The organism is Streptomyces sp. NPDC050423 (genome assembly GCF_040655445.1).
Classification (GTDB): Bacteria; Actinomycetota; Actinomycetes; order Streptomycetales; family Streptomycetaceae; genus Streptomyces.
The window spans coordinates 56,680-114,350 of sequence record NZ_JBFAJY010000022.1 but is presented as its reverse complement, the minus strand read 5'-3'; the positions used below and the strand labels follow the sequence as shown (position 1 = coordinate 114,350).

At 71.0% G+C, this 57,671-nt stretch carries 49 protein-coding genes and 1 pseudogene (2 of these 50 only partly in view); 16 read left to right on the top strand and 34 right to left on the bottom strand.

Annotation, left to right across the window (positions count from 1 at the left end):
* From AB0I52_RS18335 to AB0I52_RS18315, 5 genes and pseudogenes are all read right to left on the bottom strand, one after another.
* Positions 1-625: the 5' portion of an ABC transporter permease gene (locus AB0I52_RS18335; protein ID WP_363073727.1), read on the bottom strand. Its footprint begins 200 nt before the window's first position; 625 of the gene's 825 nt are visible here — the first part of the coding sequence; its start codon is at positions 623-625; its stop codon lies off the left edge, out of view.
* A gap of 34 nt (positions 626-659) precedes the next feature.
* Positions 660-1,388: an ABC transporter permease gene (locus AB0I52_RS18330; protein WP_363073741.1), complete on the bottom strand. Its 729-nt coding sequence runs from the start codon at positions 1,386-1,388 to the stop codon at positions 660-662.
* A 235-nt stretch (positions 1,389-1,623) separates the two neighbouring features.
* Positions 1,624-2,598 (bottom strand): ABC transporter ATP-binding protein, encoded by a 975-nt coding sequence (locus AB0I52_RS18325; RefSeq protein WP_363073739.1) that lies wholly within the window; start codon positions 2,596-2,598, stop codon positions 1,624-1,626.
* A gap of 288 nt (positions 2,599-2,886) precedes the next feature.
* Positions 2,887-3,455, bottom strand: a pseudogene (locus tag AB0I52_RS18320) (helix-turn-helix transcriptional regulator); the annotation flags it as partial.
* 102 nt (positions 3,456-3,557) lie between these two features.
* The gene (locus tag AB0I52_RS18315) at positions 3,558-4,877 is read right to left on the bottom strand and encodes an NYN domain-containing protein (RefSeq protein ID WP_363073725.1); all 1,320 of its coding nucleotides are present in this window, start codon (positions 4,875-4,877) and stop codon (positions 3,558-3,560) included.
* 278 nt (positions 4,878-5,155) lie between these two features.
* On the opposite strand from AB0I52_RS18315, the gene AB0I52_RS18310 reads away from it, so the two are divergent.
* Positions 5,156-5,335, top strand: a complete 180-nt coding sequence (locus tag AB0I52_RS18310) for a hypothetical protein (protein ID WP_123469948.1) — start codon at positions 5,156-5,158, stop codon at positions 5,333-5,335.
* A gap of 96 nt (positions 5,336-5,431) precedes the next feature.
* Here the strand turns inward: AB0I52_RS18310 and dnaE are convergent, their stop codons facing one another.
* Complete coding sequence (gene dnaE, locus AB0I52_RS18305; RefSeq protein WP_363073723.1) at positions 5,432-8,968, bottom strand: DNA polymerase III subunit alpha; 3,537 nt, start codon at positions 8,966-8,968, stop codon at positions 5,432-5,434.
* A 179-nt stretch (positions 8,969-9,147) separates the two neighbouring features.
* Between dnaE and AB0I52_RS18300 the strand changes: the two genes are divergently transcribed.
* The 3 genes from AB0I52_RS18300 (at position 9,148) to AB0I52_RS18290 (ending at position 12,135) form a co-directional block, all read left to right on the top strand.
* Positions 9,148-10,473 (top strand): DUF2252 domain-containing protein, encoded by a 1,326-nt coding sequence (locus tag AB0I52_RS18300; RefSeq protein WP_363073721.1) that lies wholly within the window; start codon positions 9,148-9,150, stop codon positions 10,471-10,473.
* Between the two features lie 63 nt (positions 10,474-10,536).
* Positions 10,537-11,268 carry a hypothetical protein gene (locus AB0I52_RS18295; RefSeq protein WP_363073719.1) on the top strand — a complete coding sequence of 244 codons (732 nt, stop codon included), beginning with the start codon at positions 10,537-10,539 and terminating at the stop codon, positions 11,266-11,268.
* Between the two features lie 51 nt (positions 11,269-11,319).
* Positions 11,320-12,135, top strand: coding sequence for a DsbA family protein (locus tag AB0I52_RS18290; RefSeq protein ID WP_363073717.1), 816 nt, complete (start codon positions 11,320-11,322; stop codon positions 12,133-12,135).
* A 64-nt stretch (positions 12,136-12,199) separates the two neighbouring features.
* Here the strand turns inward: AB0I52_RS18290 and AB0I52_RS18285 are convergent, their stop codons facing one another.
* Positions 12,200-12,778 carry a dienelactone hydrolase family protein gene (locus tag AB0I52_RS18285; protein ID WP_363073715.1) on the bottom strand — a complete coding sequence of 193 codons (579 nt, stop codon included), beginning with the start codon at positions 12,776-12,778 and terminating at the stop codon, positions 12,200-12,202.
* 37 nt (positions 12,779-12,815) lie between these two features.
* Between AB0I52_RS18285 and AB0I52_RS18280 the strand changes: the two genes are divergently transcribed.
* Entirely contained in the window at positions 12,816-13,937 is a 1,122-nt protein-coding gene (locus AB0I52_RS18280; protein ID WP_363073737.1) for a mechanosensitive ion channel domain-containing protein, read from the top strand.
* 21 nt (positions 13,938-13,958) lie between these two features.
* On the opposite strand, the gene AB0I52_RS18275 is transcribed toward AB0I52_RS18280, so the two are convergent.
* Entirely contained in the window at positions 13,959-15,545 is a 1,587-nt protein-coding gene (locus tag AB0I52_RS18275) for a Na+/H+ antiporter (RefSeq protein ID WP_363073713.1), read from the bottom strand.
* A 141-nt stretch (positions 15,546-15,686) separates the two neighbouring features.
* Here AB0I52_RS18275 and AB0I52_RS18270 point away from each other — a divergent pair, with 141 nt between their 5' ends.
* Positions 15,687-15,866, top strand: a complete 180-nt coding sequence (locus tag AB0I52_RS18270) for a hypothetical protein (protein ID WP_363073711.1) — start codon at positions 15,687-15,689, stop codon at positions 15,864-15,866.
* Between the two features lie 23 nt (positions 15,867-15,889).
* Here the strand turns inward: AB0I52_RS18270 and AB0I52_RS18265 are convergent, their stop codons facing one another.
* Genes AB0I52_RS18265 through AB0I52_RS18250 form a run of 4 tightly spaced genes read right to left on the bottom strand, consistent with a single transcriptional unit; the run spans position 15,890 to position 18,807 of the window.
* Positions 15,890-16,372, bottom strand: a complete 483-nt coding sequence (locus AB0I52_RS18265; protein WP_363073709.1) for a GNAT family N-acetyltransferase — start codon at positions 16,370-16,372, stop codon at positions 15,890-15,892.
* A complete protein-coding gene (locus AB0I52_RS18260) occupies positions 16,369-17,310 on the bottom strand; it encodes an RluA family pseudouridine synthase (RefSeq protein WP_363073707.1) in 942 nt (313 codons plus the stop codon). Before AB0I52_RS18260 ends, AB0I52_RS18265 begins: the two co-directional genes overlap by 4 nt.
* A 42-nt stretch (positions 17,311-17,352) precedes the next feature.
* Positions 17,353-18,006, bottom strand: a complete 654-nt coding sequence (gene lspA / locus AB0I52_RS18255; RefSeq protein WP_363073705.1) for a signal peptidase II — start codon at positions 18,004-18,006, stop codon at positions 17,353-17,355.
* A 60-nt stretch (positions 18,007-18,066) separates the two neighbouring features.
* Entirely contained in the window at positions 18,067-18,807 is a 741-nt protein-coding gene (locus tag AB0I52_RS18250) for a TraR/DksA C4-type zinc finger protein (protein WP_363073703.1), read from the bottom strand.
* 573 nt (positions 18,808-19,380) lie between these two features.
* On the opposite strand from AB0I52_RS18250, the gene ileS reads away from it, so the two are divergent.
* A complete protein-coding gene (gene ileS / locus AB0I52_RS18245) occupies positions 19,381-22,563 on the top strand; it encodes an isoleucine--tRNA ligase (RefSeq protein WP_363073701.1) in 3,183 nt (1,060 codons plus the stop codon).
* A gap of 261 nt (positions 22,564-22,824) precedes the next feature.
* Here the strand turns inward: ileS and AB0I52_RS18240 are convergent, their stop codons facing one another.
* The 16 genes from AB0I52_RS18240 to rsmH form a co-directional block, all read right to left on the bottom strand.
* Positions 22,825-23,979, bottom strand: coding sequence for a DivIVA domain-containing protein (locus AB0I52_RS18240; protein ID WP_363073699.1), 1,155 nt, complete (start codon positions 23,977-23,979; stop codon positions 22,825-22,827).
* Positions 23,980-24,028: 49 nt separating this feature from the next.
* Positions 24,029-24,313, bottom strand: coding sequence for a YggT family protein (locus AB0I52_RS18235; RefSeq protein WP_145763008.1), 285 nt, complete (start codon positions 24,311-24,313; stop codon positions 24,029-24,031).
* A 71-nt stretch (positions 24,314-24,384) separates the two neighbouring features.
* Positions 24,385-24,996, bottom strand: a complete 612-nt coding sequence (gene sepF, locus AB0I52_RS18230; protein ID WP_363073697.1) for a cell division protein SepF — start codon at positions 24,994-24,996, stop codon at positions 24,385-24,387.
* A gap of 125 nt (positions 24,997-25,121) precedes the next feature.
* Positions 25,122-25,850 carry a YggS family pyridoxal phosphate-dependent enzyme gene (locus AB0I52_RS18225; RefSeq protein ID WP_363073695.1) on the bottom strand — a complete coding sequence of 243 codons (729 nt, stop codon included), beginning with the start codon at positions 25,848-25,850 and terminating at the stop codon, positions 25,122-25,124.
* Between the two features lie 6 nt (positions 25,851-25,856).
* Positions 25,857-26,615, bottom strand: a complete 759-nt coding sequence (pgeF, locus tag AB0I52_RS18220) for a peptidoglycan editing factor PgeF (protein ID WP_363073693.1) — start codon at positions 26,613-26,615, stop codon at positions 25,857-25,859.
* Complete coding sequence (gene ftsZ, locus AB0I52_RS18215; RefSeq protein WP_363073691.1) at positions 26,612-27,826, bottom strand: cell division protein FtsZ; 1,215 nt, start codon at positions 27,824-27,826, stop codon at positions 26,612-26,614. Before ftsZ ends, pgeF begins: the two co-directional genes overlap by 4 nt.
* Before the next feature lie 276 nt (positions 27,827-28,102).
* Positions 28,103-28,897 (bottom strand): FtsQ-type POTRA domain-containing protein, encoded by a 795-nt coding sequence (locus AB0I52_RS18210; protein WP_363073689.1) that lies wholly within the window; start codon positions 28,895-28,897, stop codon positions 28,103-28,105.
* Positions 28,898-28,947: 50 nt separating this feature from the next.
* Positions 28,948-30,042 carry an undecaprenyldiphospho-muramoylpentapeptide beta-N-acetylglucosaminyltransferase gene (gene murG, locus AB0I52_RS18205; protein ID WP_362953603.1) on the bottom strand — a complete coding sequence of 365 codons (1,095 nt, stop codon included), beginning with the start codon at positions 30,040-30,042 and terminating at the stop codon, positions 28,948-28,950.
* 6 nt (positions 30,043-30,048) lie between these two features.
* A complete protein-coding gene (gene ftsW / locus AB0I52_RS18200; protein ID WP_363073686.1) occupies positions 30,049-31,491 on the bottom strand; it encodes a putative lipid II flippase FtsW in 1,443 nt (480 codons plus the stop codon).
* Positions 31,492-31,606: 115 nt separating this feature from the next.
* Complete coding sequence (gene murD, locus AB0I52_RS18195) at positions 31,607-33,034, bottom strand: UDP-N-acetylmuramoyl-L-alanine--D-glutamate ligase (protein ID WP_363073735.1); 1,428 nt, start codon at positions 33,032-33,034, stop codon at positions 31,607-31,609.
* Complete coding sequence (gene mraY, locus AB0I52_RS18190; RefSeq protein WP_363073684.1) at positions 33,031-34,101, bottom strand: phospho-N-acetylmuramoyl-pentapeptide-transferase; 1,071 nt, start codon at positions 34,099-34,101, stop codon at positions 33,031-33,033. The genes murD and mraY overlap by 4 nt, the downstream gene beginning before the upstream one ends.
* Positions 34,098-35,504 carry a UDP-N-acetylmuramoyl-tripeptide--D-alanyl-D-alanine ligase gene (gene murF, locus AB0I52_RS18185; RefSeq protein WP_363073682.1) on the bottom strand — a complete coding sequence of 469 codons (1,407 nt, stop codon included), beginning with the start codon at positions 35,502-35,504 and terminating at the stop codon, positions 34,098-34,100. The genes mraY and murF overlap by 4 nt, the downstream gene beginning before the upstream one ends.
* A gap of 4 nt (positions 35,505-35,508) precedes the next feature.
* Complete coding sequence (locus AB0I52_RS18180; RefSeq protein ID WP_363073733.1) at positions 35,509-37,080, bottom strand: UDP-N-acetylmuramoyl-L-alanyl-D-glutamate--2,6-diaminopimelate ligase; 1,572 nt, start codon at positions 37,078-37,080, stop codon at positions 35,509-35,511.
* 165 nt (positions 37,081-37,245) lie between these two features.
* A complete protein-coding gene (locus AB0I52_RS18175) occupies positions 37,246-39,231 on the bottom strand; it encodes a penicillin-binding protein 2 (RefSeq protein ID WP_363073680.1) in 1,986 nt (661 codons plus the stop codon).
* A gap of 4 nt (positions 39,232-39,235) precedes the next feature.
* On the bottom strand, positions 39,236-39,814 hold the full coding sequence (locus tag AB0I52_RS18170; protein WP_363073678.1) for a hypothetical protein: 579 nt from the start codon (positions 39,812-39,814) through the stop codon (positions 39,236-39,238).
* A 49-nt stretch (positions 39,815-39,863) separates the two neighbouring features.
* Complete coding sequence (gene rsmH / locus AB0I52_RS18165) at positions 39,864-40,829, bottom strand: 16S rRNA (cytosine(1402)-N(4))-methyltransferase RsmH (RefSeq protein WP_363073676.1); 966 nt, start codon at positions 40,827-40,829, stop codon at positions 39,864-39,866.
* 402 nt (positions 40,830-41,231) lie between these two features.
* On the opposite strand from rsmH, the gene AB0I52_RS18160 reads away from it, so the two are divergent.
* From AB0I52_RS18160 to AB0I52_RS18145, 4 genes are all read left to right on the top strand, one after another.
* Complete coding sequence (locus tag AB0I52_RS18160; protein ID WP_363073674.1) at positions 41,232-41,795, top strand: carbonic anhydrase; 564 nt, start codon at positions 41,232-41,234, stop codon at positions 41,793-41,795.
* 252 nt (positions 41,796-42,047) lie between these two features.
* Positions 42,048-43,097, top strand: a complete 1,050-nt coding sequence (locus tag AB0I52_RS18155; protein ID WP_363073672.1) for a MoxR family ATPase — start codon at positions 42,048-42,050, stop codon at positions 43,095-43,097.
* Positions 43,097-44,482 carry a DUF58 domain-containing protein gene (locus AB0I52_RS18150; protein ID WP_363073670.1) on the top strand — a complete coding sequence of 462 codons (1,386 nt, stop codon included), beginning with the start codon at positions 43,097-43,099 and terminating at the stop codon, positions 44,480-44,482. The genes AB0I52_RS18155 and AB0I52_RS18150 overlap by 1 nt, the downstream gene beginning before the upstream one ends.
* 10 nt (positions 44,483-44,492) lie before the next feature.
* Positions 44,493-46,901 carry a DUF3488 and transglutaminase-like domain-containing protein gene (locus tag AB0I52_RS18145; RefSeq protein ID WP_363073668.1) on the top strand — a complete coding sequence of 803 codons (2,409 nt, stop codon included), beginning with the start codon at positions 44,493-44,495 and terminating at the stop codon, positions 46,899-46,901.
* Positions 46,902-47,109: 208 nt separating this feature from the next.
* Here AB0I52_RS18145 and AB0I52_RS18140 read toward each other — a convergent pair whose 3' ends face one another.
* The 3 genes from AB0I52_RS18140 to AB0I52_RS18130 form a co-directional block, all read right to left on the bottom strand.
* A complete protein-coding gene (locus AB0I52_RS18140) occupies positions 47,110-47,508 on the bottom strand; it encodes a DUF3040 domain-containing protein (protein ID WP_024493487.1) in 399 nt (132 codons plus the stop codon).
* Between the two features lie 284 nt (positions 47,509-47,792).
* Positions 47,793-48,551 carry a methyltransferase gene (locus AB0I52_RS18135; RefSeq protein WP_363073666.1) on the bottom strand — a complete coding sequence of 253 codons (759 nt, stop codon included), beginning with the start codon at positions 48,549-48,551 and terminating at the stop codon, positions 47,793-47,795.
* A gap of 103 nt (positions 48,552-48,654) precedes the next feature.
* The gene (locus tag AB0I52_RS18130) at positions 48,655-49,179 is read right to left on the bottom strand and encodes an SAV_6107 family HEPN domain-containing protein (protein WP_363073664.1); all 525 of its coding nucleotides are present in this window, start codon (positions 49,177-49,179) and stop codon (positions 48,655-48,657) included.
* A 167-nt stretch (positions 49,180-49,346) separates the two neighbouring features.
* Here AB0I52_RS18130 and AB0I52_RS18125 point away from each other — a divergent pair, with 167 nt between their 5' ends.
* From AB0I52_RS18125 to AB0I52_RS18105, 5 genes are all read left to right on the top strand, one after another.
* Positions 49,347-50,108 (top strand): ATP-binding cassette domain-containing protein, encoded by a 762-nt coding sequence (locus AB0I52_RS18125; protein ID WP_363073662.1) that lies wholly within the window; start codon positions 49,347-49,349, stop codon positions 50,106-50,108.
* Complete coding sequence (locus AB0I52_RS18120) at positions 50,080-52,167, top strand: YhgE/Pip domain-containing protein (protein WP_363073660.1); 2,088 nt, start codon at positions 50,080-50,082, stop codon at positions 52,165-52,167. Before AB0I52_RS18125 ends, AB0I52_RS18120 begins: the two co-directional genes overlap by 29 nt.
* Before the next feature lie 29 nt (positions 52,168-52,196).
* Positions 52,197-52,808 carry a TetR/AcrR family transcriptional regulator gene (locus AB0I52_RS18115; RefSeq protein WP_362953569.1) on the top strand — a complete coding sequence of 204 codons (612 nt, stop codon included), beginning with the start codon at positions 52,197-52,199 and terminating at the stop codon, positions 52,806-52,808.
* Between the two features lie 353 nt (positions 52,809-53,161).
* On the top strand, positions 53,162-53,779 hold the full coding sequence (locus AB0I52_RS18110; RefSeq protein WP_363073658.1) for a DUF4126 domain-containing protein: 618 nt from the start codon (positions 53,162-53,164) through the stop codon (positions 53,777-53,779).
* Between the two features lie 31 nt (positions 53,780-53,810).
* Complete coding sequence (locus tag AB0I52_RS18105; protein WP_363073656.1) at positions 53,811-55,325, top strand: NAD(P)/FAD-dependent oxidoreductase; 1,515 nt, start codon at positions 53,811-53,813, stop codon at positions 55,323-55,325.
* A gap of 117 nt (positions 55,326-55,442) precedes the next feature.
* Here AB0I52_RS18105 and AB0I52_RS18100 read toward each other — a convergent pair whose 3' ends face one another.
* The 3 genes from AB0I52_RS18100 to thiE form a co-directional block, all read right to left on the bottom strand.
* Positions 55,443-56,387, bottom strand: a complete 945-nt coding sequence (locus AB0I52_RS18100) for a hypothetical protein (protein ID WP_363073654.1) — start codon at positions 56,385-56,387, stop codon at positions 55,443-55,445.
* Positions 56,388-56,437: 50 nt separating this feature from the next.
* Positions 56,438-57,355, bottom strand: coding sequence for a methylenetetrahydrofolate reductase [NAD(P)H] (metF, locus tag AB0I52_RS18095; protein WP_363073652.1), 918 nt, complete (start codon positions 57,353-57,355; stop codon positions 56,438-56,440).
* 146 nt (positions 57,356-57,501) lie between these two features.
* Positions 57,502-57,671, bottom strand: partial view of a thiamine phosphate synthase gene (gene thiE, locus AB0I52_RS18090; RefSeq protein ID WP_363073650.1) — the end only. The gene runs 484 nt beyond the window's last position; only the last 170 of its 654 coding nucleotides appear in the window; the start codon falls outside the window, past its right edge — the gene reads right to left on this strand; the stop codon is at positions 57,502-57,504.

The following is a 57,671-nucleotide window of genomic DNA, read 5'->3' as shown; positions in this document are numbered from 1 at the left end:
CCCCCCACTCCGGCTCCGGATCCCGCGGCCCGAACATCGCCGTCAACCCCAGATGCACGGCCGTCGCCGCCAGCGACCACGCCAGCAACGCCCCCTTGGCGTGCAGTTCCAGCGGCGCGTCGAAGATCACGCCCTTGCCGACCTCACGTGCGTGGGCGACCACGTCGTCGGTCGGTCCCAGCCGGGTCCCCAGCTGCCACGCGAGCACCGAGCCGAGTACCCCGCCCACCGCGAGCCCCACCACGAACGCGGCTCCGCCCCGCCGGTGGAACAAGAAGGCCAGCGCACCGGAGACCGCGCCGAAGGCCAGCGCGAGCAGCGCGAACGTGCCGTCGGCCCCGATCGCCTCCTCGCCCTCGCTGTCGCTCAGGAAGACGGCCGTGTTGTCGGAGACCAGCGGCACCCGGGGTGCCAGCCACAGCCACAGCAGCCCGAGCCCGACACCGGCGACCGTCACCGCCGCACAGACGAGGGCGGCCCGGCGCAGGTCCGCACGGAGATCCTTCTCCTCCGGCGACTCCAGCAGGGTCCCGAGGTGGGAGCCGCCGGGGCCGCCCCCTGCCGGCGGCGTCTGCCACGGGTCGTGGGGCGAGGGCTGGTGCGGCGGCGTCAAAGGTGCTGTCACCGTGCCATCGTGCCAGGCGTCCCTGTGTCGCGCCTCACCGGACCGCTGCCCTGCGGTACGCCCAGGTCGCCACGGCCAGCGAGAGCACGCCCACAACGGCGCAGACAGCCAGGTCGAGGGCGACGACGGCCCAGTCGGGGTGGGCGCCGAAGGAGCGAGCGAGCGCCTCGACCCCGTACGTGGAGGGCAGCAGGTCGCGTGCCCAGCCGATCGGCTCCGGCAGCCGGTCCGCCGGAAGCACGCCCAGCAGCAGCGCCGCGGACATGCCGAGCTGGCCCAGCAGTGTGGCCAGCTCCTGCCGGGGCGCGAGCAGCCCGAGTGCGGCGCCGAGTCCGGACAGGGCCGCGCCGGAGAGCGGGATGACGGCGACGAGTACCCACAGGTGGGTCATCGGCAGCCCGAAGAGCACGCTGCCCGCCACCGCCGTGACGATCGTGCCGGGCACGGTGAAGGAGGCGTACGCCCCGGCCGCCCCGAGCACCACGGCGGCGGGCGGCACCGGCAGCGTCGCGTAGTGGTCGAGCCCCCCGCCGGCCCGCAGTTGCCCGAAGTACTGGGCCAGCAGGTTCAGCGCGACGAAGGCGACGACCAGGACGCTGGACCCGGCCACGACGGCCCGCGCCTCGGAGCCGCCGTCGACGACCCCGCGCATCAGGACCATGATCCCGACGGACTGGAAGGTCGCCACGAAGAGCAGCGGGATGCGGGCGACCCTGGCCCGGGAGAGCTGGGCCCGGTAGACGGCCGCGAGCGAGGGGAACAGCCGGGCCCTCGGAGCGAGCTCCGCGGGCTCCGTGCTCCGGCCGTCGACGGAACCGTCCCGGCCGGCCCCGCCGGACCTGCCCGACGGCTCGGAGTGTGCCGGCCGCCCGGTCTGCCCGGACACCGCCTCCGTGGGAACGATGCTCGTCACCTGGCGCTGCTCCTGTTCGGTCCCTGCCCGGCCGCACGCCCGCACCGGTCCGCCCCGGCCGAGCCACTCGTCGCACGCATCGCGGTCATGACTTCACCAGCCCCCTGGTCGCGCCCCCGCCGAGCGCCAGATAGACATCCTCCAGGCTGGGCGTCGCCAGGGTGAAGTCGTCGAGCGCGGCGAAGGCCGCACCACCGGTCACCGCGGCGACCGCCGCACGCGCCTCGTCGGGCCCGAGCCGCAGCACCCAGCGGCGTCCGGACTCCTGCGCGGACGCCCGCAGCGCCGCGACCTCGGGCACGTCCAGCGGTGCCCGCTCGCGCCACACCAGCTCCACCCTGACCTCGCCCGCCACCTGCTCCTTGAGCCCGGCCGGGGTGTCGCAGGCGATGACCTTCCCGCGGTCGATGACGGCGACCCGGTCCAGGACGGTCTCGGCCTCGATGACGTTGTGGGTGACCAGCAGCACCGTCGCACCGCGCTCGGCACGCCGCCGGTCGACGGCGGCCCAGACGGCGCGCCTGGCGACGGGGTCCATACCGGTCGTCGGCTCGTCGAGGACGAGCACGGGACGCTCCCCGACCAGTGCGGCCGCGACACAGGCGAGCCGCCGCTGCCCGCCTGAGAGCTTCTTCAGGGGGCGGCCGGCGATCTCACCGAGGCCGAGTTCGTCGAGTACCGCGTCGCGCTCGGCGCGGGCCTCCCGTACCGGCAGGCCACGCAGCCGTCCGGTGGTCTCGGCGGCGAGCGCCACGGTCAGCTCGTCGAGTGCGGTCGATTCCTGGCCGAGGTAGCCGATCAGCCGGGAGGCCCGCTCGGGGTGGCGCACGAGGTCGTGGCCGAGCATGTCGACGCTGCCGGAGTCGGGCCGCATCAGCCCCGTGAGCTGCCGTACCAGGGTGGACTTGCCGGCGCCGTTGGGGCCGAGCAGTCCGAAGATCTCACCGCGCCGGACGTCCAGGCTGATGCCGTCGGTGGCGCGTATCTCGGGGGTGGCGGGTGTACCGCGCCGGCCCCGGGCCGCGGGATAGGTCTTGACCAGGTCACGCACCGCGCACACGGTGCCGTCCGCCGTCTGCGCCTGTGCTGTGCCCGTACTCACGAGGTACGAGACTACGGGGTCCGGGCACCCCCATTACGCCCGGGGCTTTCCGCGCACCTACAGCCGGTGCCGCAATCTCCGCGCGCGGCATCACCACGGTCAGGCGGTCAGGCCGGTCGGAGGTCCACCGGCCGTAGCCGCACTCGGGCCGCAACACCCGCACGGCACCGCCCCACGTCGGCGCCACCCGGCGAAGGGACTCCAGAGTCTTCACCGCCCCCGCCGCGTCCCCGATGTCCGCGTGAACGGATCCGAGGACTGCCCCGCTGCCTCTATGGCGCGCTCCAGGCTCGTCAGCACGAGGTCCGTCCTGCCCATCCGAACGGCGACGTGCCCGGCCGGCTGGAGCGCCTTGCCCCGGGCTGCGAAACCGGCCCTGCGGTCGTCCGCGCTCTCCGAAGCCGTGGCGGTGCGCGCATCCGAGAGCATGTCCGGCAGCGCCTTCATCACCGTGTCGAACTCGGCTGCGTGGTACTGCGTCCAGCCGTCCGCGATCTGCTCCCGGAGGCGGTCCAGCGAGAAGCCGGGCCCCGGAGCACGGGCATGACGGCCCGGCGCACGGCCACGAACCGGGGTCCGCCGTTCTCCCCCGTGGAGGACACCGCAGGTGGATCTCCCAGGAGCGTGGTGAGCTCCACACCCGGGCCGTTCGCCAGTGCGCGCAGTGTGGGGAGGCGGGCCGAGTGCTTCCGTCCCTGTTCGAGCTGGCGGATCACATCGACAGACACGCTGGAGCTCTCGGCCAAGTCCTCTTGTGTCAGGGCTGCCAGACGACGCAAGCGGCGCAGCGTCCTGCCCAGGCCTTCGTTTGCCACGCGGCCACGGCTCGCCGTCACACTGTCCGGCTACTTCGCTGCCGAATGAGCCGGACCGGCCATGCGGACAGGCAGCACCACAGAAGTCGACCCGATGCGCCCTCAGTCCCCGGCCGGCGCCGGTTTCTCCGTCCGCCCCGCCGGCGGAGCGTGCTTGTCGGGCAGCGGCGGCGTGTGCTCCGCGGCTGCCCGTACATCGATCTCGCGCCAGAATCCCGCCCGGATCGCGTACCGGTCGTGCTCGTCGATCTGGTCGTCCTTGTGCGCGAGCAGCCCGAACCGGGCGGCGTACCGCAGCAGCTCGCCGTCGATGCGGTGCGGGACGCGGGGGTACATGGTGGACAGCTTCTGGAGGTGGACGGTCTCCGGCAGCCGTTCCATCCAGCGGCGGGCGAAGACCTGCCCCACCTCGAACGGGTCGCCGCCGACCGTCGTGATGTCCTCCTCGCGGTCCGCCCAGCGCTGCTCGGCGCTGGTGACCTGGGCCAGCGTCGGGAGGGACGCGGTCTCCGGGGGCTCGCCGAGGGGGCCGCCGCGCTCCACCCAGCCCCGGTCGGATGACCAGCGAAGGGTGGCGTTGGCGGGCGGCGGCTGGGTGGGGTGCTGGGCGGGCTGGGCGCCGGGGCCGCGCAGGGTGCCGGCGAGGTCCTTCGGGGTGGGGACGCCGCGGCCCGCGTGGCTGTGCGGGGTGGGGGCGGAGGCATCGTCGGACGGTTCGGCCGCGCCGTCGCGGGCGGCCTCGGCCTGGGCCTGGGAGCCCCGCTCCGCGGAGGCCGCGAGGGCCGCTTCGGGCAGCGGCGCGGAGAGGATCGCGGCGATCTCGGAATTCCGCGCGGCGGGTGACGGCGCGCACGCGCCGCCGGTCTCCTTGGCGCGTACGGCGCGAGTGATCCAGGCCCGGTCCAGCACGCGCCGTTCATCGGCCTCGGCGACGAGGTCCTCGGACTGGTTGTAGTCGCCGTCGGCGGCCTGGACCGCCCAGAGGTGGACGGCGACGCCGTGTTCCTTGGCGGACATCAGTCCGGGCAGCAGATCGCCGTCGCCGGTCACCAGGACCACGTCCGAGCAGGCCCGGTTCCGCGCGAGCTCGGTGAGCTCGGCGTGCATCGCCGCGTCGACGCCTTTCTGAGCCCACCGCCCGTCACTGCGGGTGAGAGCGCCCAGGCGCACCGTCACGCGTGGCATGACGCGCAGTCTGCGGTGCTCGGGCTGCGGTACGCGGTCGGGGGCCCCGTCGAACCAGTAGATCCGCAGCAGCGGCTGTTCCGTATCGGCCTCCGCCCGCTCCCGGAGCCCCTGGATCAGGGCCGCGTGGTCGACGGTGATGCGGGAACGGGCGGGCTCTCCGGCCAGCAGGCTCGCGGCTGCGCCCAGCAAGTAGCCGGCGTCCACCAGGACGACGCAACGGTCCACGCGTTCCACCCTCTTCCAGGAATTCGGGAACGGGTTCAGCGGATCCGGCGTTCGGAGCGCGGCGTCGCACCCTCCTGTGACCGGACCCGCTTACTCAGGGTTTCCTTCGAGTCTGCCCGACCACGCGAGGGTTAACGGCCGGAACTCGATCATCGGCGTGGCGGATCCGGAAAACGGCGCATCATACCCCCCCACTACGCACGGTAATGATCCAACATGCGATGTTTATCCGATTATGTGAATCTGACAGCGGTCCTGGCCCCGAGAGTCCCCCTAGGAGGAACACCATGGCCAAGAACAAGAACCGCAAGCAGGGCAGCCAGCAGGACCGCGCTACCGAGTCGGAGCGCGGTGAGCAGGAGGCACGGTCGACGGCTTTCGAGTCGCAGAACCAGCCTCAGGCGCAGTCCCAGGGCAGCCCTGCCGATGTTGCGCGTAAGCATCAGCGGCGTTTCGGCCACAACTGACCGGACTCCTCCGGTACGGCCACCGGCCGGTAGCCGAGAGGGGCGCTCCCGCTTCCGCGGGGCGCCCCTCTCGTGCGTGTGCGGTCGTCCGGGGTCTCAGCCGGCCAGGCAGGACGGGCCGAGCAGCACCTTGAGGTCGCCGAAGAGCGCCGGGTCGGCCTTCACCCGGTGCCGGTCGAGCCGGAGCACCGTGGTCTTGCGGGGGCCCTGGAGCCTGATCCTGACCTCTGTGTCGCCGCGGTGGCTGTTGAGCACCTCGCCGAGCCGGCTGACCATGGGCGGGGTGATCTTGACCGTGGGGATGGTCAGCACCACGGGGGCGTTGGTGCCCGCGTTCGAGATGTCGGGGACCTGCATCTCCATGGCGACGAGCCGGGGCACGTCCTCCCGCTTGTCGAGGCGTCCCTTGACGAAGACGACGGTGTCCTCGACGAGCTGGGTGGAGACCAGCTGGTAGGTGGCGGGGAAGAACATGCACTCGATGGAGCCGGCCAGGTCCTCGACGGTGGCGATGGCCCAGGCGTTGCCCTGCTTGGTCATCTTGCGCTGGAGGCCGGAGATGATGCCGCCGATGGTGACGATCGCGCCGTCGCTGTGTTCGCCACTGGTGAGCTGCGAGATCGCGGCGTCGGACTTGTCGCTCAGCACGTGCTCGATACCGAAGAGCGGGTGGTCGGAGACGTACAGCCCGAGCATCTCGCGCTCCTGGGCCAGCAGGTAGGACTTCTCCCACTCGATGTCGGAGAACTCCACGTCGAGCCCGAAGCCCGGCTCGTCGCTGTCCTCCTCACCGCCGCCGAAGAGGTCGAACTGTCCCTCGGCCTCCTTGCGCTTGACCTGCACCACGTTGTCGATCATGGGTTCGTGGTGTGCGACGAGCCCCTTGCGGGTGTGGCCCATCTCGTCGAAGGCGCCGGCCTTGATGAGGGACTCCACGGTCCGCTTGTTGCAGACGACCGCCTCGACCTTGTCGAGGAAGTCGGGGAAGCTGCTGTACTTCCCCTTCGTCTTGCGGCACCGGATGATCGAGTCGACGACGTTCTGGCCGACGTTACGGACGGCCGTCAGCCCGAAGAGGATGACGTCGTCACCCTGTGCGGCGAAGTTCGACTCGGACTCGTTGACGTTCGGCGGGAGCACCTTGATGCCCATGCGGCGGCACTCGTTGAGGTAGACCGCCGACTTGTCCTTGTCGTCCTTGACCGAGGTCAGCAGCGCCGCCATGTACTCGGCGGGGTAGTTCGCCTTCAGGTAGCCGGTCCAGTAGGTGACCAGGCCGTACGCGGAGGAATGCGCCTTGTTGAAGGCGTACCCGGCGAACGGGACCAGTACGTCCCACAGAGCCTTGATCGCGGCGTCGGAGAAGCCGTTCTTCTTGGCGCCGGCCTCGAAGAGGACGAAGTTCTTCGCCAGCTCGTCGGCCTTCTTCTTGCCCATGACGCGGCGCAGGATGTCGGCCTCGCCGAGCGAGTACCCGGCGACGATCTGGGCGGCCTTCTGGACCTGCTCCTGGTAGACGATCAGGCCGTAGGTGAGGCCGAGGACCTCCTTGAGCGGCTCCTCCAGCTCCGGGTGGATCGGAGTGATCTCCTGGCGGGCGTTCTTGCGCTCGGCGTAGTTCGTGTGCGAGTTCATGCCCATCGGGCCCGGCCGGTACAGGGCCGAGACGGCGGAAATGTCCTCGAAGTTGTCGGGCTGCATCTGGCGCAGCAGCGAACGCATCGGCCCGCCGTCGAACTGGAACACCCCGAGCGTGTCGCCGCGGCAGAGCAGCTCGTACGTCTTGGGGTCGTCCAGCGGGAGGGCCAGCATCTCCAGGTCGACGCCCTTGTTGGACTTCACCATCTTGATGGCGTCGTCCATGATCGTCAGGTTGCGCAGCCCCAGGAAGTCCATCTTGAGCAGGCCGAGCGACTCGCACTGCGGGTAGTCCCACTGCGTGATGGTGACGCCGTCGGAGTGGCGCACCCAGACCGGGGCGTGGTCGACGATCGGCTCGCTCGACATGATGACGCCCGCGGCGTGCACGCCCATCTGCCGGACCAGGCCCTCGACGCCCTTCGCGGTGTCGATGACCTTCTGGACGTCCGGCTCGTTCTCGTACATCCCCCGGATCTCGCCCGCCTCGCTGTAGCGCGGGTGCTTGGGGTCGGTGATGCCGTTGAGGTCGATGCCCTTGCCGAGGACGTCGGCGGGCATGGCCTTGGTGAGCCGGTCGCCCATCGCGTACGGGTAGCCGAGGACGCGGGCGGAGTCCTTGATCGCGTTCTTGGCCTTGATCTTGCCGTACGTGCCGATCATGGCGACCTTGTCGGCGCCGTACTTCTCCGTCACGTACCTGATCACCTCGACGCGCCTGCGCTCGTCGAAGTCGATGTCGACGTCCGGCATGGAGACGCGCTCGGGGTTGAGGAACCGCTCGAAGATCAGGCCGTGCTCGATCGGGTCGAGGTCGGTGATGCCCATCGCGTACGACACGATCGATCCGGCGGCGGAGCCACGGCCGGGGCCGACCGCGATGCCGTTGTTCTTCGCCCACATGATGAAGTCCGCGACGACCAGGAAGTACCCCGGGAACCCCATCTGGATGATGATGTCCATCTCGTACTCGACCTGCTTCTGCCGGTCCTCCGGCACCCCGGCGGGGAAGCGCCGGTTCATCCCGGCCCGGACCTCCTCCTGGAACCAGGTGATCTCCGTGAAGCCCTCGGGGATGTCGAACTTCGGCATCAGGTCGCGCTTCTCGAACATCCCGGTGGTGTCGATCTGCTGCGCGACGAGCAGGGTGTTGGCGCAGCCCTGCTGCCAGGCGTCCGAGGAGTCGACGGCGTACATCTCGTCCGTCGTCTTCAGGTAGTAGCCGGTGCCGTCGAAGCGGAAGCGGTCCGGGTCGGAGAGGTTCTTGCCGGTCTGGATGCAGAGCAGTGCGTCGTGCGCGGTCGCCTCGTTGGCGTACGTGTAGTGCGAGTCGTTCGTCACCAGCGGCGGGATGTCCAGCTTCCGGCCGATCTCCAGGAGCCCGTCACGGACCCGGCGCTCGATCTCGATGCCGTGGTCCATCAGCTCCAGGAAGTACTTGCCCTCGCCGAAGATGTCCTTGTAGTCGGAGGCCGCCTGCACCGCCTCGTCGAACTGCCCGAGCCGCAGCCGCGTCTGCACCTCGCCCGAGGGGCATCCGGTGGAGGCGATCAGCCCCTCGGACCACTGGGAGATCGTCTCCTTGTCCATGCGCGGCCACTTCTGCAGCCAGCCCTCGGCGTAGGCGTCCGAGGACAGCTTGAAGAGGTTGTGCAGGCCCTTGGCGTTCGACGCCCAGATCGTCTTGTGGGTGTAGCCACCGGAGCCGGAGACGTCGTCGCGCTTCTGGTGCGGCTGACCCCACTGGATCTTCCGCTTGTGCTTGCGCGACTCCGGGGCGACGTAGGCCTCGATCCCGATGATCGGCGTCACATTCGCCCTGGCCGCCGAGTGGAAGAAGTCGTAGGCGCCGTGCAGGTTGCCGTGGTCGGTCATCGCGATATGGGACATGCCCATCTCGTTGCACGCCTCGAACATGTCCTTGAGCCGCGCGGCACCGTCCAGCAGCGAGTACTGGGTGTGGACGTGAAGGTGCGTGAAAGGCGGCTTGGTCACGGCGCTGTGCCTCCGGGGGAGCTGGGGATGGCGGGCTGGGGGGTGTCCCGAAGTCTACGTCTCCGAGGTGACAACGGGCGGGCACTCCGGGATACGGTCGCGCGTTGGGAGAGCGGGGACACCCGTCCCATTTGTCATGTACGTCGTCATGCACGCCAGGTACCAGGAGGCACCCAGAGATGTCGGAAACGCAGACCGGCGCAGCGCGGCGCGGGGAGCAGATCCTTGAGGTCTTCGACACCGCCTTCGGGGAGCTGCTGGCCGCCGACCCGGCTGCGTTCCGGGTCAAGTTCCGCAAGATGGCGGGCTCGGCCTTCGCCTTCTACCGGGGCACGGCGTGCCTGTTCTACGGCGACCTGGAGCGGGAGCGGCACGGCGGTCCGTATCTCGACGAGCGCACCGGCCGGGTGTGGATCCACGGCGATCTGCACGCGGAGAATTTCGGCACGTACATGGATGCCAACGGCCGGCTGGTCTTCAATGTGAACGACTTCGACGAGGCGTACGTCGGCCCGTTCACCTGGGACCTCAAGCGCTTCGCCGCGTCGGTCGCCCTGATCGGTTACGCGAAGGCGCTGGGCGACGACCAGATCACCGAGCTCGTCCGGATCTACGCGGCGGCCTACCGCGAGCGGATCCACGCGCTGGCGACGGGCGCGAAGAACGACGAGGTGCCGCCGTTCACCCTGGACACCGCCGAGGGCCCGCTGCTGGGGGCGCTGCGCGACGCCCGGTCGCTGACCCGGTTCTCGCTGCTGGACTCGATGACCGAGATCCGTGACTTCGAGCGCCGCTTCGCGGACGGCGCGGGCGCGATCGACCTGGACGCGGCGACGCGCTACAAGGTCCTCGCGGCGTTCGACGGCTACCTGGAGACGCTGCCGGATTCGAGCCTGACCCGCCCCGACTCCTACCGGGTCAAGGACGTCGTCGGCAGGCGCGGGATCGGCATCGGCTCGGCCGGCCTGCCCTCGTACAACATCCTTCTGGAGGGCAACAGCGACGCCCTGGAGAACGATGTGGTGATCTACCTCAAGCAGGCGCAGACCCCCGCGGTCTCCCGGCACATCACGGACGCGGCCGTACGGGACTACTTCCAGCACGAGGGGCACCGCACGGTGATCTCGCAGCGTGCCCTCCAGGCGCACGCCGACCCGTGGCTGGGGTGGACCGAGCTGGACGGGTCCGGTCAGCTGGTCGCCGAGGTGTCGCCGTACGCGGTCGATCTGGACTGGTCCGACATCGACGAGCCCGACGAGATCGCGGCGGTCGTCGCCGACCTCGGCCGGGCGACGGCGACGATGCACTCCGCGGCGGACGACGAGAGCGGCCACTCGCTGGTGCCGTTCTCCACCGAGCGGGCGATCGACGCGGCGATCGCGGCGGACGAGGAGGGCTTCGGGGACCTGCTGGTGGACTTCGCCCACAGTTACGGTGCCAGGGCGCGCGCGGACCACCAGATCTTCGTGGACCTGTTCCGCAACGGCCGGATCCCGGGGCTGTGAGCCCCCACTGGGGCGGGACCCTTTAGGGCTCGCATACAGGTTCGCATGCGACACTCCTCGACGATGGACATATCCGGGACGCAGCTCAGGGTCGTACGCGCGGCGCTCTTCACAGCGCTCGTCGTGACGCTCTCCGCTGCCTCCCATGTGCTGCTCTCCCGGGTCCCGCTGCCGCTGACCCTCGTCGCCGCACTGGCCGGCGGGGTCTTCGCCGTCGCGTACGCGCTGGCCGGCCGGGAGCGCGGCTTCGGGGCGATCGCCGGGCTGCTGGTGCCGCTGGAGCTGGCCGCCGACACCGTCTTCACCACCGGTCAACACCTCTGTTACGGCGCTGCGGGCGGCCCGATCGCCGGTCCGCTGCGTTCGGTGGGCGTCGATGTGTTCTGCGGCGGCGGAGACCTGGGCGCGGGCGCTGCCCAGTTCGGCAACGTCGGCGAGCTGGGCACCCCGCTGGCCTCGGTGACCGGCGCCGGGCACGGTGCCGCCGCGCTGCTGGCCTCCCCGGGCCCGCTGGTGCCGTGGCTGCTGCTGGCCGCCCACGTCACGGTCGGGCTGCTCGCCGCGGCCTGGCTCCACCGGGGCGAGCTGGCGCTCGCCGGTCTGCTGGGAGCCTTCGCGCTGCTGGCGTTCCGGCCGCTGCTGGTCGCGGTCGCGGTGGTGGGCACGGCCCGTCACCGCGTGCGCCGCGCGGCACGGCCCGTGCCCCGGGGCCCCCACGCGCACGCGACCGCCCGCCTCCTCGTGCACTCCGTGGGACGGAGGGGACCCCCGCGCTCGGCCTGCGCCACCGCCTGAGCACACGAGTCCCTGACGACGCACCACCCCACACCTCACGGAGAACCGACCATGAGCAACCGCAACAGCCAGGCCAACAAGTCCGCCGCCCGCGAGCGGCTGCGCGCCGAGCGCGACCGCCAGGCCAAGAAGGACAAGACCCGCCGTCAGGTGGTCGTCGGCGTCTCGGTGGTCGCCGTCCTGGCGATCGCCGCAGGCGTCAGCTACGGCGTGATGCAGCTGAACAAGCCCGACCACTGGGACGAGGCGAAGGACGCCAAGAGCGTCACCGCCCCGAAGAACACCTCGGGCAAGGACGGCACGACCGTCGTCATCGGCAAGTCGACGGCCAAGAAGACCCTGGAGCTGTACGAGGACTCCCGCTGCCCGATCTGCGCCACGTTCGAGCAGGCGGTCGGCGAGACGGTCCACAAGGACGTGGACGCGGGCAAGTACAAGATCAAGTACGTCGGTGCCACGTTCATCGACAACAGCGACAGCGGCGAGGGCTCGAAGAACGCGCTGAGCGCGCTGGGCGCCGCCCTCGACGTCAGCCCCGAGGCGTTCCTCGACTACAAGTACGCCCTCTACTCCGCGAAGTACCACCCGCAGGAGACCGAGGACAAGTTCAAGGACGACTCGTACCTGATCAAGATCGCCGACACGGTGGACGCCCTGAAGGGCAACGCCGCGTTCCAGAAGAGCGTCAAGGACGGCACGTACGACGCCTGGGCGATGAAGATGTCCGGGGCCTTCGACAAGAGCGGCGTGCAGGGGACCCCGACGCTCAAGATGGACGGCAAGACGCTGACCGGCTCGGACAAGAAGAACGCTCCGATGACGGCCGACGACTTCAGCACCGCGATCACCGCGGCACTGAAGGGCTGATCCGTTCCGCACCCCCGAGGGGCCCCGCGCGCCGCTTCCGTGCGCCGCGGGGCCCCTCGCGTCCTCACAGCGTGGCGAGGAAGCCGATCGCGACCTTCCAGGCCAGCTCGGCCGATGCCTGGTCGAAGTCCGGCAGTTCCGCGTCGGTGAACACGTGGCCCGCGCCGGGGTAGCGGTAGATCTCGACGTCGGCGCCGGTCCGCTGCATCTGGAGGTACCAGGAGTTCAGCCAGTCGTGCGTCTCGTACGGGTCCGGGTCCGCGACGTGCAGCTGTACGGGCAGCTCGTCAACCGAGGCGCTCGAAGCGATGTCCGACGTGCCGTGGAAGAGCAGCAGCCCGCGCGCCTTCGCGTCCCCGAGCGCCAGCGTCTGGGCGATGGACGCGCCGAGCGAGAAGCCCGCGTAGACCAGTCCGGAGTCGGAGTAGGGCGCGGCGGCCAGCACGGCCCGCTTCAGCAGCTCCTCCTTGCCCGTCTCCTGCTGGAAGACCAGTCCTTCCTCGACGGTCCCGAAGGTGTGCCCCGCGAAGATATCGGGCACGCGCACCTCGTGCCCGGCTGCACGCAGCCGGTCGGCGGCAGCGTGCACCGAGGGGCGCAGACCGTACGTCGAGTGGAAAAGCATGATGTTCATGACGCCCATGGTGCCAGTTACCGTCGAGAGCTTGGAGAGCGACAGGATGGAGAACCTACTGCGTCCGCTGACCGTCGTCGGCGGTTCGGTAGTGATCACGCTGGCGGTCGGACGGCTGGTCGACCTGCTGCTCAGACGGGCCGACGGGCGGCATCACGAGACCCCGTTGTGGGGTCTGCTGAGGCGCTGCGGGATACCGTTCCAGCTCGCGTTGTGCACGGCGCTGCTGCGGGCCGGCTACACCCACACCCGGCTCGACCTGATCAAGGACCACCGCACGGGCATCGGACAGGTGCTGACGCTGGTGATGATCGGCGCCTCGGCCTGGCTGGTGCTGCGGATCGCCATCGCGGTGGTGGACTCGGTGTACGCGCGCTACGCGGCGAACACCCGGGACCCGGCGCGGGTGCGGCGGGTGCGGACGCAGGTGACGCTGATCCAGCGGGTGGTCACCGCGGTCGTGACGACGGTCGCCGTCGCCGCGATGCTGCTGACGTTCCCGGCCATGCGGGCGGTGGGCACCTCGATGCTGGCGTCGGCCGGTGTCCTCGGCATCGTCGCGGGTGTCGCCGCCCAGTCCACGCTCGGCAACCTCTTCGCGGGCCTGCAGATCGCCTTCGGCGACATGGTGCGGATCGGTGACACGGTGGTGGTCGACGGGGAGTGGGGCACGATCGAGGAGATCACGCTGACCTTCCTCGCGGTACGGACCTGGGACGAGCGCCGGATCACGATGCCGGTCTCGTACTTCACCAGCCAGCCCTTCGAGAACTGGTCGCGCGGCGGGGCCCAGATGACCGGTTCGGTCTTCTTCCACCTGGACCACTCGGCGCCGGTCGCCGCGATGCGCGAACAGCTGCGGGACATCCTGGGCGACTGCGCCGCGTGGGACGGCCGGAACTGGTCGCTGGCCGTCACCGACACCACCCCGTCCACCGTCGTGGTGCGCGCGGTGGTCACGGCGAAGGACGCGGACGACATCTGGACGGTGCGCTGCGCGGTCCGGGAGCAGCTGATCGGCTGGCTGCGCGATCACCATCCGTACGCCCTGCCGCGCATCGCGACGGCGCCCGCGGCGCTGCCGCCCGAGGACCGGTGGCCGCTCGGGTCCCACCCGAACGGGAAGCCGGGGAAGCGGGACAGGGCGCCGCGCACCGGGCGCGGCTGACCGGCCCGCCCCGGGACCGGGTCAGCGCAGGCTGCGTACGTCCAGCTGCCGCAGCACCCGGTCGACGATCTCGGGGTCGGCCCCGGCCTCGCTGCGCGCGGAGAGCACCGCGTGGCGGGCGGCCGACAGCATCTCGCGCTGGATGCGGCTGATCTCCTTGAACCGCTCGGCGCGCTTCGCGTACGCCTCGCGCCGCTCGTCGTCGACCATGTCGGGGCTGATCCGCGCGCCCACGTCGTAGGCCAGCCGCTGGAGGCGCTCCACGACGTCCTCGGGAAACTCCTCGACCTCCTGGATCTCCTTGAGCCGCTGTCTGGCGGCCCTGGCGGCCCGGATCGCGAGGTCCTTCTCCAGTGCCTCCTCGGCGTCGGTGTCCGCCCTGACCCGCAGCTTGCGCACCAGCCACGGCAGGGTCAGGCCCTGGAGGACCAGGGTGACCATGATCACGGCGAAGGCGATGAAGACGATCTCGTCACGGCCCGGGAAGGGCTTTCCGTCGTCCGTCTTCAGCGGGATCGCGAGGGCCAGCGCGACCGACGCCACCCCGCGCATCCCGGCCCACCACATGACGACGGTCTCCCGCCAGCCGGTGGGGATCTCCTCGCTGACGTCGCGGCGGGTGTGCAGCCGCTTGGCGAGCCAGGTCGCGGGCAGCAGATAGAGCAGCCGGACGCCGACGACGACCGCGACGACGGCCAGGGCCCAGCCGGCCATCTCCAGTTCGCGCCCGTCGGCGGTCCCGAAGACGTTGTGCAGTTCGAGGCCGATCAGCCCGAAGGCGACCCCGGTGACGAGGGTGTCGACGATCTCCCAGAAGGTGCGGCCGGTGAGCCGGCCCAGGACGTCGTCGGCGTCGGCGGTGTGCTCGGCGAGGAAGAGCGCGGTGGTGAGGACGGCGAGGACGCCCGAGCCCATCAGCTCCTCGGCGAGCACATAGCTGACGAACGGCACCAGCAGGGTGAGCCCGACCTGGAGCGTGGCATCGCCGAGCAGCCCCATGAGCTTGATGGTGAGCCAGCCGAGCGCGACGCCCACCGCCACGGCGACGACCGCGGACAGGATCAGCAGCCCGAACGCCTCCGGCAGCGAGAAGGTGCCGCTCACCGCGGCCGCGATCGCCACGTGGTAGAGCACGATCGCGGTCACGTCGTTGAACAGCCCCTCGCCCTCCAGGATGGAGACGAGCCTGCGGGGCAGTCCGACCGAACCCGCGACGGCGGTCGCCGCGACCGGGTCGGGCGGTGCGACGAGCGCGCCGAGCGCGACGGCGGCGGCGATGGGCAGCCCGGGGACGATGGCGTTCGCCACCGCGGCCACGGCCGCCGTCGTCAGGAAGACCAGCGCCACGGCCAGCAGGAAGATCGGTCGTTTATTGGCGGCGAACTGCCGCCAGGAGGTGCGCTGCACGGAGGCGTAGAGCAGCGGCGGAAGCAGCGCGGGAAGGATGATCTCAGGCGGGATGTCCACATTCGGCACGAAGCTGAGGAAGGCCATCCCGACGCCCACGAGCGTCATCAGCACCGGCGCGGGGAGCCCGAGCCGGTCCCCCAGCGGGACGGTGACCACCGCCCCCAGCAACAGCAGGAGCAACAGGGCCATTTGGTCCACGAGGTGCCTTCCGGAGCGCGGCGAGCCGGCCTCGGTGATCGGCCGATCCGGGATTCAAGCCTGCCACGCACGTCACGCGAAACCGGCAACACCCCCGCCGCACAGCCCTCCTGGCCGATCATTCCGCCGGGGGCCTTCCTCGTGGACGCCGACCGGTCGGACGGTGTCACGCGCTGGGTACGGGTCCACAGCGAGGCGGGCACCCCGCTGACCCTGGACCCCTCGGTCCGGGGCCCGGTCGAGGTACGGGACGGCCGCGGCCGCCCGCCGCGCGATGTGCCGTCGAACGGGGTGTGGACGAAATGGGGCCTGCCGGGCTGACCCGGGGCCGGCCGCCGGAGGTCTCAGCCGTTCAGCGCGCGGCGCATCGCCCGGTGCGGGATGCCCGCGTCCGGGAACTCGGGCCCGTAGGCCTCGTAGCCGAGCCGTTCGTAGAAGCCGAGCGCGTGCGTCTGGGCGTGCAGGTCGACGGCGGCGAGGCCGAGGTCACGGCCCGCGTCCTCGATGGCCCGCACCAGCGCCGCGCCGACCCCGAGGCCGCGCGCCCCGCTGGTCACCGCGAGCCGGCCGAGCGAGCCGACCGTGAGGTCACCGCCGGTCTTCGCCACCGCGACCGGGCCGTGCAGCAGCCGTCCGGTGCCGAGCGCCGTGCCGTCCGCCGCGACGGCGATGACGTGCACGGCGTCCGCGTCGTAGGCGTCGTACTCGATCTCCTCGGGCACGTTCTGCTCACCGACGAAGACGTCCTTGCGGACCTGGAAGCAGGCGGCGCGGTCCTGCTCCCCGGCGGCGGTGCGGGTGGTGTACGAGAGGGGCGTGCCGGTCATTCGCTCTCCGCCGCGATCCGGTCCAGGGCCTGCTGGAGGTCGTCCGGGTAGGTGCTGGAGAACTCCACCCAGCGGCCGTCCGAGGGGTGCTCGAAGCCGAGCCGGACGGCGTGCAGCCACTGCCGGGTCAGGCCCAGCCGCTTGGCCATCGTCGGGTCGGCGCCATAGGTCAGGTCGCCGACGCAGGGGTGGCGGTGGGCGGACATGTGCACCCGGATCTGATGCGTGCGGCCGGTCTCCAGCTTGATGTCCAGGAGGCTGGCGGCGCGGTACGCCTCGATCAGGTCGTAGTGCGTGACCGACGGCTTGCCCTCGGCGACGACCGCCCACTTGTAGTCGTGGGTGGGGTGGCGGCCGATGGGGGCGTCGATGGTGCCGCTCATCGGGTCCGGGTGGCCCTGGACCAGCGCGTGGTACTTCTTGTCGACGACCCGGTCCCGGAACTGGGCCTTCAGCAGGGTGTAGGCGCGCTCGGACTTGGCGACGACCATCAGCCCCGAGGTGCCGACGTCGAGCCGGTGCACGATGCCCTGGCGCTCGGCGGCGCCCGAGGTGGAGATCCGGTACCCGGCGGCGGCGAGGCCGCCGATGACGGTGGTGCCGGTCCAGCCGGGGCTCGGATGCGCGGCGACGCCGACCGGCTTCATGATCACGACGATGTCCTCGTCGTCGTGGACGATCTCCATGCCCTCGACGGGCTCGGCGACGATCTGCACCGGTGCGGGAGCCTGCGGCATCTCCACTTCCAGCCAGGCGCCGCCGTGCACCCGTTCGGACTTCCCGGCCACCGAACCGTCCACCTGTACCTTCCCGGCGGCGGCCAGCTCTGCGGCCTTGGTGCGGGAGAAACCGAACATGCGGGAAATGGCGGCGTCGACACGCTCGCCTTCCAGGCCATCGGGTACGGGCAGGGTTCGGATATCGGGATGCGTACTCACCTGTCGAGTATGCCTTGCGCGTCCTAATCCTTGTGCCGCGTCCTAATCCTTGTGCACGGTGCCGTCGGGGTCCAGGCCCTTGAAGGAGAGGATCACGATCAGGATGCCGCCGCAGACGATCGAGGAGTCGGCCAGGTTGAAGACGGCGAAGTGGGCGGGGGCGATGAAGTCGACCACCGCGCCCTCCATGACGCCCGGCGCCCGGAAGATGCGGTCGGTGAGGTTGCCCAGCGCACCGCCGAGCAGCAAGCCCAGGGCGATGGCCCACGGCAGGCTGTAGAGCTTGCGCGCGAGCCGTGCGATCACCACGATGACGGTCGCCGCGATGATCGTGAAGATGATCGTGAAGGCCTCGCCGATACCGAACGCGGCTCCGGCGTTGCGGATCGCGTCGAGCCTGAGCCAGCTGCCGAAGATCTCGATCGGCTCCTGGTGCTCCAGCTTCGCCACCACGAGCATCTTGCTGCCCAGGTCGAGCAGGTAGGCGAGGACGGCGACGCAGAAGAGCAGGATGATCCGGCGCCGGCGCGTGGCCGGCGAACGGTCGACCGCCGCCTCGCCGTCCTCGGCCGCGGCGCTGTCCGCCGCCTGCCCGTCCGATGCCCCGGCCCCGTCGCTCTGCTCCGGCTCGGTGCCTTCGTCTCCCTCAGCCTCAGGGATGTCCGGCGTACCGATGATGCTCTCCGCCTCTGCCACGTGAGTCCCTCAACCTAGTTCCCGACTGAGGACGAGCGTACGACACACGGCGGACAGACCCTAGCCGCGTCGCTCCTGCTTCTGCTTGTCCTCGACACACAGGGTGGCCCGGGGGAACGCCTGCATCCGCGCCTTTCCGATCGGATTGCCGCAGATCTCGCAGAGCCCGTACGTCCCCGCGTCGAGGCGGGTGAGCGCGCGCTCGGTCTGTTCCAGCATCTCCTGGGCGTTGGCGGCGAGCGACATCTCGTGCTCGCGGGTGATGTTCTTGGTGCCGGTGTCCGCCTCGTCGTCACCCGCCCCGTCGCCGGAGTCCCGCATCAGCCCGGCCAGGGCCAGGCCCGAGGCCTCCAGCTCGTCGCGCAGCCGCGTGATCTCGCCGGTCAGCTCGGACCTGGCGGCCGCGACCTCCTCCGCCGTCCAGGGGTCCTCGCCCGGCCGTACGGCCAGTTCCCCAGGCGTGGTCGCGGCGGCGCGGGCCGGGGGCACGGGGGCCGCGCTCCGGCCGGCGGTCCGGGTCCTGGCCGCGCTCTTCTTGGCTGCCACCGTGTGGGCTCCCGTCTGCTCGGCGGCCTCGGCCGCCCCCGTGGCCGCCGCGGCGGCCTTCTTCGAAGCCTTCTGGGCCGTGGACTTCCCGGCCGCACTCTTCCTCGGCGCGGCCTTCTTCGCCGCCGCCTTCTTGGTCGCCGTTTTCCTGGGCGCCGCCTTCTCGGCAGCCTTCTGCGTCGCGTTGTCCTCGGCGGCCTCGCCCGTGGATCGCGCCGACGCCGTCTTCTTTACGGCGGTCTTCTTCGCCACCATGGCCGCGGCCCCTTCACGCATTGTGATCTTGCTCGCGAGTCGTGCTGGGACGATAAGTCGACCCCAGCCCCGCGGCAACGGGGCACGCCGCCGAATCGCCCCTCCTCGTGTCCGGATCACAGCGCGCCTGAATCCGTTGTGCCCAGCTCCCCGCCCGGTAATCCGCCTTCCGCTCCCCCGCCGGGCCCCACCAGGACTCCGTACGCCGGGTCTGGCCATTCGGGTCACGCCGGGGCCCGTTGTTGAACCGGTCGGCCGTCACACCCCTGGGCCCGTACACTGACGGCAGCGAGAGGCGTGGATGGGACGAGTAGCGTCGTACGCAGCCAGGAGCGACCCGGGGACGGTGGGAGCCCGGGGGCGAGCGCGTCGTGAAGATCACCCGGAGCCGCCGGAGGAAAGCTTTGGACCGTGGGCCCGGCCCACGGGCGCAAGGCGAGTAGAACCGGCTTCGCACCCCAATGAGGGGGCCGCGGGCGCACGCCCGGGGCCAAGGAGGGTGGTACCGCGGGAGCCCGACCGGTTCTCGTCCCTCCGACGGAAGTGGAATACGTCCGCCGGAGGAAGCCGCACATGACATCGCCGCAGTACCGCCAGGTACCCGCCCAGGTCGACCTGCCCGCTCTGGAGCACGCAGTGCTCGACTTCTGGCGCGAGAGCAAGGTCTTCACCAAGACCCTGGAGCAGTCCGAGGGCCGCCCCGAGTGGGTCTTCTACGAGGGCCCGCCGACCGCCAACGGAATGCCGGGCGCCCACCACATCGAGGCCCGCGTCTTCAAGGACGTCTTCCCGCGCTTCCGCACCATGCAGGGTTACCACGTCGGCCGCAAGGCCGGCTGGGACTGCCACGGTCTGCCGGTCGAGCTCGCGGTCGAGAAGGAGCTGGGCTTCAACGGCAAGAAGGACATCGAGGCGTACGGCATCGCCGAGTTCAACGCCAAGTGCCGGGAGTCGGTGACCCGGTACACCGACGCCTTCACCGAGCTCACGACCCGGATGGGCTACTGGGTCGACCTCGACGACGCGTACCGCACGATGGACCCCGAGTACGTCGAGTCGGTGTGGTGGTCGCTGAAGGAGATCTTCAACAAGGACCTGCTGGTCCAGGACCACCGCGTCGCCCCCTGGTGCCCGCGCTGCGGTACCGGCCTCTCGGACCACGAACTGGCTCAGGGGTACGAGACGGTCGTCGACCCGTCGGTCTTCGTGCGCTTCCCGCTCACCTCCGGCCCGCTGGCCGGCGAGGCCGCCCTCCTGGTCTGGACGACGACGCCCTGGACCCTGGTCTCCAACACCGCCGTCGCCGTGCACCCCGAGGTGGACTACGTGGTCGCGACGAACGGCGAGGAGAAGCTCGTCGTCGCCCGGCCGCTCGTCGAGAAGGCACTGGGCGAGGGCTGGGAGGTGACCGGCCGGTCGTTCACCGGCCGCGAGATGGAGCGCTGGACGTACGATCGCCCGTTCGCCCTCGTCGACTTTCCGAGCGTCAGCGAGGGAAGCAACGGACACAGCCCCGCGCCCGCCCACTACGTCGTCAACGCCGAGTACGTGACGACCGAGGACGGTACGGGTCTGGTCCACCAGTCCCCCGCCTTCGGCGCCGACGACCTCCTGGTCTGCAAGGCGTACGGGCTGCCGGTGGTGAACCCGGTCCGCCCCGACGGCACCTTCGAGGAGGACCTGCCGCTGGTCGGCGGCGTCTTCTTCAAGAAGGCCGACGAGGCGCTCACCGCGGACCTCGCGGACCGCGGCCTGCTCTTCCGGCACGTCCCGTACGAGCACAGCTACCCGCACTGCTGGCGCTGCCACACCGCGCTGCTCTACTACGCGCAGCCGTCCTGGTACATCCGCACGACCGCCGTCAAGGACCGGCTCCTGGAGGAGAACCAGAAGACCAACTGGTTCCCCGAGTCGGTCAAGAACGGCCGGTACGGCGACTGGCTGAACAACAACATCGACTGGGCGCTGTCCCGCAACCGCTACTGGGGCACCCCGCTGCCGATCTGGCGCTGCGAGGACGACCACCTCACCTGCGTCGGTTCGCGCGCCGAGCTGAGCGAGCTGACCGGCAGCGACCTCTCCGGCCTCGACCCGCACCGGCCGTTCATCGACGAGATCACGTTCACGTGCTCGCACGAGAGCTGCCAGCTGGAGGCGTACCGCGTCCCCGAGGTCATCGACGCCTGGTACGACTCGGGCTCGATGCCGTTCGCTCAGTGGGGCTACCCGCACAAGAACAAGGAGATCTTCGAGAGCCGTTACCCGGCGCAGTTCATCTCGGAGGCCATCGACCAGACGCGCGGGTGGTTCTACACGCTGATGGCGATCGGCACCCTGGTCTTCGACAAGTCGTCCTACGAGAACGTGGTCTGCCTGGGCCACATCCTCGCCGAGGACGGCCGCAAGATGTCCAAGCACCTGGGCAACACCCTCGAACCGGTCCCGCTGATGGACCAGCACGGCGCCGACGCCGTGCGCTGGTTCATGGCGGCCGGCGGCTCCCCGTGGGCGGCGCGGCGCGTCGGCCACGGCACGATCCAGGAGGTCGTCCGCAAGACGCTCCTGACGTACTGGAACACGGTCGCCTTCCAGGCGCTGTACGCGCGTACGTCGAACTGGGCGCCGTCCGCGGCCGATCCGGCCCCGGCCGACCGCACGGTCCTGGACCGCTGGCTGCTGAGCGAGCTGAACGCCCTGACCGACCAGGTCACCCAGGCGCTGGAGAACTACGACACCCAGCGCGCCGGCAAGCTGCTCTCGGGGTTCGTCGACGACCTGTCCAACTGGTACGTGCGCCGCTCCCGCCGCCGCTTCTGGCAGGGCGACAAGGCTGCGCTGCGCACCCTGCACGAGGTCATCGAGACGGTCACCCGGCTGATGGCGCCGATGACGCCGTTCATCACCGAGCGGGTCTGGCAGGACCTGATCGTGCCGGTCGCCCCGGACGCCCCGGAGTCGGTCCACCTCGCCGACTGGCCGAAGGCGGACCTGGCGGCCATCGATCCCGCGCTCTCGACGCAGATGGCGCTGGTGCGCCGGCTGGTCGAGCTGGGCCGGGCCACCCGCGCCGAGTCGGGCGTCAAGACCCGGCAGCCGCTGTCCCGGGCCCTGGTCGCGGCCTCGGGCTTCGAGAGCCTCTCCCCCGCGCTGCACGCCCAGATCACCGAGGAGCTGAACGTCTCCTCGGTGGCGTCCCTCTCCGAGGTCGGCGGTTCGCTGGTCGACACGACGGCGAAGGCGAACTTCCGGGCGCTGGGCAAGCGGTTCGGCAAGGGCGTCCAGGCGGTGGCCAAGGCCGTCGCGAACGCCGACGCCGCCGCGCTGTCGCTGGCCCTGCGCGAGGGCACGGCATCGGTCGAGGTCGACGGCGAGACGGTGTCGCTGGCCCCGGACGAGGTCATCATCACGGAGACCCCGCGCGAGGGCTGGTCGGTCGCGTCCGACTCGGGCGCCACGGTCGCCCTGGACCTGGAGATCACTCCGGAGCTGCGGCGTGCGGGCCTGGCCCGTGACGCCATCCGCCTCATCCAGGAGGCCCGCAAGAACAGCGGCCTGGACGTGGCGGACCGGATCGCCGTCCGCTGGACGTCCACGTCGCCCGCGACGGCCGAGGCCCTGACCGAGCACGCGTCCCTGATCGCGGACGAGGTCCTGGCCCTGGACTACGCACAGGGCGAGGCGGACGCGGCGTACGGCGAGCCGTTCGAGGACGAGGGCCTGTCCCTGACGTTCCGCCTCCGCAAGACGGAGCGGTAACCCACAGCGCCTGAAGGGCCCGGCCGGAGCACATCCGGCCGGGCCCTTCGCTGTTCCCCCATCACCGAGCCACATCACCCCTGCGTCGATTGCCGAGCCACCTCAAGCCCCTCCGGCGATTGAGGAGCGGGGGTCCGGGGGCGGAGCCCCCCCGAGGGACCCCGGTGGCCGCCGCCACGGCAAAGGGCCGGGCCCCGGGGAAAACCCCGGGGCCCGGCCCTCAGCCTGCCGACGGCTACGCGCTCACCGCGCGACAGCCGCTCAGTTGTCGTCCTCGTCGATCAGGAACCCGCGCATCGGCGAAGGCGCCTGCTGCATCGGCTGCGGCGCCTGCGGCCGTACCGGTGCCATCGGCTGGGTCATCGCCGGGGACATCTGCTGCTGGCCACCGTACGAGGGCGCACCGCCCATGGACGGGTTGCCGCCCATCTGCGGGTTGCCGTGACCGCCGTGGTTGCCGCCCATGGTGTGGCCCATGGCACCCGCACCGGCCGGAGCCAGCGAGGGCGACGGCGGCAGCGAAGCGGTCGCCGGGGTCCGCGGCGGAGCGAGCGAGTCGTCCGCCTGGGTCTCCAGCTGACGCAGCTGGCTCTCCAGGTAGGACTTCAGACGCGTCCGGTACTCGCGCTCGAAGCCACGCAGGTCCTCGACCTTGCGCTCCAGCGTCGCGCGGGCCGACTCCAGGGAGCCCATCGCCACGCGGTGCTTCTCCTGCGCGTCCCGCTCCAGGGCGTCCGCCTTGGCACGCGCGTCGCGCTCCAGGCCCTCGGCACGGCTGCGCGCCTCGCCGACGATCTTGTTGGCCTCGGAACGGGCCTCCGCGATCGCCTGGTCGGCGGTCTGCTGCGCCAGGGAGAGGACACGCGCGGCGCTGTCGCCGCCGGGGCCCTGCTGCTGCATCTGCGGCGGCTGCTGTTGCTGCTGCTGCTGCATCTGCTGCATCTGCTGCTGCTGGGGGTTGTGACCGCCCATGGGGCCGCCCATCGGGCCACCCATGGGACCGCCCTGCATCGGGCCGGGGCCGTGCGGGCCCTGCGGACCGGGGCCGTGCGGGCCCTGGGGCCCGTGACCGCTGGGACCGGCGGGCAGCTGCGGAGCGCCACCAGGCAGCTGGGGCGGACCCATCTGCGGGGGCTGCTGCTGCTGGACCGGCGGACCAGATATGGCGGCCGGCACCGGTGCGCCGGGCCGGTCCTGCTGCTCCGGCTTGCGCATACCTTGCTGCTGCTGGTTCTGCGCGGCGGCACGCGTGGCGGCGGCCAGCTTGGCGCGCAGGTCCTCGTTCTCACGGAGCAGGCGGGTCAGCTCCGATTCGACCTCGTCGAGGAAGGCATCAACCTCGTCCTCGTCATAGCCTTCTCGGAGGCGGACCGTCGTGAACTGCTTGTTCCGCACGTCCTCGGGGGTCAGCGGCATCTCTTCTTCACCTCTACGTAGTCGTCGGCAGTCGGCAAGACCGTATCGCTCACAACCTGATCACGACGCTGATCAGGATGGAAACGATGATCATCAGAACGAAGAAGGACAGGTCGAGTGCCACGCCCCCGAGACGCAGCGGCGGGATGAACCGCCGCAGGAGCTTGAGCGGTGGATCGGTGATCGTGTAGGTGGCCTCAAGAACGATCACCATCGGCTTGCCCGGCTGCCATGAACGTGCGAACTGAAAGACGTAGTCCATGACAAGCCGGAAGATCAGCACGATGAGGAAACACATCAACGCGATGTAGACAACACTTTGAGCGACGCCCATCCTCGCGCTTCCCTCTCCCCTGGCTCTCGTAGCTCCGGCCTCTCGGCCGGGTTGTTCCCGGTGTCGTGTTCTCAGCTCTGGTTGAAGAATCCGCCCTCTGCGATGCGGGCCTTGTCCTCCGCCGTGACATCGACGTTAGCAGGCGACAACAGAAAGACCTTCTGCGTCACTCGCTCAATGCTGCCATGAAGACCGAAGACGAGTCCCGCGGCAAAGTCGACAAGTCGCTTCGCGTCCGTGTCGTCCATCTCCGTGAGATTCATGATCACCGGAGTGCCCTCACGGAAGTGTTCCCCGATGGTACGGGCCTCGTTGTAGGTCCTGGGGTGCAGCGTGGTGATGCGGTAGGGCTCCCGCTCGGACACAACCTTGGGCATGATCACCGGTGCGTTCTTCTCCAAGTTCGAGCGTTCAGGTGTGATGGATGCCACGGGGGCGATTCGGGCGGGTCGCTCTCGCTCGACCGGGATCTGAACCGGCTCCCGCTGCGCCGGAGGCTGCACCGCTCGTACCGGTTCGTCCCGTTCCCGCTCCACCTGATGCGCTGGCTGGTGCCGGCGCCGGTCCCGCTCGGGTTCCGGCTCGGGTTCGAATTCGTCGTCGGGGTCGAACCCCGGACCGTCGTACCCATCGTCCTCCACGAGGCCGAGGTAGACCGCCATCTTGCGCATCGCGCCGGCCATGCTCTGAGTCCTCCGCTCTGTGGTGGATCGGCATCTGTCACCAAGTGCCCGCGATCCACTGTGGCCTATCCGCCGTGGGCGGTAATGACCATATTTTCTGCTGTGGTCCGACTTGCTTGGCGACGTTACCCGAGCCCGGGTCGGACTCCGAGTACCGCAGTACCGACGCGCACATGTGTCGCTCCGGCCGCAACCGCGTCCTCGAGGTCCGCACTCATCCCTGCGGAGACCATGTTCGCAGCCGGATGGTTCCCGCGCAGCCGGGATGAGATTTCCATCAGCCGGTCGAACGCCGCCCGTTGCCTGCCGGCGAACGGCCCGGCGAGCGGCGCGACGGTCATCAGGCCGGTCAGCCGCAGCCCCGGGGCGGATTCGACCGCGGCGGCCAACTCCTCGATCCCGTCGGGCGCGACGCCGCCCCGCTCCCCCCGTTCACCGCTCTCCGCGTCGAGCGCGACCTGGATGAGACACCCGAGTTCACGCCCGTCACGGCCGTCACGCGCGGTCGCCGCGGAGAGTGACGTCACCAGCTTGGCACGGTCCACCGACTGCACGACATCGGCATAACTCACCACAGAACGAACCTTATTCGTCTGCAATTGACCGACAAAATGCCATGTGAGGGACAGATCAGCACATGCGGCGGCCTTGGGGGCCGCGTCCTGGTCGCGATTCTCCGCGACATGGCGCACGCCGAGTTCGTACAGAATCCGCACATCGCTCGCGGGGTAGGTCTTGGTGACCACGATGAGGGTCACCTCTTCCCGCTCGCGGCCGGCGGCGGCGCAGGCGGAAGCGATGCGTTCCTCCACCTGTGCGAGGTTTGCTGCGAGTTGTGTCTTACGGTCCGTCATGCCCTATCAGTCCAACCAGACATATCCGGCGAGCCGCCCCGTGGTGCGGTCGCGTCGGTACGAGAAATGGTCGCCCGATTCGAGAGTGCAGACGGGCGACATGTGCCGGTCGGTGACTCCGAGGGCATCGAGCTGGGCATGGACTCCGGCCGTGACGTCCACGGCCGGGGTCCCCCAGCTGGTCTCCGACCAGGAGGCGGGGACGCTCGCGGCGACCTCGTCCCGCATGGCGGCCGGGACCTCGTAACACCGTCCGCAGACGGCCGGCCCGGTGCGGGCGATGATCCGCGCGGCGTCCGCGCCGAGCCGGACCATGGCCCCGATCGCGGCGGGCACGACTCCGGCGACCAGACCGGGACGCCCCGCGTGTGCCGCCGCGACGATCCCGGCGACCGGGTCGGCGAGGAGTACGGGGGTGCAGTCCGCGGTGAGGACGGCGAGCGGGAGTCCGCGCCGCGCGGTCACCACCGCGTCCACGGCGGGAATCCCGGGGGCGCCGCCCCACGGTCCGTCGACCACGGCGACGTCCCGGCCGTGGACCTGGTTCATCCAGACGACCCGTGCCGGGTCGAGACCGCGGCTGTGGGCGGCGCGCTCGCGGTTGGCGAGAACGGCGGCAGGGTCGTCTCCGACCGCGCCGCCGAGGTTGAGCTCCGCATACGGGGCGGCGCTCACTCCGCCCCACCTGTCGGTGAAGGAGAAGTGGGCGCCGCCCCCTGAAGAAACTGAATCCTTCGAGTTCACTGCGTGTTGCGGACCTATCACTTCAAGAAGTCCGGAACATCCAGCTCTTCCGCCTGGGAGTCCTGGTAGGGACGGGCCGGCGGGACGTGCGGCGGAGCGACCGGCGGAAGGTGGCTCTCATGGGCCACCGGCACCGGATCGCTCTGGACCGGGGTCTCCTCGCGCGGGGACACGGAGCCCAGTCCGCTCGTCTGGCGCACGGGCTCGGCGGCCCGGACCGGCGGAGCCGACTCCTCACGCTTGGTGGAGTTCGCGCCCAGGACGTTCTCGCGACGGGTCGGCGGCTGTCCGCCGTCGAAGCCCGCGGCGATCACGGTGACCCGCACCTCGTCGCCCAGTGCGTCGTCGATGACCGCACCGAAGATGATGTTCGCCTCGGGGTGCGCCGCCTCGCTCACCAGCTGGGCGGCCTCGTTGATCTCGAAGAGACCGAGGTCGCTGCCGCCGGAGATGGAGAGCAGGACACCGCGGGCGCCGTCGATGGACGCCTCCAGGAGCGGCGAGGAGATCGCCATCTCGGCCGCTGCCACCGCACGGTCGTCGCCGCGCGCCGAGCCGATGCCCATGAGTGCCGATCCGGCCTCGGACATGACCGACTTGACGTCGGCGAAGTCGAGGTTGATCAGCCCCGGGGTGGTGATGAGGTCGGTGATGCCCTGGACACCCGAGAGCAGCACCTGGTCGGCCGACTTGAACGCGTCGAGCACGCTGACCTGGCGGTCCGAGATGGACAGCAGTCGGTCGTTGGGAATGACGATGAGGGTGTCGACCTCTTCGCGGAGTTCGGCGATGCCGTCCTCCGCCTGGTTGGCGCGACGCCTGCCCTCGAAGGTGAACGGGCGGGTGACCACGCCGATCGTCAGGGCGCCGAGCGAGCGCGCGATATTGGCGACGACGGGGGCGCCACCGGTGCCGGTGCCGCCGCCTTCGCCTGCGGTGACGAAGACCATGTCGGCCCCCTTGAGGACCTCCTCGATCTCTTCACGGTGGTCCTCTGCCGCCTTGCGACCGACGGCCGGGTTCGCCCCGGCGCCGAGGCCACGGGTGAGTTCACGGCCGACGTCGAGCTTGACGTCGGCGTCGCTCATCAACAGGGCTTGCGCATCAGTGTTGATCGCGATGAACTCGACGCCCTTGAGACCGACCTCGATCATTCGGTTGATGGCATTGACACCACCGCCGCCGACACCGATGACCTTGATGACTGCGAGGTAGTTCTGCGGTGCTGCCACGTCGAAGGCCTCTCGCCTCGAGTTACGTGTCGTCGCTTGGCGGTAGTCCCGCCGCGACGACGGATGCCGATTGGGACGGTCCGAACGCCGACCCAAACCCTAACGTTGAAGTTTAGGGTTACCAGTGTGTCTGCTTCATGGACTCTTCCGAACAGGACACTAAGTCGACAAGTGGCGCACGTTCAACGAACACGCCGAACCTCCCGTTTTTCTTTTCACCCTATGTGATCACCCGTAGCGCTGACCAACCAGGGTGCTGGCCAGGCCGAATGCGCGTCAACTGCCCGACACCGCAGGAGCGGTGGGTGCACTCACGTCGAAGTGTCCCGCTTTGGGAGCGGCTTTCATGAGCGCGGTGAGGACTTTCGCCTTCACCGCACCTTCTTCACCACTCCCCCAGATCACCTCACGGTCCCGGGTGAGTTCCAGGGAAACCGAATCGTACGAGGTGACCCGCACGACCTTGGTGTCCCTGGCGACGCCCTCCGGGAGGCCGCCGGCGACCCGGACCGCTTCCCGCACCAGCCGGTCGCTGCCGAAGCGGCGCAGACTCGCGGAGTGACCAGTGGTCAATTCCAGCAGAGGTACCCGCCGGGGCGCCTTGTCCACCGTGGCGAAGCGCACGCCCTTGGCGTCCACTTCAATGAACTTTGCGCCCTTTTTCACCAACAGAACCGGCTTTCGTTCGGTCACCTTAAGTCCGATGCCGTGCGGCCATGACCGTACGACATCCACCGAGTCGATACGAGGCAACTTCTGGCGCAACCGGTCCGCGATGGAATCCGTGTCCACGGAAATCAGTGGAGCACCCATCGGCACCGCCGCGGCGGCCTCCACCTCGGCAGGTGACAGTACGTCGACACCGGTGATCCGGACCTGTTCGGTCCGGAGCCAGGACGAGCCGTAGAGCACCCACACCACGCCGGATCCGAGCACCAGCACGGCCGCGGCGATCACGATCAGCAGGCTCCGCCGGGACATCCGGCGCCCCCGGGCGTCCGGGCGCGGCGGCCCCTCCGGGGTGTCCTCCTGGTGCGCTGCACCGCGCTTGGCGGTCGTCGGTCCGGCCACGCTCGCTCCTTACGCCGGGTCCGGGGGCGCCGCCCCCGGACCCGTCCGCCTCACGCGCCTCGGCGTGCGGCAATCGCCTCGTACACCATGCCGACCAGCAGGTCGTCGGCGTCCCGGCGGCCGAACTCGGCGGCAGCGCGGGACATTTCGTACAGTCGGTGCGGATCCGACAGCACCGGAAGGACGTTGCCCTGGACCCACTCGGGGGTGAGTGCCGCGTCGTCCACCAGCAGACCGCCGCCGGCGTTGACCACCGGCTGGGCGTTGAGCCGCTGTTCGCCGTTGCCGATCGGCAACGGGACGTAGGCGGCGGGAAGCCCGACGGCGGAGAGTTCAGCGACGGTCATCGCGCCCGCGCGGCAGAGCATCATGTCGGCCGCGGCGTACGCGAGGTCCATCCGGTCCACGTACGGTACCGGGATATAGGGCGGCATACCGGGCATGTTGTCCACGCGCGGCATTTCGTTCTTCGGACCGACCACGTGCAGGATCTGGATGCCGGAGCGCTGCATCAGCGGGGCGACCCGCTGGACCACCTCATTGAGGTGCCGGGCGCCCTGCGAGCCGCCGGAGACCAGCAGCGTCGGCAGGTTGGGGTCGAGCCCGAAGGCGGCACGCGCCTCCGGGCGGACCCGGGCCCGGTCCAGGGTGGCGATGGTGCGGCGCAGCGGGATGCCGATGTAGCGGGCACCGCGCAGCTTGCTGTCGGGGGTGGAGACGGCGACCCCGTGCGCGTACCGCGAACCGATCTTGTTGGCCAGGCCCGGCCGGGCGTTGGCCTCGTGCACCACGATCGGCACTCCGGCGCGTTTGGCGGCGAGGTAGCCGGGCAGCGCCACGTAGCCGCCGAATCCGACCACGCAGTCCGCCCTGGTGCGTTCCAGGATCTGCTCGGCGGCCTTGATGGTGCCGCGCAGCCGCCCCGGGACGGTGATGAGTTCGGGGGTGGGCTTGCGCGGCAGCGGCACGGCCGGGATCAGGGCGAGTTCGTACCCCCGCTCGGGTACCAGTTTTGTCTCAAGTCCGCGCTCCGTGCCGAGAGCGGTGATTCCCACGCTCGGGTCCTGCCTGCGCAGGGCGTCCGCGAGGGCAAGCGCGGGCTCGATGTGGCCGGCGGTCCCCCCACCGGCGAGTACGACATGCACCGAAATTCACCGCTCTCCGGACGGACGCTTCTTGATGCGCCGTCTCATCGTCTTCCATCTCACCCCGGGCCTCCGCATGGCCAGGGCCGCCTTCGCGGCGGGATCCGCTCGCGCGAACGCGATCAGCAGCCCGACAGCGAACATGGTCGGCAGCAGGGCCGACCCTCCGTAGGAGAACAGCGGGAGCGGGACACCGGCGATCGGAAGGAGACCGAGCACCGCACCGATGTTGATCACGGCCTGAGCCGTGATCCAGGTGGTCACACCTCCCGCGGCATACCTCACGAAGGGGTCCTCCGTGCGTCCGGCCACGCGGATACCCGCATAGCCTAGAGCCGCGAAGAGGGCGAGTACCGACAGCGTCCCCGCCAGCCCCAGTTCCTCCCCCGTGATGGCGAAGATGAAGTCGGTGTGCGGTTCAGGGAGTTGACCCCATTTTTCCACACTCGCACCGAGCCCGGATCCGAACCAGCCGCCGGATGCCAGAGCGTAGATACCGTGTACGGCCTGCCAGCACGAGCCGCCAGGTCCGGGTTCGCTGGCGCCCATGCAGTCGAGCCTGGCCATCCGGTTCGGACTGGTCTTGATCAGTACGAAGCCGATCAGGCCGGCGACGGCGAGTACTCCGGCGAACAGCCGGGTGGGAGCCCCGGCCAGCCAGAGCAGCCCGAACAGGATCGCCGTGAGAATGATCGCAGTGCCCATGTCACCGCCGAGCATGATCAGCCCGAGCACCATGAAGGCGACCGGGACGAGCGGCACGAGCATGTGCTTCCACTGGTTCAGCAGACGCTTGTCCTGTTTGCGGGCGAGCAGGTCGGCCCCCCACAGGACGAGGGCGAGCTTGCCGAACTCGCTGGGCTGGAGCTGGAAGGGGCCGCCCAGGTAGAGCCAGTTGCGGTTGCCGTTGACCGACATCCCTATCCCCGGCACCTGGACCAGCACCATCAGGAAGACGGCGCCCATCAGCAGCGGGTAGGACAGCGCGCGGTGCAGTTTCACCGGCATCCGGGCGGCGATCGCCATCAGTCCGGCCCCGATGACGGCGGCCAGGAACTGCTTGCGGAAGAAGTAGGTGCCCGGTTTGTCGAGTTCCAGCGCCTTGATCATCGAGGCGGAGTAGACCATGACGAGCCCGAGCACGGTGATGAGCAGCCCGGCACCCAGGATCAGGTAGTACGCGGTCAGTGGGCGGTCCCAGGCCCGGCGTGCCTGCTCGTAGAACCGCCGCACACCGCCGCCGCGCGGGGTGCGGGGGCCGCCCGTGCTCCTGGAGCGGGCCGCGGGGGGCCGCCGGGAGCCGGGAGCCGACCGGACGCGCAGGGCGAGTCCGTCCGGCAGGGGAACGCCCCCGGCCGCGAGGAGGGGCGGATGGAGCGCCCGGCTGATCGCCGTGGTCGCCTGTGAGCGCTCCCTGCCGCGTGCGGCAGAGCTCTCTTCGGCCGGCATGGTCCTGTCCCCTCCACTGCTCGTGCCCGGGGCTTCGGTGCCGAGGGCCCGCGCCCGCGGCACAGCCGTACGTACCCGGTTGCTCCGGGACGGTACGGCGCGGCGGCCGGGCCCGTCAGGCGCTCTCGGCGACGAGTGCGCGGACGGCGTCCGCGAAGGCCTCGCCCCGCTTGTTGTAATTGACGAACATGTCCATCGAGGCGCAGGCCGGGGCCATCAATACGGTGTCTCCCGGCCGGGCGAGCCGTGCCGCCTCGCGGACCGCCTCGGACATCGCCCCAGTGTCGGTCCGGTCGAGGTCGACCACCGGGACCTCGGGCGCGTGTCGCGCGAGGGCTTCGCGGATCAGGGCGCGGTCGGCGCCCATCAGTACGACGCCCCGCAGGCGCTTGGCGCACCCGGTCACCAGCTCGTCGAAGGTGGCGCCCTTGGCCAGGCCCCCGGCGATCCAGACGATCGGGTCGTAGGACGCGAGGGAGGCCTCGGCTGCGTGGGTGTTGGTGGCCTTGGAGTCGTCGATGTACGTGACCCCGCCGGCCTCCGCGACATGTTCGATGCGGTGCGGGTCCGGGCGGAAGGCCCGCAGCCCGTCGCGTACGGCGGCGGGTGCGACACCGTAGGCGCGGGCCAGCGCCGCGGCCGCCAGCGCGTTGGCGATGTTGTGCGGGGCGGGCGGGTTCACGTCCCCGACCTCGGCGAGTTCCTGGGCCTGCTTCTGCCGGTTCGTCACGAAGGCGCGGTCGACGAGGACGCCGTCGACGACCCCGAGCTGGGAGGGCCCGGGAGTGCCGAGGGTGAAGCCGATCGCCCGGCAGCCCTCCTCGACGTCCGCGCCGCGCACCAGTTCCTCGGTGACGGGGTCCGCGACGTTGTAGACGCAGGCGACGCCGTTGCCCTCGTAGATCCGGCCCTTGTCGGCGACGTACGCCTCCATGGAGCCGTGCCAGTCGAGGTGGTCGGGGGCCAGGTTGAGGACGGCCGCGGAGTGGGCGCGCAGCGAGGGCGACCAGTGCAGCTGGTAGCTGGAGAGCTCGACGGCCAGTACGTCGTACTCCTGCTCGCCGAGGACGGCGTCCAGGAGCGAGACGCCGATGTTGCCGACGGCCGCGGTACGCAGCCCGGCCGCCTCCAGGATCGAGGCGAGCATCCGTACGGTCGTGGTCTTGCCGTTGGTGCCGGTGACCGCGAGCCAGGGTGCCGGTTCCCGGCCGTCCCGGCCGCGCAGCCGCCAGGCGAGTTCGACGTCGCCCCAGACCGGGACGCCCGCCTCGGCGGCCGCGGCGAACAGCGGCTTGTCGGGCTTCCAGCCCGGGGTGGTGACGATGAGCTCGGTGGACTCGGGCAGGGTGGCCCCGTCGCCGAGGCGCACGGTGATGCCCTGCGCCTCCAGCTCCGCGGCCTGGGTGCGGGAGCGCTCGTCGTCCCCGTCGTTGACGACGGTGACGACGGCGCCGAGCCCGCGCAGCACCCGGGCCGCCGGGATCCCGGAGACCCCGAGTCCGGCGACCGTGACGTGCTTGCCCTGCCAGTCCACGTTGCTCACTTCTTGGCTGCCCATCCTGCGTAGAAGAGGCCGAGACCGACGATCACGCACATGCCCTGGATGATCCAGAAGCGGACCACGACAAGGACTTCGGACCACCCCTTGAGTTCGAAGTGGTGCTGGAGCGGTGCCATCCGGAAGACGCGCTTGCCGGTCATCTTGAACGAGCCGACCTGGATGACGACGGACATCGTGATCATCACGAAGAGACCGCCGAGCACCGCCATCAGGAACTCGGTGCGGGAGCAGATCGCCAGACCGGCGAGCGCGCCGCCGAGGGCGAGCGAACCGGTGTCACCCATGAAGATCTTGGCGGGCGAGGTGTTCCACCACAGGAAGCCGAAGCAGGAACCCATGAGTGCGGAGGCGACGACCGCGAGGTCGAGCGGGTCTCGTACCTCGAAACAGGCGCTCGGGTTGGTGAGGGTGGCCGCGTTGGCGCAGGACTCCTGGAACTGCCAGAGCCCGATGAAGGTGTACGCGCCGAAGACCATCACCGACGCGCCGGTGGCCAGGCCGTCCAGACCGTCCGTCAGGTTCACGCCGTTGGACATGGCGAGAATCATGAAAAGCGCCCAGAGCACGAAGAGCACCGGGCCGATCGACCAGCCGAAGTCCTCGACGAACGAGAGCTTGTCGGAGGCGGGGGTGTTGCCGCGGGCGTCGGCGAACTGGAGCGAGAGCACCGCGAAGGCGATGCCGACGATCAGCTGGCCGGCCATCTTGGCCTTGGCCCGAAGACCCAGCGAACGCTGCTTGACGATCTTGATGTAGTCGTCGAGGAAGCCGACGAGCCCCATGCCGGTCATCAGGAAGAGGACCAGCACACCGGAGAAACGCATGTCCTCGCCGGTGATCACCTTGGCCAGGACGTACGCGATGATCGTCGCCAGGATGAAGGCGATGCCGCCCATGGTGGGCGTGCCCTTCTTCGATCCGTGGCTGCGCGGGCCGTCGTCCCGGATGAACTGCCCGTATCCCTTGCGGGCCAGCAGCTTGATCAGCAGCGGGGTACCGACCAGGGTCAGGAAGAGCCCGATGGCCCCCGCGAAGAGGATCTGCCTCATCGGCCGGCGACCTCGCCCTCGGTCGCGTTCTCCAGCAGTGCCGTAACGACCTGCTCCAGGCCGACCGACCGGGACGCCTTCACCAGCACGACGTCTCCCGGGCGCAGTTCACTGCGCAACAGGTCGACGGCAGCCTGTGCGTCGGACACATGCACCGACTCCTCACCCCATGAACCCTCGTTGTATGCGCCCAGTTGCAGCCAGGAGGCTTCTCTGCCCCCGACCGCGACGAGCTTGCTGACGTTGAGCCGGACGGCGAGCCGTCCGACCGCGTCGTGCTCGGTGAGCGAGGCGTCGCCGAGCTCGGCCATCTGGCCGAGCACCGCCCACGTACGACGCCCCTTCCCCATGGCGGCCAGCGCGCGCAGCGCGGCTCTCATGGATTCGGGGTTGGCGTTGTAGGCGTCATTGACGAACGTCACGCCGTCCGGACGCTCGGTGACCTCCATGCGCCAGCGGGAGAGGGTGCCCGCCTCGGAGAGCGCCTCGGCGATCTCGTCTGCGGACAGGCCCAACTCATGGGCGACGGCGGCCGCGGCGAGCGCGTTCGACACGTGGTGCTCACCGTACAGGCGCATGGTCACATCGCTGCACCCGGTGGGTGTGTGGAGGCGGAACGCGGGGCGGCCGTCGTCGGTGAGCCGCACGTTCTCTCCCCGTACGTCCGCATCCGCGGCTTCGCCGAAGAGCAGGACGCGGGCCTTGGTGCGGGAGGTCATGGCGCGTACGAGCGGGTCGTCGGCGTTGAGGACGGCCAGGCCGTCCTCGGGCAGCGACTCGACCATCTCACCCTTGGCCTGGGCGATCTGCTCGCGGCCGCCGAACTCGCCGATGTGGGCGGTGCCGACGTTCAGGACGAGGCCGATCCGGGGCGGGACGAGGCCGGTGAGGTAACAGATGTCCCCGATGTAGCGGGCACCCATCTCCAGGACCAGGTGCCGGGTCTCCTCGGTGGCGCGCAGCGCGGTGAGCGGCAGCCCGATCTCGTTGTTGAGGTTGCCCAGCGGGTAGACGGTGGGGCCCTTGCGCTCCAGGAGCTGGGCGATCAGGTCCTTGGTGGAGGTCTTGCCGGCGGATCCGGTGAGGGCGACCACGGTGGTGCCGAGGCGCCCGGTGACGGCGCGGGCGAGCGCGCCGAGCGCCGCCACCACGTCGTCCACGACGATCGCGGGAACACCGACGGGGCGGGCGGCCAGGACGACTGCCGCGCCCGCCTCGACCGCGCGCTGCGCGTAGTCGTGGCCGTCGACCCGTTCACCGGCGAAGGCGACGAAGAGGCTTCCTTGCTTCACCGCCCGGGAGTCGATGACGACTGGCCCGCTGACGGTTGCTGCCGGATCCGGTATGTCGTACGACTGCCCGCCGACGATTTCGGCGATCTCGGCGAGGGAGAGGGCGATCACTTGGTCATCCCTGACTGTTGTTCTCGTGGGTGGAGGCACGGTGGACGGCGCTCTCGTGTCCCAGGGACCGCTCGATGGCCTCGCGCAGGACCACCCGGTCGTCGAAGGGGCGCACCACTCCGTGGATGTCCTGGCCCTGCTCGTGGCCCTTGCCTGCGACGATCACGGTGTCGCCGGGCCCGGCCCGGCCGACCGCGGCGGCGATGGCGGCGGCCCGGTCGGCGTCGACCAGGACGTCACCGCGTTCGTGCACGGGCACCTCGGCGGCGCCCGCGAGCATGGCGGCGAGGATGCCCAGGGGGTCCTCGGAGCGGGGGTTGTCGGAGGTCAGTACGGCGGTGTCGGAGAGCCGGGCCGCGGCTGCGCCCATCGGGCCGCGCTTGGTGGTGTCGCGGTCGCCGCCGCAGCCGAGGACGATGTGCAGCTTGCCCTCGGTGACCTTCTGGAGGGAGCGGAGCACCGATTCGACGGCGTCGGTCTTGTGCGCGTAGTCGACGAGTGCGAGATACGGCTGTCCGGCGTCGACCCGCTCCAGCCGGCCGGGCACCCCGGGCACGACGGCGACACCGTCGGCCGCGGTCTGCGGGTCGATGCCCGCGACCGCGAGGGTGACGATCGCGGCCAGGGTGTTGGCGACGTTGAACGGTCCGGGCAGCGGGGCCCTGGCCGTGGCCCGTTCGTCCTTGGGACCGACGACGGTGAAGGTGGAGCCGAGCTGGCCGACCTCGACGTCCTCGGCCCGCCAGTCGGCGTCCGGGTGGCCCTCGGCGGAGAAGGTGGTGACCGGGACGGAGGCCTCGGTGATCAGCCTGCGGCCGTACGCGTCGTCGAAGTTGACGACGCCCTGCCTGCTGCGCTGCGGGGTGAACAGCCGCGCCTTGGCCTGGAAGTAGTCCTCCATGCCGGAGTGGAACTCCATGTGCTCGGGGCTGAGGTTGTTGAAGACGGCGACGTCGAAGACGCAGCCGTCGACCCGGCCGAGCACCAGGGCGTGGCTGGAGACCTCCATGGTCACCGCGTCCGCGCCGCGTTCGCGCATGACGGCGAGCAGGGCCTGCAGATCGGTGGCCTCGGGGGTGGTCCGCTCGGACTTGATGCGCTCGTCGCCGATCCGCATCTCCACGGTGCCGATCAGACCGGTGCTGCGTCCGGCGCCGCGGAACCCGCCCTCGATGAGGTAGGCGGTGGTGGTCTTGCCGGAGGTTCCGGTGATGCCGATCTGGAGCAGGTCGGTGCCCGGGTGTCCGTAGATCTCGGCGGCGAGTTCCCCCATCCGGCCGCGCGGGTCCTCGGTGACGAGCACCGGGAGTCCGGTGGCGGCGGCGCGTTCGGCGCCCGCCGGGTCGGTGAGGATGGCGGCCGCGCCGAGGCCGGCCGCCTGGCCGGTGAAGTCGGCGCCGTGGAGGCGGGCACCCGGCAGGGCCGCGTACACGTCTCCGGGGCGTACGGCCCGTGAGTCATGGGTGATGCCGGTGACTTCGCCGGTGCCGGGCGGTTCGACTCCCAGCCTGGCTGCCAGCGTCACCATGGAGGTCGGCCGCAGCCGATCCGGGCGGGGCGCTCCCGGGTAGTTCACAGGGGCGTCCTTCTGGGTGGTTCGGGACTGTTCAGCGTGGGGCACGGCGGTGAGCGTACCGGGAGCACCCGGCCTCTCGCGAAGTGAGGGGCCGGGGTCGCGGTGGTTCCCGTTCCGGTTGCCGGGATCAGGGGTGATGGTTGTCACTGGGTGGTCTCCCCGAGTTCACTCGCCGGGTTTGAAGGACACCGGCAGCCTGGCCGGCTCGCTGCCGGACGGAGCGGTCTGAAGCGTCTTGAGTGCGAATTCCATGACCTGCTTGTAGATGGGCCCGCAGATCTGGCCGCCGAAATAGCCGCCCTTGGTGGGGTTCTGAATCGCACAGTAGACGGTGATCTGGGGGTCGTCGGCGGGGGCGAAGCCGGCGAAGGAGGCGGTGTAGCCGTGGTAGCCGCCGCGTACCGGATCGACCCGGTTGGCCGTACCGGTCTTGCCCGCGACCCGGTAGCCGGGGATCTTGGCCTGCGTCCCGGTGCCCTCCTGGTCGCCGACCACCGACTCCAGCATGCTCGCGAGGGTCCTGGCGGTCTTCTCGCTGACCACCCGGGACTGCTCGGGGGCGTCGGCGGCGGTGAAGCGGCCGTCGGCGCCCTTGGTGCCGCGGACGAGGGTCGGTGCGATCCGGACCCCGCCGTTGGCGATCGTGGAGTAGATCGAGGCGGCCTGTACGGCGTTGAGCGAGAGGCCCTGGCCGAACGGGATCGTGTACTGCTGCGAGGTCGACCAGTCCTGCGGCTTGGCGAGGATGCCGGGGGTCTCACCCGGGTATCCGAGTCCGGTCGGTGAGCCGATGCCGAATTTGCGCAGGTAGGAGTAGAGCGTCTTGTTGGCCTGGGCCTGGGTCTTGCCGAGCTGTCCGGCGGCCATGATGGTTCCGATGTTGCTGGACTTGGCCAGTACGCCGTTGAGCGTCAGGTACCAGGTGGGGTGGTCGATGTCGTCCTTGAAGCGCCGGTCGCCGCGGTGCAGCCGGTTCGGGACGGTGACGTGGGTGCCGGGGGTGGCGACCCCTTCCTCCAGCACCGCGGCCATGGACATGACCTTGCTGGTGGAGCCGGGCTCGTACACGTCCTGGAGCGCGGCGTTGCCCAGCGACGCCGCGTCGGCCTGCGAGAGGTCGTTGGGGTCGAAGCCGGGGGCGTTGGCCATGGCGAGCACCTCGCCCGTCCGGGTGTTCTGGACGACCACGTAGCCGCGGTCGGCCTTGGACTTCGTCACCTGTTCGGAGATGGCCTTCTGGGCCGCCCACTGGATGTCGCGGTCGATGGTCAGCTCGATGTCGGAGCCCGCGACGGCCGGGACCTCCTTGGTGCCCGCGGTGGGCACCCGGCGGCCGCCGGACTGGGCGTACTTGATCGTGCCGTCCTCGCCCGCCAGCTCCTTGTCGAGCTGCGATTCCAGGCCGCCCGCGCCCTTGCCCTCGGCGTTGACATAACCCAGTATCCCGGCGGCGAGCCCGCCGTTGGGATAGACCCGCTTGGTGGTCGCCTCCTGGAACACCCCGGCCAGCACATTGGCTCCGGGGCCGCCGGCCGCCTTGTCCTTCGCGGCCTTCTCGGCGAAGACCGACTTGAGGTCCTTGATCTGCTTCCAGACCTGCGGTGTCTGCCGGCGGGCCAGCACCGCGTACCGGCTCTTCGGCTTCGCCAGCTTCTTCGTCAGCTCGGCCGCGTCGGCGCCGAGGACGGGCGCGAGCAGGGCCGCCGCCTGCTGGGGGGCGTCCGGGGCGTTGCTGTCGGCCGGTGTGAACATCTTGGGGTCGGCGGTGATGTCGTACGCGTCGACGCTGGTGGCCAGCGCGATGCCGCTGCGGTCGGTGATCTCGCCGCGCTCGGCGGCGACGGTGTAGCTGAGGTAGCGGTTCTCGTCGGCCTTGGCCGCGTACGCGTTGGCGTCGACGGCCTGGACCTGGAGGAGCCGGACGACGAACGCGATCATGACGAGCGTCAGGGCGAGGCTGACCAGCCGCAGCCTGGGGCGCGGACTGCCGAGCCGCAGCGGACGGCCGGAGCGGCTGCGCGGCGCCGGCCCGCGCGCGGCGGACGAGGAGCGCCGCCGCGCATCGGGGCGGGGGCGGCCGGAGCGGGGCGCCGCCTTACGGGGGCGCGCCGGGCCGGGGACCCGGCGGCGCGGTGGTTCCTTGGAGGGCACTGCGTCACCTGCCGGGGCTCGTGGAGGTCTGGTCTGCCGGGGTACGGGCGGTCGCCGGTCCGCCCGGCCCGGCCGCGGACGTACCCGGTTGGGCGGCGGGGGCGCCGGTCGTGCTGCCCGAGGGGGTGGGGCCGGGCGGACCGGAGGACGTCGCCGGGCTCGTGGTGGGCTGCGGCGGCGCGGTGGTCTTCTGCGGCGGTTCGGGGGTCGGCTCGGCGGTGGCGGTCGATGGCACACCCCGGACCGTGCCGTCGGGGCCCAGGAAGACGGGGCTGCCGCCGGGGACCATGCCCAGTTCCCGGGCGCGCCGCGCCAGGGCGTCGGGCTCGGCGGAGCTGTCGACGTCACGCTGGAGCGCCTGCTGCTCATCGGTGAGGTCGGTGGTCCGCTTCTTCAGCTCGCTCAGCCGGAACGATCCTTCGTTGAGCGCGGAGTTCAGCAGCAGCAGGGTGATCAGACCGCCGCCCAGGAGCAGGACGACCAGCAGGACGAAGGGGGCACGGGCCGCGTTGCTCGGCCCGGCCGGCATCAGCCGGGTGAGCCGTGCGGCACGCCCTTTCAACTGCCCGGCCGCTTTGCTCACCGCACCGCCCCGTCCCTCGGCCGCGTCCGCACGCCGGGGCTCCGGGGGCTCATCGCTCCTCCGCCCGGATCCGCTGGGCGCCGCGCAGCCGGGCGGGGGCGGCGCGCCGGTTGTCGGCGACCTCCTCCTCGGTGGGCAGCTCCGCGCCCCGGGTCAGCAGCTTCAGCCGGGGCTGGTAGCGCTCGGGGACGACCGGCAGCCCGGCCGGAGCGGTGTTGGCGGCGCCCGCCGCGAACACCTGCTTGACCAGCCGGTCCTCCAGCGAGTGGTACGAGAGGACGGCGATGCGGCCGCCGACTGCGAGGCTCCGCACAGCGGCCGGGATCGCCCGCTCCAGCACGGTGAGCTCGCCGTTGACCTCGATGCGCAGCGCCTGGAAGGTGCGTTTGGCGGGGTTGCCGCCGGTGCGCTTGGCGGCCTGCGGCAGCGAGTCACGGATGAGCTCGACGAGCCTGGCGCTGTTGCTGAAGGGTTCCTTCTCGCGCTCGCGGACGACGGCGGAGACGATCCGCTTGGCCTGCTTCTCCTCGCCGTACGCCCGCAGGATCCGGACCAGTTCGCCGGGCGGGTAGGTGTTGAGCACCTCGGCCGCGCCGATGCCGGTCGTCTGGTCCATGCGCATGTCGAGCGGGGCGTCCTGGGCGTACGCGAATCCGCGGTCGGCCTCGTCCAGTTGCATGGAGGAGACGCCGAGGTCGAACAGGATCCCCTGGACCTTGGGGACGCCGAGCCGGTCGAGCACCTCGGGCAGTTCGTCGTAGACGGCGTGCACCAGTTCGGCGCGGTCGCCGTAGGGGGCGAGGCGCTCGCCCGAGAGGCGCAGCGCCTCCTTGTCCCGGTCCAGCGCGATCAGCCGGGCGGTGGGGAAGGCGGCGAGCAGTGCCTCGCTGTGTCCGCCGAGGCCCAGCGTGCAGTCGACGACCACGGGCGGCTGCGGTCCCGGTGCCTCGAGAGCCGGGGCCAACAGGTCCAGGCACCGCTGGAGCATCACCGGGACGTGTCGGGTCTGGCTCATGCGCCCTCTCAGGCTCAGGTCCCGGGTGGCTGTACGTACGGCCTGGTCCCCGCCCGCTCGCGAAGGGGAGGTCCGCCGGCGCCGGGGAAGGGGCGTCAGCCGACCGGCGAGCGGGAGAGGGCCGGGCCGTACGTACGCCGCGCACACGGGGAAACTTCGGAATGTGCAGGGTGTCGGTAACTTCCCGTCACTTTAGACCGACCGGCAGTCGGTCTTGTTCCACCCTGCCATTCGATCGATTCCCGATCAATCAGCCCGGCAGCGCGTCGGCCCTCCCTTTGTTCACCCGGCCGGACGACCGAGTGCGAGGCTTGTGGGTTACCTCACAACAAACGTCGTTGACGTTCTTTGTCCGCTTCCACGCCACGCCGGAGCGGCCGGCGCGGGCTAACGTCTTGTTCCATGTCGACTTCCGCGCACTCCCCTGCCGAGCCGTCCGCTCCCGTCGCCGGCCAGGCCCGCACCGGCGGCACGGTCACCGACCGCCTCGTCGAGGCGAACGTCCACTACGCCGCCGAGTTCAGCGATCCCGGCATGGACGCGAAGCCGGTGCTGCGCGTCGCCGTGGTCGCCTGCATGGATGCCCGCCTCGACCTGCACAAGGCGCTCGGTCTGGCACTCGGCGACTGCCACACCATCCGCAACGCGGGCGGCGTGGTCACCGACGACGTGATCCGCTCGCTGACCATCAGCCAGCGGGCCCTCGGCACCCGCAGCGTGATACTGATCCACCACACGAACTGCGGCATGGAGTCGATCACCGAGGAGTTCCGCCAGGAGCTCGAGGGCGAGGTCGGCCAGCGCCCCGTCTGGGCCGTGGAGGCCTACAGCGACGCGGACCAGGATGTACGGCAGTCGATGCAGCGGGTCCGCACGTCGCCGTTCCTGCTGCACAACGATGACGTGCGCGGTTTCGTCTTCGATGTGACCAGTGGTCTGCTGCGGGAGATCTTTCCGGCTTCCTGACCTCCGGAAAGACCCGGAAAGACTCAGTCGGGTATCGAAAAACCTACCCAACCCGACATATCGGCACCAGTTATCCACAGGCGAGTGACACGAAGCGGTAACGGCAACAAGAATGCGGAGGTGACACCCCGTCGGACGACGTCCGCCGCGGTGTCCGAATTTCGGGGTGGGCCGGGCCGCACGAGGGCACCGGCCCGTGACTGGGGAATCCCGTGCTCCTGGTGAGCGTGGGGCAGGGCCGAGGAGGGCCGGGTGACGACCTATGACGATCGAGCGAGCCTCACAGATCTGACCACCACAGCGGAGCGGGTGCGCAGGTCGGTGGAGAGTGTGATCGAGGGCAAGCCTGAGGTCGTACGGCTTTCGCTGACCGTGCTGCTCGCGGAGGGACACCTGCTGATCGAGGACGTCCCCGGCGTCGGCAAGACCATGCTGGCCAAGGCGCTGGCGCGGTCCATCGACTGCTCGGTGCGGCGTATCCAGTTCACACCGGACCTGCTGCCCTCGGACATCACCGGGGTGTCCATCTTCGATCAGCAGCGCCGCGAGTTCGAGTTCAAACCGGGCGCGATCTTCGCCCAGATCGTGATCGGCGACGAGATCAACCGAGCCTCGCCCAAGACGCAGTCCGCTCTGCTGGAGTCGATGGAGGAGCGCCAGGTCACGATCGACGGGCACACCTACGAACTGCCCGACCCCTTCATGGTCGTGGCCACCCAGAACCCGGTGGAGATGGAGGGCACGTACCCGCTGCCCGAGGCCCAGCGCGACCGGTTCATGGCGAGGGTGTCGATCGGCTACCCCAGCCCGGAGGCCGAGCTCCAGATGCTCGACGTGCACGGCGGCGTCTCGCCCCTGGACGACCTTCAGCCGGTGGCGCACGCACACGACATCGTGAAGCTGATCGACGCGGTGCGCACGGTCCACGTCGCCGACGCCGTCCGCCGGTACGCGGTACAGCTCGTCGGGGCCACCCGCAGCCATCCCGATCTCAGACTCGGCGCCTCGCCGCGCGCCACCCTGCATCTGCTGCGCGCGGCGAAGGCCTCCGCGGCGCTGGGCAGCCGGGACTACTGCCTGCCCGACGACGTGCAGGCGCTGGCCGTCGCGGTGCTCGCCCACCGGCTGCTGCCGACCGCGCAGGCCCAGCTGAACCGCCGCACCGCCGAGCAGGTCGTGCTGGAGATCCTCCAGCAGACACCGGTGCCGACCGCGGCGGCCGGTGCGGGCATCCCGGCGCCGCCGCATCAGCCGGACGCCGCGTACGGCAGCCGGCAGCAGCCCGGCGTACGGCGGCTCTGATGAGCGCCGGGGGGCCCACCGCGATGGACGGCAGCGACGACAAGGGCGGTCTGCGGGCCGCCCTGAGCGGGTTGACCACGCGCGGCCGGTCCTTCCTCGCGGCCGGTATCGCCGCCGCGACCTGCGCCTATGTGCTGGGCCAGGGGGACCTGCTGCGCGTCGGGCTGCTGCTCGCCGTGCTGCCGCTGGTCTGCGTGACGGTGCTCTTCCGGACGCGCTACCGGGTCGCGGGCACCCGGCGCCTCTCGCCGTCCCGGGTGCCGGCGGGCTCCGAGGCGCGGGTCCACTTGCGGATGGACAACATCTCGCGGCTGCCCACCGGTCTGCTGATGCTCCAGGACCGGGTGCCGTACGTGCTCGGTCCACGCCCCCGCTTCGTCCTGGACCGGGTGGAGGCAGGCGGCCGGCGCGAGGTGTCCTACCGGGTGCGGTCCGATCTGCGGGGGCGCTATCCGCTCGGGCCGCTTCAATTGCGGCTGAGCGATCCGTTCGGGATGTGCGAGCTGACCCGTTCGTTCAGCGCGTACGACACCCTCGTCGTCATCCCGCGGACCGAACCGCTGCCGCCGGTGCGGCTGGCGGGCGAGTCCTCCGGGTACGGCGAGGGACGGCAGCGGTCGCTGGCGCTGGCCGGCGAGGACGACGTGATCCCGCGCGGCTACCGGCACGGCGACGACCTGCGCCGCGTCCACTGGCGCTCCACCGCGCGCTACGGCGAGCTGATGGTGCGCCGCGAGGAGCAGCCGCAGCGGGCCAGATGCACGGTGCTGCTGGACACCCGGCAGGGCGCGTACCAGGGGACGGGGCCCGACTCGGCGTTCGAGTGGGCCGTGTCCGGGGCCGCCTCCGCGCTGATGCACATGCTGGAACGGGGCTTCGCGGTCCGGCTGCTGACGGACGAGGGCAGCCCGCTCCCGGGCGAGGGGCCGGGCGGTTTCGCCGGCTCCGGCCAGGACTCCGCGACCGCGGCCGGGCTGATGATGGACACCCTCGCCGTCGTCGACCACTCCGACGGGGGCGGTCTCTCCCGTGCGTACGACGTGCTGCGCGGCGGCAACGAGGGCCTGCTGATCGCTTTCCTCGGCGATCTGGACGAGGAGCAGGCGGCAGTGGCCGCCCGGATGCGGCAGCGCAGCGGTGGCGCCGTCGCGTTCGTGCTGGACAGCGCCGCCTGGGTGCACGGTGAGTCGCCCGCCACCGAGGCGGCCTCCGAGCAGCGGCTGCGACTGCTGCGCGAGTCGGGGTGGACGGCGGTCGCGGTGGGGCCGGGAACGGATCTCGCACCGCTGTGGCAGCAGGCGAGCCGGCTGGGTTCGCTGACGCAGTCCGCCGCCGTGGGCGGCGCGACGGGCGGTACGACAGGTTTCTCCAGTGGTTGGTCATGAGGGGACGGGCATGAGCGGTCGTGGTCGACTGGCGCTGTGCGCCTATGCGGCGACGCTGATGGCGGCGTGTTCGATGCTGCCGCTGGTCGACCCGGTCAGCTGGATGGGGCAGGCCGCGTTCCTGCTGGCCGTCCAGTGCGGGGTGGGTGCACTCGGCCGACAGGTGCCGCTGCCGCGGCTGCTGACCGTCGCCGCGCAGATGCTGGTCACGCTGATGCTGCTGACCGTGGCGTTCGCCAGGGAGCAGGCACCGGCGGGGTTCCTGCCGGGACCGCAGGCCGTGCGGCTGCTCGCGGATCTGCTGTCGGCGGGTGCCGATGACGTCGGCCGGTACGCGATTCCGGCACCGGCCACGGCGGGCATCCGGCTGATGCTGGTGGGCGGTGTGCTGCTGGTCGGCCTCGCGGTGGACGTGCTGGCGGTGACGTTCCGCAGTGCCGCCCCGGCCGGGCTGCCCCTGCTGGCCCTGTACTCCGTCGCGGCCGGGCTGTCGGACGGCGGTGCGGACTGGCTGTGGTTCCTCCTCGCCGCCTGCGGCTATCTGCTCCTGCTGCTGGCCGAGGGGCGCGAGCGGCTCTCCCAGTGGGGCCGGGTCTTCGCCGGCGCGACCAGGTCCAGGAGCGGCCCGGCCGGTGGCGACCTCTCGGGCGGCGGAGCACTCGCCCCGGTGCGCACGGGGCGCCGCATCGGCGCGCTGGCCCTGGGAGTCGCGCTGGTCGTACCCGCGGCGCTGCCCGCTCTCGACAGCGGTCTGCTGGCCGGCTCGGGGGCCGGCCATGGCAGAGGGGGCGGTGGCGGCACCATCTCCGCGGTGAACCCGCTGGTCTCCCTGCAGAACAACCTCAACCAGCCGGAGAACCGGCAGGTGATGTCGTACCGCACCAACTCGAACAGTCCGCAGGACTTCTATCTGCGGATCCTGGCGCTGGACCAGTTCAACGGAAACGAATGGCGGGCGTCGACCCGCCGGCTGAAGGACGTGCCGAAGCGGCTTCCGAGCCCGGGGGGTCTGTCCCCGGAGGTCGCGGTCACGGAGATCAGCTCGAACATCTCCGCGTCCCCCTCGTACCGGCAGACCTATCTGCCCCTCCCCTATCCGGCGACCGAGGTCAGGGTCGGCGGGCACTGGCGGTACGAGTCCGAGGGACGCACCCTCGTCGGTGACGACGGGGAAACGACCAAGGGTGCGCAGTACGAGGTCTCCAGCCTGCTCGTGCAGCCGACATCGAACCAGCTCGCCGACGCGAGACCGGCCCCGGCCGCCCTCCAGCGCGAGTACACGAAGGTGCCCGACTCGCTGCCGAAGGTGGTCAAGGAGACGGCCGACGAGGTGACGAGGGGTGCCCGCAACGCCTACGAGCAGGCGGTGAAGCTGCAGGACTACTTCGCCTCGGACGGCGGGTTCACCTACGACACCTCGGTGAACTCCGGCACCGGCAGCGCGGCGATCGGCCGCTTCCTCAAGGACAAGGAGGGCTTCTGCGTCCACTTCTCCTTCACGATGGCCGCGATGGCCCGGACGCTCGGCATTCCGGCCAGGGTCGCCATCGGCTTCACGCCCGGTACCGCGCAGTCGGACGGCGCGATGTCGGTAGGACTGCGCGATGCGCACGCCTGGCCGGAGCTGTATTTCGAGGGCATCGGCTGGACCCGCTTCGAGCCGACGCCGACGCGTGGCACCGCGCCTTCGTACACCCTGCCGGACGCTCCGTCCGGCGATCCGGCCGATCCGGCCCGCCCGGAGACGGGCGCGTCGGCCGCGGTGCCGGCCGCCCCGTCCGCCTCGGACAGCTGCCCGCCGCAGCTGCGCAAGCAGGGCGAGTGCGGCAGCACGGTGGCTTCCGGAGCGGTGGGGCCGACGGATTCGGGGACGTCGACGGGCACGGTGCTCGGCGTGGTCCTGCTGGCGCTGCTCGTACTGCTGCTGCCGTCGCTGCCGATGCTCTGGCGGATCCGGGCGCGGGCCCGCAGGCTGAGCTTCTCCGCCGGGCGTACGCCGGGCGACGCCGTCTCCAGAACACTGGCGGCCTGGCGGGAGATCACCGACACGGCGTGGGACCACGGCATCGTGCCGGACGAGTCCCTGACCCCGCGCAAGGCCGCGGCCCGGATCGTGCGGCTGGGGCAGCTCGGCACCGACGGGGCCGAGGCGGTGCACCGGGTGGCGGGCGCGGTGGAGCAGGTGCTCTACGCACCGGAGCCGCGCCCCGGGGCAGGGCTCTCGGAGGACGTGCAGGCGGTACGGGCCGCGCTGCGGGCCTCCGCCGGCCGGTCCGACCGGCTCCGCGCGGTCGTGGCACCGCGATCGGCCGTACGGGTGGTGTGGGCGGCCTCGGACCGCCGGGCAGCCCTGGCCTCCCGGCGGCGCATGCCCCGACGCCCCACGTGGCTGCGACGCCCGTCCCACCAGGAGGGCTGAACCGCGCGGGGCTGACCGCGGCATGCTGAACCGCCTCAACGTCCGGGCGGGCTCCCGAGCCCGCCCGGACGGCCGCGTCGGACGCCGTTCCCGGCCCGCGTGGCCGTTGGGGGCGCACGCCGTCCAGCCGGCGTCCGCGGCGCGGACACACGTGTGAGGGGCGGTCGCAGAAATGCGACCGCCCCTCACCCATAAGTGTTCGAAGCGCTTACTGGCCCTGCTCATCGCGGCGGCGCTGCCACCGCTGCTCGATCCGGTTCATCACGGTCCGGCGCTGTTTGGGCTGTCGTCGCTCGCCCCCGCCTCCGGTCCCGGCTGTCTGTTGCTCACCGGGCTTGGGCGCTTTGCGCCAACCCGTGACCGCGAGCACCGCGCAGCCCAGCATGACGAGGAACCCCACCACGCTGATCCAGATCTGCTGGGCGACCATTCCGGCCATGAGGAGCGCGATACCCACCAGGAAGCCAGCAACTGCCTGGTAGACCCGTCGCCGGGTGTACGTACGCAGCCCGCTTCCCTCGAGCGCTGTCGCGAACTTGGGATCTTCGGCGTACAGCGCTCGCTCCATTTGCTCGAGCATTCGCTGCTCGTGCTCCGAGAGCGGCACGGAGTCCTCCTCGTCGTCGGCCGCGGGGGGCGGCCGGTATGCGGCCCTTCCAGAATAGGCAGGGAATCGTCCCCGTGAAACCCGCCCTCATTGCCAATCAGCCAGTCCGGGCCGCCACGACGGCTCAGCTGCTGAGGCGTTGATTCCCCAACCTCCGATCCGTCATGCCGGATGGTGTCCCCCGATCATACGGGGCCCAGGCGCTGATCGGGGCTGCTGGGCCGTACTCCGTCTGCGGCTGCGTTGCTGATCAGCCGCGCTAGCGGCATGATCCGGCCGGTGCCTCAGGCGGGCTTGGTGCCCAGAACGTGCAGCTGGGTCGCCACCGAATGGAAAGCCGGCAGTTCGGCAGCAGCCGTCTCCAGCTTGAGGAGGGCTTCCATCGCGCCCGGCTCGGTGTCCACCAGGACGCCCGGTACGAGGTCCGCGAAGACGCGTACGCCGTGGACCGCGCCGACCTCGACACCGGCCGCCGAGACCAGCTCGGTGAGCTGCTCCGCCGTGTACCGCCGGGGCATCGGGTCGCCCTCGCCCCAGCGGCCCGCCGGGTCGCTGAGCGCCTGCCTGGCCTCGGTGAAGTGACCGGCGAGCGCGCGGGCCAGGACCGCGCCGCCCAGCCCGGCGGCGAGCAGGCTGAGGGCCCCTGCCGGGCGGAGCGCGTCGACCGCGTTCCGTACGCCCTCGGCGGGGTCGTCCACGTACTCCAGGACGCCGTGGCAGAGCGCCGCGTCGTAGCCACCGCGCTCGACCACGTCGAACAGACCCAGGATGTCGCCCTGGACACCGCGGACGCGGTCGGCGACCCCTGCCTCGGCGGCGCGGCGCTCCAGCGCGAAGAGCGCGTTGGGGCTGGGGTCGACGACGGTGACCCGATGACCGAGGCGGGCCACGGGTACGGCGAAGTTGCCCGTACCGCCGCCGGTGTCCAGTACGTCCAGGGCGTCCCTGCCGGTCGCCTCGACCTGACGGTCCAGGGCGTCCTTGAGGACCTCCCAGACCACGGCGGTACGAAGGGAGGCGCGGGGGCGCAGCTGGTCCGACACGGCAGTTGTCTCCTCGGCACGGTGCCGCCGCTGACGGCGGAGCGTGAACAGCGCAGGTGATAGGTCCCGTCCACCCTATTGCCTCGCGCCGCCCGCGCCGCCCTCACTCCTCGGGCCGCTCCCCGCGGGGCTGCGGAAGCACCGGCTGGAGGACGAGCAGCCGCTCCACCAGGCGCAGGAACATCGCCGCGTCCCGCAGCAGGTCGTCCGCGTCACGCCGGCCGGCCGCTCCGGGTATGCCCGCTTCCGCACGGGCCCGCCGCCGGGCGCCCGAGGCGAACAGCGCGCTCCACTCGGTCAGCTCGGGAGCGATTTCCGGGAGGACCTCCCAGGCGCTTCGGATCCGCTCCCGGCGCCGCCGCGAGGTCTCGGGGCGCCCCCGGACGGCGAGAACCGCGGCGGCGGCGCGCAGCGCGGCGAGGTGGGCGGTGGCATAGCGCTCGTTGGGCACGTCGAGAACAGCTGCCTCTTCGAGGCCGGCGCGGGCCTGGGCGAGGAGATCGAGAGCGGCGGGCGGCGCCGTGGCGCGCCGGAGAACGGGGTGGACGTCGTGCGCCGGACCGGTCGGTGAGGGGGCAGGGCCGTCTGCGCGGCGTCGCGGAGCGGCTGCTGCGGACGAGTGGGCCATGACAGAACCTCCTGTCTCGTAACGGCTTCGTGGCCGTCTGTATCCATCGTGACGGCCCCCACTGACAATCGGCTTCGATCACCGCCTGACCTGGGGTTTTGCTTGGATCGCGAGTTCGGGCTACCTTTTTGCACTGACCAGTCAGTTCAAAAGAACGGAGAGGGCTTGTGGACAGCCCGCACGGGGCAGCTGTCGCCGCCGAGAACCTCGGCCTCAAGGGGCCGCGCGGCTGGGCCTTCCGCGGTGTGACCTTCGGCGCCGGCCCCGGCTCCCTGATCGCGGTCCAGGGCCCGTCCGGCTCCGGCCGCACCTGCCTGCTGCTCGCCCTCACCGGCCGGATGCGCTCCACCGAGGGCCACGCCGAGACCGCCGGCCTGCGCCTGCCGCGCCGGGCCGCCGCCGTACGACGCATCGCCGCCCTGGGACCCGTGCCCGGGGTCAGCGAGCTCGACCCGGCCTTCACGGTCGCCGAGCACCTGCGCGAACGCGCCCTGCTCCAGCGCCGCTTCGACGGCTCCCCGCGCGCCCTGCTGCGACCGCGCCGCGAGCGCGCCGCCACGGCAAGGGCCCGGATCGACGCGGCGCTGGACGCCGCCGGACTCGACCCCGCCACGCTGCCCAAGGCCGAGCGGACCTCCGTACGGGACCTTGAACGGCTGGAGGCCCTGCGGCTCTCGCTCGCCCTCGCGCTGATCGGCCGGCCGGCCCTGATCGCGGTGGACGACGCCGACCTCAAGCTCCGCGACGCCGAGCGCGTCGAGGCCTGGGAGCTGCTGCGCTCCCTGGCCGCCGACGGCACCACCGTGCTGGCCGTGTGCGGCGAGGCCCCCGAGGACGCGGTCACCGTACGCACGGATACCGACGGCACCACCGACACCACGGACGACGAAGGGACGGCCGATGCGTTCGCCGAGACTGGCCACTCTTGAGCTGAGGCGCTTCGGCAGGGGGAGACTGCCGCGAGCGGCCCTGGCCGCACTTCTGCTGCTGCCCCTGCTCTACGGCGCCCTGTACCTGTGGTCGTTCTGGGACCCGTACGGCCGCCTGGACCGCATCCCGGTCGCCCTGGTCAACGACGACAAGGGCGCCACCGCCGAGGGCAAGCGCATCGCCGCCGGGGACGAGATCACCGGCAAGCTGCTCGACTCCAAGGTCTTCGACTGGCACGAGGTGAGCGCCGCCGAGGCCGGCAAGGGCGTCGAGGACGGTACGTACTACCTCTCGCTGACCATGCCGTCGGACCTCAGCAGTCGCATCGCCTCCAGCGCGGGCGACTCCCCCGAGACCGGTGCGCTCCAGGTGCGCACCAACGACGCGAACAACTACATCGTCGGCCAGATCTCCCGGACGGTCTTCTCCGAGGTCCGCACCGCCGCCTCGGCCAACGCCTCGCGCGGCTTCCTCGACCGGATCTTCATCAACTTCTCCGATCTCCACGACGCGACGGCGAAGGCGGCCAGGGGCGCCGACGATCTCAAGGGCGGGATCGGCAAGGCGAAGAAGGGCTCGAAGGACCTCGCGGACGGGCTGAAGGACGCGAAGGCCGGCAGCAGCAGGCTGGCCGGCGGCATCGTCAAGCTGAACACGGGCGCGGGCGACCTGGAGACCGGCTCGCGCCAGGTCGCGGACGGCACCCAGCTCCTCGCCGACAAGGTCAACGGGGTGGCGGCCGATGTCCGCCCGTTCCTGAAGGACAACGGGAAGTCGATCAGTGACACGGCCAGGCTGGTCTCCGATTCCTCGCGGACCGTACGGGACAACCTCGACGTGCTGGTGAAGGCCGCGCCCGCCGCAGCCACCGCCGCGCACACGGCCTCCGACGATCTCGCCGACGTCCACCGCACCCGGTGCGAGGAGCAGCCGCTCCCCGACCCCACCGTCTGTCCGCCGCTGAAGCGGGCCGTGACGGCTGCGGCCGATGTCGCGGCCGTGGCCGACGACGTGAACGTCCTGGTCGAGAACCAGCACGGGGACCTCAAGAAGCTGCGCGGCCGGCTGACCGCCCTTCAGGAGCAGGCCGACGCCCTCGCCGAGCGCTCACCGCATCTCGACGAGGACCTGGAGAGCGCGGTCAAGAAGATCAACGCGCTCAACACCGGCGCCCACAAGGTCGCCAAGGGCGCCGGTCAGCTGCACACCGGGCTGGCCACGGCCAAGTCGGGCTCGGCCGAGCTGAACACCGGCGTCGGGGACCTCAAGAAGGGCGCGACGAGCCTGGACAGCGGAATGATCCGGCTCGGCGACGGTTCCGCCACGCTCGCCCAGGGCCTCAACGACGGGGTCGGCAAGATCCCCGACTACGACAAGAAGGACCGCGACGCCCGTACGGGAGTCATGTCCGACCCGGTGCAGCTGGCCTCCAAGTCACTGCACGCCGCACCCGACTACGGCACCGGCTTCGCCCCCTACTTCATCCCGCTCTCCCTCTGGGTCGGCGCGATGGTGGCGTACATGCTGATCCAGCCGCTCAACCGGCGCGCGCTGGCAGCGGGGGCCCCGGCCTGGCGGATCGCCCTCGCGGGCTGGCTGCCGGTGGCCGCGATCGGCCTGCTCCAGGTGGCCGCGCTGATGTCCGTACTGCACTGGGGACTCGGTCTCCAGATGGTCCGGGCCGCCGGGACGATCGGCTTCCTGGCACTGGTGACCTGCTGCTTCGCCGCGATCGTGCAGTGGCTGAACGCCCGCTTCGGGGCGGCGGGACGCATCCTCGTACTCGCGGTGCTGATGCTCCAGCTGACCTCGGCCGGGGGTACGTACCCCGTGCAGACCAGTCCGGGCTTCTTCAACGCGATCCACCCCTACCTGCCGATGAGCTACGTCGTCGAGGGGCTGCGCCGGCTGATCACGGGCGGCGGGCTCGGCCCGGTCTGGCACGGCAGCGCGGTACTACTGGCCTTCACCGCGGGCGCGCTCGCACTGACCGCGGTCTCGGCGCGCCGCAAGCAGATGTGGACACTGGAGCGGCTCCACCCGGAACTGAGCCTGTGAGCCCCCCGGGACCTGTGAGAATCAGGAGCATGGAAAGCAGTAGCACCACGCGCCGCCAGGCCACCCGGCAGAAGCTCTACGAGGCGGCCGTGACCCTCATCGCCGAGAAGGGCTTCTCGGCCACCACCGTGGACGAGATCGCCGAACGCGCCGGGGTCGCCAAGGGAACGGTCTACTACAACTTCAAGAGCAAGACCGAACTCTTCGAGGAACTGCTGCGCCACGGCGTCGGGCTGCTCACCTCCTCGCTGCGCTCCGCGGCCGAGGAGACCGACGAGCGCGGTGGCAGCCGGGTCGAGGCGCTGGACGCCATGATCCGGGCCGGCCTGGCGTTCATCGACCGCTATCCCGCCTTCACCCAGCTGTACGTGGCCGAGCTGTGGCGCACGAACCGGGCCTGGCAGGCGACCCTGCTGGTGGTGCGCCAGGAAGCCGTCGCCGTGGTCGAGGACGTACTCAAGGAGGGGGTCGCGGGCGGCGAGCTCAGCGAGGAGATCGACATCCCGCTGACGGCGGCCGCGCTGGTCGGCATGGTGCTGGTGGCGGCGCTGGACTGGCAGGCGTTCCAGCCGGAGCGGTCGATCGACGACGTCCACTCGGCGCTGTCCCTGCTGCTGCACGGGCGGGTCAGCGGGCGCTGACCGCGCTCCGCGCGGACACACGACGACGCCGGTCCGACGGGGCTCGGTCCCCCCGAGCCTCGCCTGACCGGCGTCATCCGTGCTGCCGGAGAACCTTCCCCCGTGACCCCGTTGTCCCCCGTGGTCCCGGGTCCTCCGTCGCGCACCCCCGTTCCGGACTGGGTGCCGCACCTGCTCCGCCGCCCCGTGCCGGCGGTACCGGCGCAGCGCCCCTTCCGTGGTCCCCACTCTGCCGTCCGCGCAGGTCGCGGCCCATCCGCGTAACTACTCATCCCGGCCTCTGGGTACGGATACTCAGGCCTGCGCACCCAAGCGCTCCCGCGGCGGTGCGCCGACTGGTTACGATCGCGTCCGTGTCCGTACTTCCCCTGGTGTTCACGAGCGGCTGGGCGAGCGGGATCAACGCCTACGCGGTGGTCCTCCTGCTCGGCGTCTTCGGTGCGACCGGTGTCACCGACGAGGTGCCCGACTCGCTCCAGCGCACCGATGTGCTCGTCGTGGCCGGTGTGCTCTTCCTGTGCGAGATGGTGGCCGACAAGATCCCGTACGTGGACTCGGTCTGGGACACGGCGCACACCTTCGTCAGGCCGCTCGCCGGAGCGGTCGTCGCGGCGCTGCTGGCGGGCGCGGACGGTTCGCTGCCGGAGCTCGCGGCGGGGGCCGTCGGCGGTTCCACCGCGCTGATGAGCCATCTGGTGAAGGCCGGCACCAGGATGGCGGTCAACACCTCCCCCGAGCCGTTCAGCAATATCGCCATGAGCGCGGTCGAGGACCTGGGCGTGGCCGCGGTGGTCACGTTCGCCATCTTCCATCCGGTGATCGCGGCCGGCATCGCCGGGACACTGCTGCTGTCCGGCCTGCTGATACTGGCCTTCCTGGCCTCCCGCATCCGCCGCTTCCTGCGCCGCAGAGCGCAACGGCGGGAGGAGGGGCGGCCGGCCTCCGCCGTTTCCCAGTGGCCTGACGGCTGAGCTGTCAGTGGCGGCCGTTAAGGTCGCTGCCATGGCACGTATTGCGGTGATCGGCGCCGGGATGGGCGCGATGTCGGCGGCGGCCCGGCTGGCCGTGGCAGGCCACCGGGTGACGGTGTACGAGCGGTCGGAGACCTTCGGCGGCTCGGTCGGCCGTCATGCCCGGGGCGGCTTCGCGTTCGACACCGGGCCCTGTCTGCTGCATCTGCCCGCGGTCTACCGCGACCTGTTCGTGAAGACGGGCAAGGAGCCGCTGGAGCGGTGCGTCACCCTGACCCAGGTCGATCCGGCGAGCCGCCACGTCTTCGCGGACGGCACCGCGGTGTCGCTGCCGAACGCCTCGCGGGCCGGGGTCGTCGAAGCGCTGAACGGCGCGCTCGGGGAGGGCGCCGGTGCGAGATGGGGCGCGTTCCTGGACCGGGCCGGGGATGCCTGGGACCGGTCCAGGCGGCCGTTGCTGGAGGAGCCGCTGCGGCCCGACTGGCAGGTGCTGGCCCGCGATCCGTACCCGGCGCTGGTACGGCGGCGGCTGCTGCGCCCGGCGTCGCGGGCCGGCACGGTGGCGGAGGTCGGCTCCCGGGAGCTGGCGGACCCCCGGCTGGCCGCTCTCCTCGACGGGTACGCGCTGTCCTACGGCCTGGATCCGCTGCACGCCCCGGCGAGCGCGGCCCTGCTGCCGTACATGGAGGAGACGTTCGGCAGCTGGTACGTCTCCGGCGGCATGCGGGCGCTGGCGCAGGCGGTGTACGAGCGGTGCCTGGCGCGGAAGGTGGAGTTCGTCTTCGGCGCCGAGGTGGCGCGGGTGGTGGAGAAGGACGGCCGGGCGGCGGGCGTGGAGCTGACCGACGGGACGGTCGCCGAGGCCGCCCACGTGGTGCTCGGAGCCCGTCCGCACCCGGGGCTGATGCCCGGTCAGGAGATCTGGCAGGACGGCGACGTGACGGTTCAGCCGCGGCCGGGCGGCGGGGCGGCGGGCCGGTTCCTGGTCCTGCTGTCGCTGCGCGGCGCCCGTGCCGCGGATGCCGTGCACCGGACGCTGGTGCACCCGGCGGACGGGGCGGCCGAGCGCGCGGCGGTGTTCGGGGGCCGGCTCGCCGAGCACCCCACGGTGACGGTGCTGCGCCCCGATGATCCCTCGACCCGTCCCGACGCGGCCCACGAGGCCGTGACGCTGATGGCGACGGTCGCGCCGCACGGCCCGGTGGACTGGACGGACGCCGCGCTGCGGGCGCGGTACGCGGACACCCTGATCGACACGGCGGGCGCGGCCGTGCCCGGTCTGCGGGACCGGATACTCCGCACGGAGGTGCGGACGCCCGCGGAGACCGAGGCGGAGACCGGTGCGGAGGGGGGCTCGGTTCCCCCGCCCACGCTGGCCGGGGCCGGCGGCGGGTATCTGCACCCGGGGAACCGCACCCGGGTGCCGGGGCTGCTGCTGGCGGGCGGCTGGGCGCATCCGGGCGGCGGCCTGGCGCACGCGGGGATGTCGGGGACGCTGGTCGCGGGGCTCATCGTCGAGGGGGAGGGGTTCCGCGGCTCCCAATGAGGCGGCGGGGACCGGGGAGCGGTGACCTGCCGTCAGGCAGCGGGGACCGGGGAAGCGGTGACCGGCCGTCAGACGACGGGGACCGGGGAAGCGGTGACCGGCCGTCAGACGACGGTGTCAGTAGCGGTACTGGTCGTTGTGGCCGGTGTCGTAGCCGTTCGGGTACTGGGCGGGCTGTACGGGCTGTTCCGGGGGCATCGGGGGGTGGTACTGCTCGCCCTCGCGCTGCTGCGGCACCCAGACGCCGCCCGGCGGGGTCTCGGGAGCGTACTGCTGGGACTGGGCGTACGGGTCGGCGTACTGCTCCCGACCGCCGTTGCTGTCGTGGTTCCCGTAGCTGTCGTACGTGCCGTACTGCGGTGCGCCCGCGGTCGTACCGGTGCCGATGTACGGGTCGGAGTAGGCGGCGTACTGCTGCCCCGCCGTGCCGTAGTCGTACTGCCCGGCTCCCGCGTAGCCGTCCTGGCCCGCGTAGGTGTCCTGGCCGGCGTAGGTGCCCTGGCCCTGCGCCGGGTACGCGGAGTAGTCGGTGTAGGGGTCGTAGGCGGCGTACTGCGGCTGGCCCTGGGGCTGTTGGGGCTCCTGGTGCTGTTCCTGGTGCTGCCCCTGCTGCGGCCGCGGGTCGGTGTAGACGCCGTACTGCCCGGTGTCGTCCGGCAGGGGCTCCGGCGCGTAGACCGCCGCCGGATCCTGCGGGACGTGGGACGGCTCCGGCGGTGTGCCGGGGTCGTACTCCGTCTCCAGGTCCGAGACCTGGAGACGCGGCTCGCGGTCCCCGCCGCCCCGGCGGCGACGGCTCTCACCGGGGCTGCCCCCTATGGCCCAGCCGGTCGAGAAACCGCGCCGGAAGGAGAGCGTGACGTACATCTGGCCGGTCGCGAAGGCGATCGCGCCGATCGCGATGACGGGCACGGACGGGATCAGGACACCGATGACCACACCGACGAAGCCGGTGAAGGCGAGCAGACGCCAGCGCAGCCGCGCCTTGTACTGGAGCAGCACCTCGCCGAGCAGCCACAGCGCAACGATGCCGAACGCGATGTAGAGGACCGTCCAGCCCATGCCCGCCCCCTTCTACGGCCACCGCCCCTGATCGCGGCGGGTACGGCCGGTCACGACTGCTTGTGCAGTCCGAGATTTTCGTAGATTTCGAGCGTCGCCGTCGAGTTGTTCAACGTGATGAAGTGCAGCCCGGGGACACCCTCGGACAGCAGCTTCGCGCAGAACCGCGTTGCGAAGTCGATGCCAATGGAGCGTACAGCGGCGGGATCGTCCTTGGCGGCGAGGATGCGTTCTTTCAGGTCCGCGGGCAGGCTCGCGTTGCTGAGCTGCGGGAATCGCTCCAATTGGCGGACGCTCGTGAGGGGCATCACCTCGGGAATGACCGGGGTTTCGCAACCGGCGGCGACCACCCGGTCACGCATCCGCAGGTAGTCCTCGGGGTCGAAGAACATCTGCGTGATCGCATAGTCCGCACCGGCGCGGCACTTGTCCACGAAGTGCCGGATGTCGGTGTCCCAGTCGGCGGAGCGCGGATGCATCTCGGGGAACGCCGCGACGCCGACACAGAAGTCGCCGGATTCCTTGATCAGCCGGACGAGGTCGGCCGCGTACCGCACCCCCTGCGGGTGCTCGATCCACGGGCCCATCGGGTCGCCCGGCGGGTCCCCGCGCACGGCGAGGATGTTCCGGATTCCGGCGTCCGCGTACTGACCGACCATGTTGCGCAGTTCGGCGATGGAGTGGTTCACCGCTGTGAGGTGCGCGACCGGGGTGAGGGTGGATTCGGCGGCGATGTCCTGCGTCGCCTTCACCGTCCCGGCCCGGGTGGACCCACCGGCTCCGTACGTCACCGAGACGAAGCTCGGTCCCACTGCCTCGATCCGGCGCAGCGCGTTCCAGAGATTGCGCTCGCCCTTCTCGGTCTTGGGCGCCCAGAACTCGAAGGAGTGCAAGGTCTCGCCGGTCGCGAGCATCTCACGCACGGTGCGCGCGCGATCTGTCCTGGTGGAAGGTGTGCCAAGGGCCATAACGGCAGGTTAACCAGGGCGTGGCGGCCACCCAACCGAACCGGCAGGATTTGCCCGAATTGACCGGTACTTGTCCACGCTTCGGACACCGATGCCCCAAACGCGTCGCTCGGGCGGCCCCGCCCCGCCCCGGTGTGTCCGCCGGATCAGGCGTCGGCGCGGGCCCGGATCCTTTCGGCCAGCTCAGCGGCGGCGGCAGCGGGGTCCGCGGCCTCGGTGAGGGCCCGTACGACGACGACGCGGCGCGCTCCGGCGTCCAGCACCTCGTCGAGATTGCCGGCGTCGATCCCGCCGATGGCGAACCACGGACGCGCCG

Coding starts and splice junctions, on each gene's coding strand:
- AB0I52_RS18310 (WP_123469948.1), top strand. CDS start 5,156: ATGGCCAAGAACAAGAACCGCAAGCAGGGCAGCCAGCAGGACCGCGCT.
- AB0I52_RS18300 (WP_363073721.1), top strand. CDS start 9,148: ATGTCGGAAACGCAGACCGGCGCAGCGCGGCGCGGGGAGCAGATCCTT.
- AB0I52_RS18295 (WP_363073719.1), top strand. CDS start 10,537: ATGGACATATCCGGGACGCAGCTCAGGGTCGTACGCGCGGCGCTCTTC.
- AB0I52_RS18290 (WP_363073717.1), top strand. CDS start 11,320: ATGAGCAACCGCAACAGCCAGGCCAACAAGTCCGCCGCCCGCGAGCGG.
- AB0I52_RS18285 (WP_363073715.1), bottom strand. CDS start 12,778: ATGGGCGTCATGAACATCATGCTTTTCCACTCGACGTACGGTCTGCGC.
- AB0I52_RS18280 (WP_363073737.1), top strand. CDS start 12,816: ATGGAGAACCTACTGCGTCCGCTGACCGTCGTCGGCGGTTCGGTAGTG.
- AB0I52_RS18265 (WP_363073709.1), bottom strand. CDS start 16,372: ATGACCGGCACGCCCCTCTCGTACACCACCCGCACCGCCGCCGGGGAG.
- AB0I52_RS18250 (WP_363073703.1), bottom strand. CDS start 18,807: ATGGTGGCGAAGAAGACCGCCGTAAAGAAGACGGCGTCGGCGCGATCC.
- ileS (WP_363073701.1), top strand. CDS start 19,381: ATGACATCGCCGCAGTACCGCCAGGTACCCGCCCAGGTCGACCTGCCC.
- AB0I52_RS18240 (WP_363073699.1), bottom strand. CDS start 23,979: ATGCCGCTGACCCCCGAGGACGTGCGGAACAAGCAGTTCACGACGGTC.
- AB0I52_RS18235 (WP_145763008.1), bottom strand. CDS start 24,313: ATGGGCGTCGCTCAAAGTGTTGTCTACATCGCGTTGATGTGTTTCCTC.
- sepF (WP_363073697.1), bottom strand. CDS start 24,996: ATGGCCGGCGCGATGCGCAAGATGGCGGTCTACCTCGGCCTCGTGGAG.
- AB0I52_RS18225 (WP_363073695.1), bottom strand. CDS start 25,850: ATGACGGACCGTAAGACACAACTCGCAGCAAACCTCGCACAGGTGGAG.
- ftsW (WP_363073686.1), bottom strand. CDS start 31,491: ATGCCGGCCGAAGAGAGCTCTGCCGCACGCGGCAGGGAGCGCTCACAG.
- mraY (WP_363073684.1), bottom strand. CDS start 34,101: ATGAGGCAGATCCTCTTCGCGGGGGCCATCGGGCTCTTCCTGACCCTG.
- rsmH (WP_363073676.1), bottom strand. CDS start 40,829: ATGAGCCAGACCCGACACGTCCCGGTGATGCTCCAGCGGTGCCTGGAC.
- AB0I52_RS18160 (WP_363073674.1), top strand. CDS start 41,232: ATGTCGACTTCCGCGCACTCCCCTGCCGAGCCGTCCGCTCCCGTCGCC.
- AB0I52_RS18150 (WP_363073670.1), top strand. CDS start 43,097: ATGAGCGCCGGGGGGCCCACCGCGATGGACGGCAGCGACGACAAGGGC.
- AB0I52_RS18145 (WP_363073668.1), top strand. CDS start 44,493: ATGAGCGGTCGTGGTCGACTGGCGCTGTGCGCCTATGCGGCGACGCTG.
- AB0I52_RS18130 (WP_363073664.1), bottom strand. CDS start 49,179: ATGGCCCACTCGTCCGCAGCAGCCGCTCCGCGACGCCGCGCAGACGGC.
- AB0I52_RS18120 (WP_363073660.1), top strand. CDS start 50,080: ATGCGTTCGCCGAGACTGGCCACTCTTGAGCTGAGGCGCTTCGGCAGG.
- AB0I52_RS18115 (WP_362953569.1), top strand. CDS start 52,197: ATGGAAAGCAGTAGCACCACGCGCCGCCAGGCCACCCGGCAGAAGCTC.
- AB0I52_RS18105 (WP_363073656.1), top strand. CDS start 53,811: ATGGCACGTATTGCGGTGATCGGCGCCGGGATGGGCGCGATGTCGGCG.
- AB0I52_RS18100 (WP_363073654.1), bottom strand. CDS start 56,387: ATGGGCTGGACGGTCCTCTACATCGCGTTCGGCATCGTTGCGCTGTGG.
- metF (WP_363073652.1), bottom strand. CDS start 57,355: ATGGCCCTTGGCACACCTTCCACCAGGACAGATCGCGCGCGCACCGTG.